Below are 56030 nucleotides of genomic sequence, written 5' to 3' on the forward strand. Positions count from 1 at the left end.
AGCTCGTGAGTTCGTCGCGGAGCAAGGCTTGGAAGGTACTGCGCTCGGCATGACAACTCAGGCGGCAAACCGTCTGCGGTACGAACAGGAACTGCTCAACCAGGCTAAGCAGGCAGGACTCGAGCTTTCCCCGGCGCAGATCGATAGCATCAAGCAGCTTGCTGGCGAGATGGCTATCGCCGAAGAGAAAACGCGTCTCCTCACACAGAGCCAAGACGACATGCGCCGAGCTGCTGAAGAGTGGGCATCGGTCGGCAAGGATGTCACGAAAGGCTTCATCACCGATTTGATGAACGGGGCCACTGCAGCGGACGCGCTCAAGAACGCACTCTCACGCGTTGCTGACGTGCTGCTCGACCAGGTGCTGGACGCCATTTTCCAAGTCAACGGGGCAGGCAGTGGTGGCGGCGGGCTTGGTGGCCTCGGCGGCATCATCTCGTCAATATTCGGTGGCGGGAAAAGCTCTTCGTTTCCGGCCGCTCCGGGCGGGTCGCTCTGGTCTGACGGTGGCTATACTGGTCCAGGCGGCAAGTATCAGCCTGCAGGTGTCGTCCATAAAGGCGAAGTCGTTTGGAGCAAGCGTGACGTGAGCAAGGCCGGAGGTGTGGCGGCGGTTGAAGCAATGCGCCTCGGTCAGAGAGGATATGACGGTGGCGGGCCTGTTGCGCTGCGCGCGCCGACGATGCCCGTGATCCGCAACGGTGGACGGGGCGGAAACTTCAACGTTCGCAGTCAGGTCGATGTCAGTGTTAGCGACCAGGGCGAGCTTCGCGCCTTCGTGAAGAAGACGTCAGTCGAAACTGTTGATGCCCGAACACCGCGTCATGTCGACGCCTTCAGCCGAAACGCGTTGCCGCAGCGGATGGCCGAGATCAATTCCAATCCCAGGAAGCGCGGATGACACAGTCTCTCGACTACCTGTCGTTCTACCGCTGGGCGCCGTTCAAATGGGAGATCAAGCGGAACGATCAGTTGAGCGGTTTGGGCTCAGGAAGAACGATCGGCGCCGAACTGGCGCCACCGCTCTGGATGGCACAGGTCAGCGCATTGCAGATGCGAAACACGATCGCGGAGGAGATCGACGCAAAGATCAGAGCGTTACGCGGCCCGCAGGATCTGTTCATGATGACCAGCTCCCTGTTTCGCGGACCGCGTCTTGATCCTGCCGGCGCTCTTCTCGGCAATGCTGCCGTGTCGGTCGCCAGCATCGTCGAGGGTGGGACTGCCCTCGCACTAAAGAGACTGCCGGCAGGCTACGTTCTGTCGATCGGTGACAAGGTGCAGATCCAATACGGTGGCGAGCCGGAGCGATACGCGTTCTTCGAGTTCTCGCAGGCGGGTGTGGCGAGCGGCGCGGGTGTGACGCCGCAGATCCCCATATTCCCAGCGTTGCCGGCGGGCGTAGCCGTCGACATGGCCGTCACCCTCATCAAGCCCGCTTGCCGCGTCTTCGTCGTCCCTGAGAGCTACAAGGTCGGGCAGGTGACAGGCGGCATCACATACGGCTGCAGCTTCCAGATCATGCAGAAGAAATAACGATAGCAACAGAGGCTCCCTAACGGGGCTCTCTTTCTTTGCGGACATGAAGATGAACCAACAGCTTCGGAGCCTCTTCCAGCGAGGTCGGCAAATCGTTGCCAATCGGATCATTGATCTCGCGCAACAGGAAGCGGACAAAGGTGGCAATGATGTTACCATTGAGTTCGATGACAGGCGTCCACAGATCGTAGTCAATCCACAATCGGCGCATGCCCTCGCACTATGTAGTGCTTTAGTTAACCACATCAGCAATCATGATGCGGCGTTTACCGGCGCGGTTGGTGACACTACGGTCAGTGATGTAAGTCCACCATCCCGCCAAACAAATTCAAAATTCTGAAGCAAAATCCGGCCGAGGAGAAGGTCGTACGGATTACCGTCTGCGCGAAGCGAAGAGCTGAATACCTCCTGCCTGTCAGTCCAACGATGTTCAGGAAAGTGTAACTGACATACGTGACCTCGTGTCGAAGAAACGCCGCTGGCCGTCCGGTTTTGCATTTCGCGGGTCCAGGGCATCTTCAGTCTTTTGATTAATTGGTCATCGGCAAGGATACCCTGCGCTCCGGTGTCAATCAGTCCGACAACAGTTTCCCATCTACGTGGGTGAGCAATACTAGCGTTTCCGGCTTCGGCATCCCACGCAATGCAGATCTCTATGCACGGGTGCCCATTGATCATGTCGCGCGTCCTCCGCCCCATCTCGTCAAGGTAAAAAACGGGCAACCTAAAAGCCATCTGGCCCTCCTAAGCTTGGCGCTCAGAATGAAGCACGGCGGCAACCGAGGAGTCGAGTCCATTCAAATCCAAGGAATAGTATCATGAACCGTAGGTCATTCCTGGCGGCCCTCGGCCTTGCGCCTGTGGCGGCCGTCGCATCTCTAAATATGGCAGCATCTGCCGAACGGTATCGCAAAACCTTAGGCGAGATCCGAGAGGTTCAAAATATTTCGGTGTCATTCGATGAAGGTGGGAGCCCCTTCGTCCGGTCAGCAAGTGGAGGCGTGGACGCACATTCCCCCGAATGCGACCTTCATCGCCAGGCTGACGATCTTTGGGACTGGCTGCACGGTAATAATCAAATCTCTCGATCGCCGCGACGGATTTCCGAATGCGCAATGTAGATCCTGATTTCATGGCCGCGTTAGCCGACGCGCCAGAGCGAGGCATCGTGCCGCGCAAACTGGTGAGCGTCACTGCCCGCGAATTCGGCCACCCGACCGTCTCGGAGACAGTCTCGTTTTGGACTGGTGATGAGAACGTCGACATCACAGTCACGTCCGGCGTCGACAGCCAGTCATCGACGCGGCTGTTCTACGGCGGCGTCAACCTAGAAGTGGGCTCAATCCCGCGCGTGTCTGACCTGACCATCCAGACAGTCCCTGTCAGCATCAGCCAGCTTGCTGAGCCCGTTCAGCAACTGGTCCGCGGCTATGATGTTCGGCTGGGCAAGGTCGAGATCTGGGACATGCTGCTCGATCCCGCAACGCGCTTGGCGGTTGGAACGCCGCAGCTCGTCTTCCTCGGTGAAGTCGATGGCTCGCCGATCGACACGCCTTCGGTTGGTGGGGAAGGCTTGGTGACCATCCGCTGCGTCTCGGATGCGATCTCAATGCTGACCCGCAAGAACTACACGAAGTCGTCCTACGAGGCGCAGAAGCTGCGCGACGGCGACGAGTGGGGCAAGTATGCGAACACCGTAAAGACCTGGCGCATTCCATGGGGGCAGGCGGTATGATCGAGCTGCACCGCAAACCAATGTGGATCTCCGAGTTCCACGCGCTCATTGATGAAATCCGGCGCCAGCCATTTGACTGGCAAGGTCATGACTGCGTGCTGGGCCTCGGCGCCCGCACTGTGCATGCACTCACCGGCGTGCGCCTCGGCGAAGAATACGCTGAGCAGTTCAGCGACGCCGCATCTGCATATCGGCTCATCCGAAAACTCGGCTTTGATGACGTCGCTGATCTCTTGGCGGACTATCTTCCAGAATACGCTCATCCATCTGAAGCGCAGATGGGCGATATCGTCACAGTCCCTGTCGACACCCAGTTCAAGCACAGCCTCGGCGTCGTCAACGGCGAGCGCGTCATCACCATGACAGAGACCGGGATCGGAACTGTCGATCGCCTTTCTGCAGACCGGGCGTTCCGGGTCGGGTAATCCATGAAAATCTTCGTCCTTCTTCTGAACGTCATAGGCTTCTGGCTTCTGGCGGACCCGGCGCATGCCGGCCCGGTGTTTCTCGCGATCCCGGCGCTGCTGTCGTCGCTCGGCGCGGTCGGGTCGCTGATCGCCAAGGTTCTGTTGACGGTAGCGCTTAATCTTGCGTCGACTCTTCTCCAGAGAATGACGGCGAAAAAGCAAAAACAGCAGGCCGTCGGCGTCAAGCTGGAAATCCAGATGGGCGACGACCTGCCTGTCTCGACGACGATCGGGAGATACGCGACGGCGGGCAAGCGCAAGTATGCCGGCACCTATGGCGATATCGGCGGAACGCCTAATGCAATGTTCGTCGACGTCATCGAGCTTGGCAATATGCCCGTGTCAGGTCTCGACGGCCTGTGGATCGACGACGAGAAGTGCACGATCATGTGGGACGAAGAAACGTCCCGCGGCTTCCCGATCTATCAGTTCCAGGGTGCTCTTAGCAAAGATCACCACGCATGGATCAAGTTCTATGACGGCACGCAGACGCAGCCGAACGCCTATCTGCGCGCGCGTTTCGGCAACCATCCAAACCGGCCGTTCCTCGATACGATGATTGGCCGTGGCTGCCCGTATGCAGTCATGACATTCCGCTTCAACCGCGACATGTTCGGCGGTGCGCCGACCTGCGTGTTCGAGCTGGGTCCGCTCAAGCTCTATGACCTCAGGAAGGATTCGAGCGCAGGCGGCAATGGCTCGCACAGGTGGGGCGTTCCGGCGACCTATGAACCATCCACCAACCTGCCGGTCTTGATCTACAACATCATCCGTGGCCTGAAGTACAACGACCAGTGGATGTTTGGCGGTCAGGATCTCGCTGCCTCCAGGCTCCCTGCGTCCAACTGGATCGCGGCGGCTCAAGAGGCGTCGCGTCTTATCCGCATCACGGGACAGCCAAGCGAACCGCAGTTTCGTGGCGGATACGAGATCACCGGCGACATGGAACCGCTCGATGTGATCGACGACCTGCGCGCCGGCTGCGCTGCGCGCCTGGCTGAAAACGGTGGCTCGTTCAAGATCCACGTCGGCGCATTCGCGGCGGCCGTCTTTGCGATCTCCGACGACGATATCATTGTGACGGAAGATCAGAGCTTCGAGCCGTTCCCCGGTCTCGATGCTACAGTCAATGCGATCAAGGCCAGCTATCCGGAACCCGACGAAAAGTGGGCATCGAAGGATGCGCCGACGCTTTACCGTCCGTCGCTGGAAATCGAAGACGGCAACCGCGTCCTGCCGGCCGACGTCCAGTTCCCGGCCGTCCCCTACAAGCGCCAGGTCCAGCGCTTGATGCGCATGATGATCGAGGAAGAACGTCGCTTCCGGACGCATCAGTTCTATCTGCCTCCGCAGGCGTGGGTGTTGGAACCGAACGACGTCATATCTTGGACGTCGGCACGCAACGGCTACGAGAACAAGAAGTTCGTCATCCTCGCGATTGAAGGCGAGATGACGCTCAATCAGCTCGTGACGATCAAGGAAATCGATCCGGCCGACTATGACTGGTCGCCTGAATTCGAGCTGCCGACCTCCGAAGGCTGGATGGGCCGTATCGAGGCGCCCGTTCAAGAAATGGACGGTTGGTCAGTTGAGCCCGCATCGATCGACGACAACGACGGCAACCCGCGCCGTGTCGCCATCAAGGTCGAATGCGCAGATGGTCTCGACGACGTCATGAAGGTGTGGGTTCAGGTCCGTAACAGCGTGACCGGGAACGTCGTCTTCGACAGCGACCAGACTCCGTATGCCGATCCGTACGAGTGGTTGCTCTCGGGCGGGTGGTGTCTGCCGAGCACCGACTATGAGGCTCGGGGTAAATACGTTCCGTTCACGGCACGCAAGACGAACTGGTCCGATTGGCTTCCAGTCACCACGTTCGATACTCGCCTAACACTGGAGGACCTTGAAGCCGATATCGTCGCATCGCTTGAGCAGCTGAACAGCTGGATGGATGAAGGTCTCGGCGTTCAGGTCGATACCAACGCAGCAGCGATTGTTGCGGAGGTACAAGCTCGTGTTGCTGCCCTTTCTGCTGAAGAGGCAGCGCGGGTCGAAGGCGCGATCGAGGCGTCTCTGCGCTACCGAGCCGTCTTGGAGGAATTAGCCAGCATTCGAGACTACGCGGCCAATGCCGACTACGCCCAGTACACGCAACGCGAAGAACTCCGTCGCTCGATTACGCAGCGCCTGAACGACGTCTATGCAGAGTTCGATGAGCGGATCAATGTTGCAACCGGCCAGGACGGCGGGATAGTCGAACGCATCACCTCGCTTGAGGTTAAGTCTAGCACGACAAGTGCGGCCCTAACTGTGATCGAAACAGCCAGCGTCGGTCGCGACAATGCGCTGGCTGCACAAATCGGGTTGCTGTCGGTCGCAACGGCAAGTCAGTTCGATCCCGTTAAACTTTGGCTCTTCGATACCAATAGCGAGGGTTGGATCGGAAACGGTGCGCCTGCGGTTTCGAATGGCTATCTTCGTCCAGCCGATCACGCGAGCGATCCTTATGTCGTATCGGCAACTGGTCTTGGCGTCGATGCCAGCAAGTATCGGCAGGTGCGCGCCCGTGTCCGGAGAACCGGAGGCCCGACATGGGAAGGCCTATGCTGGTGGAAGGGGTTGTCCGACACGACCTGGGACGCAGCGCGTCGCGTCGCGGTCGCTGCGCCAACCTTTGATGCAAACGGTTTTGGTGTCATCACCTTCGACCTTCCGTGGACCGGGACGGTCGATCAGATCCGGCTCGATCTCTCGACGGCGCAAACGAGCACGGCGTATTTCGAGATCGACTTCATCTCGATTGGAGCGCCATCGCCAGGCGCCTCGCGTGCCGAGTTGCTCGCAGAGCAGCAAGCTCGCGCTACAGGCGACGCTGCTTCTGTAGAGAGCATCAGCGCCTTGCAGGCGCTCCTCTCGGACGTCGACGGCAACGTGACGGCGCTCTCGCAGAGCGTCTCGACGCTGTCGTCTTCCGTCCAAAACCTCGAAGACGGTGTGCTCGCACAGGGCCAGGCATTGTTGTCTCTAACGACTGAGGTCGCGGGGAAAGCATCCGTCACGGCTCTTCAGCAGCTCACAGCTGAGGTTCAGGCTCTCGGGGGCGGCGGCGTTGTCAGCCAAGGCGCAATTGTTTCGGCGCTGCGTAACGAGCTGATGAACCTGTCGGCCGAGGTTCTAGATCAGGACTTCGCAAACTTTCTCGATCGGCAGGCTATTCGAGGATCTCTGGCGGAGGCTTCCCAGTCCTTATCGACCAAGATCGAAGCGACCGATGCCTCGCTGTCAATCGTAGCCAGCGCGGTTACCAAGGTGCAAGCTGCATTGCCAGGGCTTGCGTCCGGCGAGGTGCTGTCTGCTTTGACCACACGGGTTGTGGCCACTGAAGGTGCTATCGCGTCGAGTTCGCAAGCTATCACCTCCCTCCAAAACGACCTGGACGATAAGGCCGACGCTGACGCCTTTCAGTCGCTGTCGCAGACGGTGAGCCAGCAGGGTCAATCTTTGACTTCGCAGGGTCAGGCCGTCAGCTCGCTTCAGAATGCCGTCGGCGGAAAAGCGAACGCCTCCGCCCTGAATTCCCTGGCAAATACCGTCAACCAGCAGGGAGATGCGATCACATCACAGAGTCAGGCCCTCGCCTCTCTCCAGAACACGGTCGGCGGGAAGGCAAACGCCTCTGCTCTCAACGCTTTGTCGAATACGGTCAGCCAACAGGGAGACGCGATCACTGCGCAGGGCCAAGCTATCTCCAGCCTGCAAACCAGCGTGGCGGGCAAGGCGAATAGCTCGGCGCTGAACGCTTTATCGAGCAGTGTCTCGGATCAGGGCGGTCAGATCTCGGCACAGGCGTCAGCACTCACAGCATTGTCGGCCACAGTCGCGGACGTCACGGCCGACGCTAAGTTCAAAATGGAAGTCCAGCCCGGGCCGAACGGTTTTGCAAGAATTGGCGCTCGCGCTCGCTATGGTAATACCGGCAGCTATCGCGAAGCTGCATGGTACATAGACGTTCCATCAGATCCCGCAAACCCAACCCAGTTTCTCGTAGAGGCCCAGCGGTTTGCTCTGATTGCCAACAGCGGCAAGACGGTGCCATTCGCTGTCGACGCCAACGGCGCATACCTGCAGTCGGCCTACATCCGCAACATCACAACAGACCAGATCACGTTCAAGGACAACTCTGTCCTCACGAGTGCGATCGCGCAAAACGCCGTTGGAGAAAGGCGATTTTTTGCGTCGGTTGAGAGTGTCTCGTTGGCGTCAACACTCACCTCACTAGGTGGGGTAACCATCGATAAGGACTCGGTGGACTGGCACGAAGTAGACGCCGTCGTTCGCTGCCAAGGTCAGGCAGCGGGGACAGTTGTTGAGGTGCGATTGAGGCACGGTGTGGACGAGGTCGATACGCAGATCCTTTCCCCTTCACTCGGAGAACTTCAAGTCGCTCACCTCAAATACATGGTCGATACCGGTAGCGGTGTCCGCACTTACTCCATCGCCGCGCGCCTTCTATCGGGCTCGGCCCTCATCGGCCGGCGCTCGATCGCAGCCAAACGGGACAAAAAATCCAATGCTTAACGGAGATCCGCAAATGAGCACCGTCAGGATCAGTCCTGAAGTCGAACTTCAAGAACTGCGGGCGATGAACGCCCATCTGCAGAACCGTAACCTGGTCCTTGCGCAGGGGGTTGCTGAGGCGAGAGAGATCATCGCCGAACAGCAAGCCCGTATCGCCGAGATGGAAAGCTCGGCGGCGACTGTCGACGAGCCGGAGGCAAACTGATGGCCACACCTCCGTCAACTTACTCCACCGGCACTGCGACCGTTAACACGAATGAAACCGCAGTTTCCGGCCAGGGCACGACGTGGCTTACATCGGGTCTGCAAGCGGGAGACCTGTTCTGGGCTGCCGGTCAAGACGTCCGGATTGCGGCCGTGCTCAGTAACACCTCAATGACGCTTGCATACCCTTGGGCCGGCGCTTCCCGAAACGCCTCGTCCTACGAGGTGCGGTTCACGCTCGACGCAACGCGAGCGTTGGGGGCCGCTCGGGCAGTCCTCGATACGCTTGGGAACGGTGTTCTCTACGCGCTCGGTGGGCTAGCGACCGCGGCAAACAAGCTGGCGTACTTTACTGGAGCGGGTGTCGCAGCCCTGACTGATATAACCGCCCATGCCCGAGCCATTCTGGCTTTGTCCGGAGGGGCGGGAAAATTCCTCGCTTCTTCCGGCGCAAACGTGGCTGCCCTTCGCGACATCGTCGGGACCGTTGCACAATCGGGAGGCGTGCCGACAGGGTCCATCGTCGAGCGTGGCAGTAACGCGAACGGTGAGTATGTCAGGTACGCAGATGGGACGCAGATTTGCTGGCGCAATAAGGTCGGCGGTCTGTCCCTGAGCAGGATCGAGGGCAACACGAGTTTCGCAGAAACGACGTGGACTTTTCCCGCGGCATTCCTGAGCGGCGCTTCCTATAGCCTGTTCGTCACGCTGCCATCGGAGTCCGCTTACTGGACAACGCCCGCAGATCGCACATCGGTTTCCTTGGTCTACAGCTCAACTCAAGCTGCCTCCAATGGGAATGTCGGAGCGACGAAGAATAGCGCTTGGGGGTCTTCAGGTGTGGTCGTGACGGGCGTCAGTGTCGTAGCCATCGGTCGTTGGTTCTAAGAGGGGAAATCATCATGCGAGTTAGTTTCTCACCGCAGCGCAGAGATGGCACAATTGAGGTTATCAAGAACGGGGACAAGCTTCGGATCAACGGCAAGCTGTTCAGCTTTGTTTCGCTTCCCGATGGCGCAACCATTCCGGCTGGCAACGTGCCGTGCGAATGGATCACCGGCCCTGTCGAGCGCATCAATGGCGAAATCCATCTGACGCTTGTCTTGCCGCATGGCCCACGGCCTTCCCAGAGAGTGGCCTTCCCGACACCTCTTGAGAACCCGCCAGACGGCCAACTCGACATCCCTGCTGATCCAACTTTGGAGGTTCCCAATGTGGACGCCTGATCCGAATACCTTTGTCACCATTGAAAAGAAGGCCGCCGATGCTAGTGCCGCGTTGGGGGCATCCGTCAACGCTGAACGCCAGCGTCGTATTGAGGCCGGTAAGATCATTGATGGCGTGCATGTGACTGGACGAGGCGAGGATGCCCGTAACCTGATGAGCCTGGCGCTTGCCGCACAGCTGCGGCTGGCCTCCGGCGATACGGAGACAACAACAACGTTTCGCGATGGCGGCAACGTTGACCATGAGCTGACGCCGGCTCAGGTCCTGTCCCTATGGCAGCAGTCGGCGGAATACGTCTCCGCGCTTTATGCTGCCAGCTGGGCGCTGAAGGCGATGGAGCCGATCCCGGTTGATTTTACGAGCAATGACCATTGGCCGAGCTAGAAATCACCGGGTCAGACCGGGCGATCGAGGCAACTTGTCTACTCGCATCCAGTCCGGCCAGTAGCCGAGCCACTCGATACCAACAACGATCGCGGCCAAAACAACCACGATCGCCATGATGTAGATCTGCTGCCGGGACGGCGGATGCCTTATCCACAGCGACATACGAATTAGAAGTCGGGCGAAAACATCCATCATGCGGATGTAGGCGCATTTCCCAAACCTTCAACGAAGCATCAGGCACTCGCGCTAGCGATCGAGGAAGGTGAGGCTCGGCGCTAACTGTAGGGAATTGGAGACCCAGCGCCGAGCCTCTGCCGCAGCAACTGTCGAACCTGCCGCGGCACGGAAAATGTAACGAGCGGTATACTGATTCGCTAGCTGTGATGATTTGAAGGAGAGCCGACGTTGCGGCGGCGCGGTCGGCTCTCCAGAACTACCCCCGTCCCTCGGAAGGCAGTTGATGCTTAGTAAGCAGCCAAGTGGCACCTAGACAACTGCTGGATATCACTGACGGAAAGTGAGGCCCGGAGCCTGTGGAAGGGAAGGGACTACCGACGCCGAGCCTCTACCGTGCATGCATTGAGGGGAACGCCACGGTGACAGAACCGTACCGATCGTCCGCTTGGCTTGCTATGGCTAGATCTAGCCCTAGCGCAGAGGTCTAGCGCACACCCGAGAGTGCAGTCCGCAACGCTAGACCTCCGGCTACCAGCCCGAATGAAATTCGATGGCAAGCGTAGATTAGCCGAAGTGCTGGCAAAGCCAACCGGCTTCTTCGCTCACCAGTAACTCATGAGAACTGCAGCGACGTAAAGCACTGCAGCGATGGCTGCGACGATCGCAAGTAGCGTGGACAGGTTGCGCATCTGATTCTCCTGTTCGGCGATCAAAGCACTGCTGCGCCCCCCGTACCAAGAACGAGCGCCGCTATCCTTAACGCTTCTTAAACATCCACAGCCGCTGTCTCGAAACGCGGCATCTCCAAGGAAAACCGACATGAACCCGACTCTGCAGAAGACGCAGAAGCGCATGCTGCTGCTTGGCTTCTCGCTACCGAAATATGGCGCCGATGGCGATTACGGCAAAGAGGCTGACGACGCCTTCAACTCCGCACTCGACGAGTTGGAGAAGCTACGCGGCCTGGTGGCGTCGCATCCAACCTCTCTGCCTCCAGCCGTCCCGACAACCTCAATCGACACGAGGGAGAAGGTGATCCCTTCAGCATGGATGCCGGACGCAACGATCACTGGCATCGTTTTCCACTGGACGGCCGGCCAGAACAAGGCCAGCGACCTCGATCGCTCCCACTACCACCTCCTGATCGAGGGCGACGGCAAACACGTCCGCGGCGTGCCGTCGATCGATCTAAATAGCCTTCCGAAAGCCAAGTCCGGATATGCAGCTCACACGCTGAACTGCAACACCGGTTTTATAGGGGTGTCGCTTTGCGGCATGGCTGGCGCCATCGAAATCCCGTTCAGTGCCGGCAAGCAGCCGATCACGCGCGTCCAATGGGATGAACTGTCAAACGTCCTGGCGCAGCTCTGTAAACGCTATGGCATCAAGGTCAGCCGCGAGACAGTCCTCAGCCATGCCGAGGTGCAAACGAACCTTGGCATCAAGCAGAAAGGCAAGTGGGATATCGCACGCCTGCCTTTCGATGGCTCGATCCAAGGCGCGATCGCGATCGGCGACCACATGCGCGCCATGGTGCAGTCCAAGCTTTAAAATCAGCCCCTCAGAACAAGGAACTCTTCCAATGACTCGCATCGATATGATTGCGGCGCGTCTCTTTGCGCTGCTCGCTGTCCTCTTCGTCCTAGCACTCACGCTCCACCCGGCGTATGCGCAGGAGGCGACGCCCGTCATCGCCCGCTCGTCCATCTGGTTCGACCTGTGGGCTATCGTCCAGCCTCTCGTCGTTCTTCTCGGTTCCATCGTAGGTCCCGTGCTGATCACCTGGATCTCGGCGCGTCTGATCTCGCTGCTGAGGGTGGCTGACGAAAAGCAGCAGCTCGATATCCAAGCTAAGCTGCGTCAGGCTCTCCACGACTCAGCGGCCAACGCTCTGAAGTTCGCGATCGCAAGATCCGGGATCACCGGCGGTGCGATCGCCAGCGTGACCGCCTCGGCCGTCACTAGTGCCATGCTTCGAGACGCGACAAAGTATGTCGAGGAAAAGAACCCCGAAGCGCTTCAGAGGCTCGGCGTCACGCCTGACGCTCTGCAGGATATCATCATGTCGAAGGTCGCAGATCTGCTGCCAAAGCAGCCGTCCTGATAACGTCGGCTGTTTATGCCGAGCCTGCAATTTTCGTTAGGGGCCACCCGCTCGGCGGAGGCGTGGCCCCTAACTTTTCCGCCCGTTGGTCCAGCTTCTCAACAGCCTTCATACGGGCATCTTCGACGGTGTCGGCGGTGACAGTGACGATCCAACGGCCGGCGCGAAAACGATAGGTGTTCTTTGGGGGGTACATCCGGTGTCTGCTGCCTGCCACGAATGCCATCCACGCTACGCGGCGATCAATCCCCGCCTTTGTTTCGTCTGAGAGCAAGTCCCACCAGGCTTTGAAGCCCGCATTCGTGTCTGATTTCGTCATGACAATCTCACGCTTTTACACTGTTCGTTTCTGCTGAGACGCTCATCGTAGCATCTCGGCGATCTCGGCCGCTTCGCTGCGCGCCTGGTTCGGTTTGTGGGGGTAGTGCTCCCAGCACCACCATTGCGGCTCACCGCGATTGCTCGAAAAACCGAAGCCGCCCCACTGCTTGCATGACGGTATGCAGCACCAATGGACGTAGAGCGTTGTTGGTCCGCTTAGGACTGCCCTGGTCTCGTCACTCATCGGCGTGGCTCCCAGAGGATTTTCGCTTTGAGAAGGCAGGGAAACCTTGCTCGACATTTCTCGGTCCCGGCGTGCTCGCATCCCATCGCCAGAGCCCGCCGGATCTGGACGAACTCGGCGTCCGCCCCGAACTTCTTGACCAGGCTCTTATGGCTGAACACGCCCTGTCGTGCGCACGGAGTGCAGACCATCTCGACTGTCTCTGCGCGGTAGTCTCGGAGAGTTGGAAGCGGCATGGCAGGTTTCGTCTGGCTATCGGACACGGGTTCCCGCTCGCGCACGGGGCACGTGTTCGCTTTCGAATAGGATGTTGATTGCCGGCCTCATGCGGCAGTTCGTTCTTACTATGTTCTAATTCTTTGACATGAGTCAACACCTGCCGACTTCGCTTTTTCTGCCATTCTTAGCTGTGGGGTTTCCGACGACATGACTAGCTCCGACAGCACCGAAATGCTGCGCAAGGATCACACGCAGCTCGCATCCAGCCTTACCGCTCTGACGAATGAGGTCGCCCTGTTGAAGACGCAGAGCGCTGTTCGCGATGAACGCGACAAGCGTTTCGAGGAAAACCAGGACCGTATCGAAGAGTCGGTTAAAGGCCTTTGGAGCATCGGCAAATGGCTGTTGATCGCCTTCTTCGGCCCTCTCATCGCAACCATACTAACCTTCATCGTGAAAGGAGGGTTCAATGTCCCGCCATCTCCTTGAGGCAGCCGTGCCGCTGCCAAGCGGCCTTGCCCTGATCAAAGCATTCTGTGGCACGATCGGGATCATGTGCGCCATCTACTGCTTCTTTGTCCTCGGGCCTGCGCTTGAGACACGATACAGGCCAGTGCTGAGCAAGCTGACAATCCTGAGCGTCGACGAGGTCACGTCAGAGACAAGTATGGTTCGCGCTGAGTTCACAAAGCTCCGAAACTGCGAGTACATGGGGATCGCCTGGTATCGCGGAAGCGAGGCAAATGACTTCGAGCGGATCTCAATGATCCCGGTCAAGGATCCGGATGATACGTCAAGCCCGAACAGGGCTGTGGGGACGCAGCGGGTCGGACCCTGGCGGTTGACGATGCCGGCCGGCGAGGTCCGGCAGAACAGTTTCGTGCAGGTGTTCCATCGGTGCCACCCACTTTGGACAACGATGACGAAGTTCTATCCCTGACGCCGTGGCAAAAGCCCCGCCGGCTGGAACCTGACGGGGCTTTCTCCTGGTGTAACGTTAGCTTGATTTTCCTGCTTGTTCTCGAAGCTTCCCAAGCTGAGTACCGATTGAGAGAACAGTCTCGTCGAACAGAGTTGCGACGCACTCCAGCTTCTCGATTGAATAGACAGCCGCACTGCCAATTCAGGGCATCATTTACACGTCGGCCAAGTTGCCGACTGAACTTGGCAACCAGAAGAGCAAAAGCGCGATCACTGAAACGCTATAGGGGCGGTCTGGGAAGTGACGGTACCGGCCCCCTGGCGATATTCATCGTTCTCAAAAGCTCCCATTCGCCGCCATCGAACTTTACTTCAATAGCCACCTTACCAGGTTGCCCGATTAGCACAGGAGCACCGAACGCCATTGGGGTCCATTGGTTTAGGTCTACTGCGTTTATCTCACCGGTGATCTCAAACAAATCAACATCAAAGTCTGGCATACGGCCCCGGAACGCAAAGTTCGATTTCCCTAATTGTTCAGCCTCAAGTAGAACCCAAATATTGAAGTTAAATTGAGCAGGCAACTGCGGAAACAGGATCGCGTTTGTGTAAACACCGATTAGAATAAATTTCCCGTTGTCCTCAACCCGTATATTGTCGCAAACGGTAAGGTTATGAATTCGCACGGTGGACCTCTAAAAGTGCCGGAGCTTCAGAACTAACGTGTGGAGCAGTCGGTAAAGGGTTAGGATATACAACAACGCGAGTAACTGGCGGTGCGGTTATTGTAAAGTTGTTGACCGGCATAGCTTCCCCGGTAATTGTACTGCCGGTGAAAAGCGTAAAATAATTCGATCGTTCTACGCCATCGATATCGTCCAGAAGCAACGTAAATTTAGGTGTTGCCCGTAACGCAAGGGCAAACGCTGCCATTGTCTCCGCAGTCATATTATTGTGGCCTGAAAGGAGACGGTGAACGTGTGACCTCCCCACACCCATCAAGTTTGCAACCCCCTGCTGTGTCAGTTTGCAATCAAACTTGCGTTGTAAGAAAGCCGACTGAAACTCGCGACCGATAGCGGCAACGAACTCAGCCGCCGCGATTTCGTTATCAGGTAGGGAAAACATATCGTCGTCAAAATCAACAGGAAACAACGTTGTGTTCTCCTGCTCCAGCGTTGTACTTTGGGTCGTTGAGATCGAGGTCATTTCTAAATGCTCTAGTTTCTAGCCTATGTTTTTCGTAGAGGCTCGCATCGAGCTTGAGGGTCTCAAAGTCGTCGCCTTTAACGGCGAGAAATACGTCCACCGCAGGAAACCAGCCAAAAAAACGCAAATCAGGTGTTCTCAGTTCGTATATGTCGTCGCTGCGAGGGCTCATACGTTTGAACAGCCGACTTCCTCGAAACGGGCGACCTATGATGAAAGACTTGATAAGTTCGTAGGCCTGCATACGCGGTTTGATGTTGGTCTCATAGAATGGCTCCAAATGCGGGACGGTTCCGCGGAGCCAAAGCCGGAATTCAGGCGACACGTAGAGTTTTCTGTCATCAAACTCCTTCCGACCAAGCTTTATCCTCTCCCGCAAGAGTACTCTGTTCGCGACCAGTTCATCAAGCGTTGCCATATAAGTCAACAAAATTTGGTTAACAATAAGTTTCCCCGAAAGATTTATCGAAAATTTCTCGTCTGTCGACTTTAATATGGTTACGAGCGCAGTGCCTTCACTCGGCGGTGACTCAACCAGAGACCTTTGAAGGATGCCCCCCGATGAATTCGATTGCTCTCAATTTGAGTTCTAGGTTCTCACAAAGTTTCGTTTAGGAGCCCATGACCATCATCGCATATAGGTTGGCGGTGCGGGGAGCGTCTAAAAATTCGAAGCAATAACAAAGAGGCTTTGCAACCCCTCACCTATGCAAAATTGCATTGTTTTTGTTATTGAATTTACGACATTTCGCCGTCCAATTGGGACTCGAACAGACGATTCGAACTCAGCCGAAAAAGCCTGAGATACCGTTCAGGAGTGTACCAACAATCGTCAGTGCCGGACCAATAATCTGCACCGCAACGGCGTCCAGACGGCTTTGCTCCTCTTCTTCTATTTCCTCAGGGGATGGAGGAAAGCTCCCTCCGTCGATGACCCCTTCTTTCCGCGCCCACGCCTCATATCCACCAGCGCGGATCATCGGTCTGCCAAGAGTAACGACGCCGCAACAAGCGGCAGAAGCGCCGATGAACGCAGCAGTCTTATCCATCGGAAGATTGGCGAAGATTATAAGTGAGCACCCTGCGATAGTTGTCAGTGCGGCCACTCCCGCGAAGAACAAAGGATGGAAGGCCCAAGCCCACCGAAGGTCCATTCTTGTCATGCAATTGGAAATTCGCCGCAACATGCCTCACCTCATCTAACTGCGACCATTTAGCTATGTTGCTATGAAAGCGGCGTTAAAACAGGGGAACGTTCCATCTGCCAGTGGGGCAACGTGAGGATAGTCGGGCACCGCCGCCCTGGCTAATCCTCTTTAGTAGATTGCCATATCGTCTTGATTTTATCCGGGATCGTTTCCTGACCTAATACGGCAGTCGAGACCACGAGTGAAAGGTCTGGAGACGCACCGATCATCGCGAAGAATGCTGTTCCCAGTCCGATCAGACCTATCTCCCGAGAGCCTTCCACAATTCGAGGATTCACGCGCATCCAATCGGAGATGCCCCTCTGAACTTGAAGGGCAAATTCAGAAACGCGCCTGAACCCTGCAGGCTTTTCGCTTTGACTGGCTTCGGCCTCCTCAATCAGACCAGCTAGTTGAACCAGTTGAGAACTCAATCGCGCGAGGAAATCGCAGTAGCTTTCCCAACGAGCCAGGTCTACCTGCTCGTTTGGCTTAACCGTTTGTAGGCGCTGCAGCTCTGCATCAAGAGACAGTACTATGGCTGCAGCCATTGCCACGGTTGGTTTAGGCCTAGCGCTGACGATCGATGTGATTTCGTCAATCTGCTCGCCCGTCTGGATCGGCCCGCCTGTCCGTCCTGTTATGTAATGCCTCTCAGCCTCCGGTATCGGGACAATCGACACGGTGAGAGGTGCACCAGTCATCTTCACTACCGCTGTCGGGATCTCTATGTGCCGGACATTTAGAACCGCTTGTTCCGCTCCTGTCATAGGAGTGCGGGTAGGGTCGTCGAGGTTACTGGGTGGTTCATCGGCCATGGCCATAACTAACACATGTTATGGCTGCTTGCCCAGCCACGCACCGTTTGCGGACCGTTTGGCTTGTTAGGACAAGAACAAACCTAGATCATCTGCCTCTGGCTTCACCGGAGAGGATGGGTTTTCACGAAGCCATCTCCGTTCGGGACGTGGGCTTCGCAGTGGTGAGATGACCTAATTACTGGTAGTCGGGTGATCCATGACCCCTCCCCTTCCCTGGCTAGTAGAGAGCGCTAAAAGTGCGGTCGGTTGTGCGAAAACGATAGCGATATCAATGGGCGCTGAAACATAGGTGCGGGGAGGTTAACCCGTTGAAAACGGCGCGATATGCCACGCCGGCATGAAGTCCCACCGGCTACACCAAGGACATCCAAGCCCTCACAACTCTAACGGATTTCGAAGGCCAGGGGCAAATGGCGTTGAGAGCAAAAAACCGAACAATGGAGGTCCCATTGTTCGGTGAGTTGAGTGCTGGACGCTGGAAAGGGTGTCCACTTCCCGAGGTATAATCTGGATGTTAAGTAGAGGTGAAAGGCTGACCCGAATACTTGAGTTCTCTCGCCATCTTTAGTCAGATTACGTCGCAGACGACCATCGATTAGCAAGTGGTGGCAGCGGATCCACAGCTGAGCTTCTTCGAAAGGTTTGTGAACTGGTTATTCAGTGCGCCACCGAGCGTGGTCGCTCCAGCGATCAGCGCAACTGAGATAAGAGCCGCGATGAGTCCGTATTCGATCGCGGTAGCGCCCGATTCATCCTTCATAAACCGTGCAAAAACAGACATGCCATTCCCCGTTATTTGTGCCGTGGAACGGGTTGTCCCTACGTGGCATGTTTCTACCTCAAGAACACATCCGTTCCGTTAATATGATTGGTTAAATTGTAGTCGTGTCACGGTTTGAGATGCTTGTGCTCGATCTACAACGTTCCGTAATTCTTAGTGCATCTCCGGCGGCGGATAGCTTCGACCGATCGATACGAGATACTCAGTGATTTCCGTGAGGAGATGGTCGCGCCTGCCGTAGGCATCCGTGATTTTGGATAGCTTCGGCATCACCTCCTCAAACTGGTCATCAGGAAGGTCCGCATCGCCGATCAGGTATCCCACGCCTGCGATCCCTGTGATGTTGCAGCCGGTTGCGGCCACCTCCGCTACGAACGCGGGAATGTCTTCGGACTTCATTCTGTGCATCATCTTCTCCTTCGGCTTGTTACCGTAGCAGTCGACGCCAGGATGATCGACTAGCAGTTCTGGCAGTGAGAGTTCGGCTGTATCCGCATGGAGCGCTGCCATCGTTGGATGGTTGATTCTCGTTGCTCCGAGATTTACTCTTTCCCTGAAGGCATTCCGGCCTTCCCCAAACTAGCCCGCTGCCCCTTAGGGTTTGCGGGCTCTTTTTCGATCGCGTCGAGCTGCGACAGCTACGGGTCTGACGGTAGCCGTGCCTTCCCTGCTGCGGTGAGTGTGTACACGATGACCCCGTTTCGTCCCCGGCCGACTGTTGCAAGGCCGGTTGCCACAAGCGAAGCGATCGCCGTCGCGCCGACCCGTCGCAGAATAAAGTCTCCCTTACTGACATGCTCGTAGCGGGCAAGGATTTTGAGAGCTTCTTGAACCTGGTAATCCAGTGGCATTGGTTTCAAGGATGCGGGCACCTGATACTGTTGGTTCTCAACTGCCAGCCGTCCTTCTAGTCGGCATCGATGGCGTCACGAAAAACACTGAGATCTTGCGGCTTCCGCATCGGGGACAACGCAAGCGCTCAGAGACCCTATCGATCGGAAAGTCGCGGCCGCGAGTTGCGACTAAGGTCGTCATGTCCAAGTTGTACTTCCAGTCGCATTTCCGGCTGCTGCTGCCAGTATCGACAAGGCCATGACGGCAGGCGGCAGAGAGCTGCCAACCCTGATTGAATGCGTCGCCTATGGTTCCGATCTCGCTCATGACGGCGAACCTAAATCGGTCGCGTAAAAAGAACAAGGCAGGAACAAACTTAATATGAAGCTATTGGCGGCTGTCTCAGGAGAGCGTGTGCCGGGGGCGCTCCCATGAGGACGGTGCAGCGCGCCGACCCCTGTAGGTGCGAGGAGGTGGTAAGGCCTCGTGGGATTGCGCCAGCACTTCCAGCCAAGCAGCAAGCCCAACGGGAACCTCTTCAGTGCCCGCTTCGAGCGCCTCTATCCAAGACAGATCACATTCCAGCAGAGAGGCAATGTTGATCGGGGTCCAACGTATAACGCGTAGGCATTCCCTGAAACGGTCAGGCGACATTACCCAAACCTCGCAAGTGGTGGTTACGCATTGTCCTAAGGAAGAAAAGCCTGACACGATTTCGGCGCACGTCAAGTATGCACCTGACTACTGCCCGCTGAGAGCGGTCGAGTGTGAGGGCGCGCTGGAGAGAGGGTGTCGGCCCGCTCGCTCGACGGCCCTCCTGGGTGCGCCCCGAGTTCAGCGATCACTCGCTTGAATTCATGTCCTGAAGGTCTGGACACTTTTCTAAAAACCATAACGATCGCGTGGCGTCACCGAGTGTCCAGACGTTCACTAACCACATTGTTTTCATTGATTTTAGGTGCGCCGGCATGGGGCACCACTCGCTCTAGAGAGCGTTGATTTTGCATCCCTTCTGGAAATATCCCCCACCTGCATTCAGGCGCGAAAAGTACTGTCTCGATTGACGTCAAGCTGTCTCGAACGTGAACGAACGCGCTGTTTCACTCGTCAAATCGAGCTAGCCTGAGCTTGCCCTTGCCAGCGTCCAGTCGGCATCTCTGCCTGTTTCCACTGCGTCGATACCGATCCCGGACCTTCATTCCGCTCTGGGTCGCCTATCCCGCCGCTTCTCAGGCAGCAGCAGCAAGCATCGCCTTCGCGGAAGCCGGGATGGCGAGGTGTTCGAAGCTTGGCTTGGCGAGCAGGTAGCCCTGGATGAGGGACACGCCCAGGTCCCGCAGGGCCGACATTTCGCCGACGGTTTCGACGCCTTCGCAGAGCGGCACGATGTTGAGTTCTTCGAGCATCCGCAACGTGTGCTTGACGATGGTGCGCCGGACCGGATCGGTGTCGATCCCTCTGATCATGTCCATATCCAGCTTGACGATATCGGGCTGGAAATGACTGAGGAGGCCGAGGCCGGAGTGGCCTGAACCGAAGTCGTCGATCGCAGTTTTGAAGCCCATATCCCGGTATGTCCGCAGGATGTGAAGGACGTGCTTGGTATCCAACTCCTCGTTCTCGGTGAACTCGAAGATGATGCGATCAAGCGGAAAACCCGTCTTCATGGCCGTGGCAAGCGTCAGGCGGATACACGCCCGCGGTTCGTAGACGGCGTTCGGCATGAAGTTGATCGACAGTTTCACGTCGTCAGCGGGGTCGTAGAGCCGCGCGGCAAGTTCGATCGCCTTGACCCGGCACTGCTGATCGAACGCATAGCGGTTGTCGGCCTGCACCTGCGATAGAACTGACCCGGCACCTTCTCCGTTTAGACCGCGAACAAGCGCTTCGTGGGCGAAAATCTTGCCTGTTGCGATGTCGACGATCGGCTGGAATGCCATCGAGAACGGTAGTTCGAATGCTGCGCCGTCGCGGCAGCCTTGGCAACTCGTCGTCATTATGGAAAAATCTCCGTTTGCATCAGACTTAAGGCTCATCGATTAAACTTCCGTTTCCCGCATGCGTCGAAACCAAAGCGCTTTTCTTGCGTCACACACCCCTGCGGTGATATCCGGGCGGTGCCGTTTTGCGGCCTCCCGCACCCAACTCTGGATCCGGCAGCCTCTTCAATCGCGTGCGGCTCTTGAACGAAACTGTTTGAAGGTCGCAGACCGGGGGTATCCCCAAGACGCAGGAAGCGTATCGCAAGAATGACACCAGCCATTGTCGAGGGCCGCGCGTGCGGAACCTGCACCCTTTGCTGCCGGTTGCCGGACATTGATGATCTCAACAAGCCTGCGGACGAGTGGTGCAGGCACTGCGTTGCCGGACAAGGCTGTTCCATCTACCAGGATCGACCGATGCTTTGCCGCGACTTCGTGTGCCACTGGCTAACGCGCGAAGGACTGGGCGACGAGTGGGCTCCTCAAAGATCCCACCTGATGGTCTATGGGGAAGGACAGCAGATTACGGTCCTTGCCGATCCCGACTATCCCGATCTGTGGCGTCATCCGCCCTATATGCCGCAGTTCAAGGCATGGGCATCCAACGCTGAAGCACGCGGCGGCTATGTTATCGTCTTCTGGCGCGACGAGGTTCTAAAAATATAAGGCCGGAGCATCTGTGGATGCTCCGGCCAGAGTTTTGCATAACGATGCCGAGCGGATCAGCCGACCTGCGGCATGTCCCGCAGCAGCTTGTCGAGCGTGACAGGGTAATCACGGATACGCACGCCGGTTGCGTTGTGCACGGCGTTCGAAAGCGCTGCCGCCACACCGCAAAGGCCGAGTTCGCCAACACCCTTTGCCTTCATCGGCGAAGTGGTCGGATCCGTCTCATCGAGGAAGATGACATCCTGATGCGGAATATCGGCATGGACAGGGACTTCGTAGCCGGCGAGATCATGGTTGACGAAGAAGCCGCGACGCTTGTCGACGGCCAGTTCTTCCATGAAGGCGCCGCCGACGCCCATCGTCATCGCACCGATGACCTGGCTGCGGGCCGTGATCGGGTTGAGAATGCGCCCTGCTGCACAGACGCTCAGCATGCGCCGAACGCGGATTTCAGCCGTGTACATGTCGACGCCGACCTCGACGAAATGGGCACCGAATGTTGACTGCTGCATCTCTTCTGCAAGATCGCCATACTCGATCGTATCTTCCGCAACGACACCGTCCTTGCCAGCTGCCTCTGCGAGAGCAATGCTGCGGTTGCCGGAACGGATCTGGCCGTCCGCAAAAGTGACATCTGCGGAGTTGAAGCCGACCTTTTGCGAGATCGCATCCCGCAGCGCCACGCATGCGGCATAGACGCCTGCGGTGGAGCTGTTTCCGCCCCACTGTCCGCCCGATCCCGACGACGCCGGGAAGCGGGAATCGCCGAGCTCTACGGCAACCTTATCGATCGTTACGCCCATCATTTCGGCCGCGGTCTGGGCGATGATCGTGTAGCTGCCCGTACCGATATCCGTCATGTCGGTTTCGACAGTCACGACGCCTTCCGAATCGAGCCGCACGCGGGCACCAGACTTCATGTTCATGTTGTTGCGGAACGCTGCCGCAACGCCCATGCCGACCATCCAGCGTCCATCCTTGACGCGACCCGTCTCGGCGTTGCGCTTGTCCCAGCCGAAGGTTTCAGCACCCCGGCGAAGACATTCGACCAGCTGACGGTGCGAGAACTTCCGTTCAGGCTTTTCCGGATCAACCTGCGTGTCGTTGATGATCCGCAATTCGACGGGGTCAAGGTTGAGCTGCTCGGCCAGTTCGTCCATGGCGATTTCAAGCGCCATGAGACCAGGCGCTTCGCCCGGTGCGCGCATCGCATTGCCCTCTGGCAGATCAAGCGCCGCAAGCCGCATCGACGTCATCCGGTTTTCGCCGGCGTAGAGAAGACGAGTCTGCGCCACGGCTGTCTCCAGGCTGCCGCCCGGCAGATTGCCGTTCCAGCTTTCGTGAGCAATCGCGGTTATCTTGCCTTCCTGCGTGGTGCCGATGCGGATACGCTGGATCGTTGCCGGGCGGTGCGTCGTGTTGTTCATCACGAAGGGACGCGGAAGCGCAAGCTTGACGGGGCGTCCCGCCGCTTTCGCACCAAGCGCTGCAAGCACCGCATCCGACCGGAGGAAAAGCTTTGAGCCGAAACCACCGCCGACAAACGGCGACATGATATGGACTTTCTCCGGATCGATGCCGAGCGTGATCGCCATTTCTGACTTGTTCCAGGCAATCATCTGGTTCGAGGTCCAGACCGTAACTTCGTCGCCGTCCCACATGGCAAGAGACGAATGCGGCTCCATCATCGCATGTGACTGGTCGGGTGTCGTGTAGGTCTGGTCGAACTTGACCGCTGCCTCGGCGAAAGCCTTGTCGAAGTTGCCGGCAGAGGTGTCTGCGTCTTCGCCTTCGGAGCCCTCCGGCTTCTTGGCCGTGTCCTTCGCTGCTTCCAGATCGTAGGAGCCGGGAGCGCGAACGTAATCCACCTTGATGAGGCTCGCTGCGGCGCGAGCCTGCTCAAAGGTTTCAGCGACGACGACGGCGATGGCCTGGTGATAATGCGAGATCTCGGGGCCACCGAGAAGCTTGGCCGCATTCATTTTGCCCTTGGAGAGCTTGCCAGCCGTTTCCGCCGTGACGACAGCCAGAACGCCCGGAGCGTTGCGGGCCGCCTGGATATCCATCGAGCTGATCCGACCCTTTGCGATGCCGGCGCCTACGGGATAGCCGTAGGCAACATTGAGGTTGGCGTGGTTCCATTCATAGGCATAGGTCGCCGTGCCGGTGACCTTCTTAGGGCCGTCGATACGCGTGATGTGCTGGCCGACCACCTTCATCTGGTCGATGGGATTGGTCGTGGCGGGACGATCGAATAGCATGGCTTACCCCTTTGTTTCTTCAAGGATGCCGGCGAGCGTGCGCTCCGCCAGTGTCACCTTGAACGAATTTTCTTCTGTTGGCTTTGCGCCTGCAAAGACCTTGGCCATCACGGCCTTGGACCCCTGCGGCAAGTCGGCTTCCGCCTCTTCGACGCGCCATGGTTTGGGAGCCACACCGCCGACCGCAACGCGACCGGTGCCATCCGGCTGGATGATCGCGGCAACCGACACAAGAGCGAACGCATAGGACGCACGGTCTCTCACCTTGCGATACACGTGCTTGCCACCCACAGGTGCCGGCAGCGTAACGGCCGTGATGATCTCGCCGCGCTCAAGCGTGGTTTCGATCTCGGGCGTATCGCCGGGCAGTTTATGGAAGTCGGCAATCGGGATCGCGCGTGTTGCGCCATCGGGCTTGACCGTCTCAACGGTTGCATCGAGGGCACGCATGGCGATTGCCATGTCGCCGGGGTGGGTGGCGATACAGGCATCGCTGACGCCGATCACGCCCAGCTGGCGGGTCACGCCGCCGATGGCGGAACAACCGCTTCCGGGCTTGCGCTTGTTGCATGGCTGGGCGGTGTCGTAAAAGTAAGGACAGCGCGTCCGCTGCAACAGGTTGCCGGCCGTCGTTGCCTTGTTACGAAGCTGACCCGATGCGCCTGCGAGAAGTGCGCGCGAAAGCACGCCGTAGTCGCGGCGGATGCGCTCGTCCGAGGCGAGATCCGTATTGCGCACGAGCGCTCCGATCCGGACGCCGCCATCTTCGCTCTGTTCGATCTTGTCGAGGTCGAGACCGTTGACGTCGATGAGATGGGTCGGTGATTCGATCTCTAGCTTCATCAGGTCAAGGAGGTTGGTGCCTCCCGCGATGAACTTGGCGTTCTGGTTGTTGGCGGCCTTGGACGCAGCTTCAGCCGGTGATGCGGCGCGTTCATAAGTAAACTGTTTCATGCCTGCCTCCCCGAAACTTCCGTGATAGCCGCAACAATGTTCGGGTAGGCCCCGCATCGACAGATATTGCCGCTCATACGTTCGCGGATTTCCATCTCGGAAACCTGCGTGGGGGCGGTCAGGTCTTCCGTTACATGGCTCGGAATGCCGGCCTTGATTTCTTCAAGAACGGCGACGGAGGAACAGATTTGCCCAGGGGTGCAATAGCCGCACTGGAAGCCATCGTGCTTGACGAATGCCGTCTGCATCGGATGCATCTCGTCCGGTGTGCCAAGGCCTTCGATCGTGGTGATCTCGGAGCCTTCGTGCATGATGGCAAGCGACAGGCACGAATTGATGCGGCGACCATCGACCATGACAGTACAGGCGCCGCACTGGCCGTGATCGCAACCCTTCTTGGTGCCGGTCAGGTGCAGGTTCTCACGCAACGCGTCGAGCAGGGTCGTACGGTTGTCGAGATCGAGATCCTGGCGTGTGCCGTTGACGACAAAACCCACCCGCGACGTCGCTGTCCCCGGCCGGGGAGGCGGTGTTGCGGCCTGTGCATTTGCAGCTCTGTTGCTATTTGCCACGGCCACAGAGCCGGCAGCGGTTGCGACGAGAAGATCCCGTCGTGACATTTCAAACGAATTCGGACTCGACATGGGGGCTCCATCTTGACGACTACAGTTGACCCAATAACCACCAACTGCCCGAGTCTGTTCCGTCCCAAAGACCATTTCACCGGCGCCTTTTGTCACAGGCCATCACCGCGCTCGACGATTTATCGGCGCCGGCAACGCATGGTTAATGTTTGTTTTATATCCAAGGACGTTCGTGTCCCAGATTTGTTCATATGGTTTCATTGGTGGCAATGCGTCTCACAGGCCCGCAATTTCGCGAAACTGACAAGCTGGAAGCCCAGGCTTCCGAACTGCCGGATACCGGCCACTCTCACCCCATAAATCCGCCTGAGCCCCCGAATGCGGGGCAACAGGTGGCTTGCGACATCGTGTCGACAGTCCAGATGCAGGCCCACGAGATCGAGGCGCTGCCGGACTGGCAGAAGGCCTTCATGTTGGGCCCGACCGTTCGTTTCACCCGCACGCCGGAGAAGACCATCTCCAGGCGTGGGGCACCCTCCGGCCCGGAAGCGGAGGGCGAAGCCGTCGCTTCCCACGCCGTCCCCGAGGCTGTCATTCCCTCTATGGCGGCGCCAGCCGTTCAGGAGATTTCCGAGATTACTTTCACCCAAAGACATGACGGCGACGCGCTGTCGACCTCTATCGCCAGCTTCCTGTCGCCTGAACCCGGCGCCCGCAATCTCGTCGGCACTCTCGATCAGGCGCTGAGGGAACGCCGGGCCACGTTTGCCAGGGAAACCGTTGAACCGGTGCTGGTCGCAGTTGCGCCGCCGCAGCCTGAAGCAGTGATTGATGCTCCCGTGATTAGCACTGAAAGACAGTCTCCGATCGCCAACCTGCCGGATCATCTGTTCTTCGAGGTGATGAGCCTTGGAGAGGCCACCGGCGAAGAGTTCGCGCTGACCCCGCCTCCCCCGCCAAAGGTCGAGCAGAGACCTGTGTTCGTTGCTCAGCGTCCGCTCCCGACCTATCCGAAACAGCCGGTCCGGCCCGAACCTGTGCGGGTTGCCCTGAGGGCGCCGGTCATTCGCCAGCCGATCGAGACCCTGACCAAACGTCTGGTTGAAGAAATTCCGGTGGGGCCGTCGCCGCTTGATCTCTATCGTTCGATCACGTTGCGCCAGGCCGGCCACGATGCTGCGCCAAATCCGGTGGTGCCTCCAGTGCAGGATGCGCCCGTCATCGCTGCTCCGGTCATTCCTGAGCCTGTCATTCCTGAGCCTGTTCTCGTTGCGCCCGTCATCGCTGAGACCGTCATCGAGGCCCCGGCGCCTGCGGTCGCTCCCGTCGTGCCAGTAAAGTCGACGCGGCAGGTTGTCATGGCGACCCGCGCGATCTCTCCGATCCGGCCGTTCAACACCGAACCGCTGCATGCGTCCGACGACTACGAGTTCCCGTCGATCGAATTGCTGCAGGCACCGGTGGACGACCAGATCAGCCCCGTCAGCCAGGAAAGCCTGGAACAGAGCGCGGGGCTTCTGGAAAGCGTGCTCGAAGATTTCGGCATCCGCGGCGAGATCATCGACGTTCGTCCCGGCCCTGTCGTGACGCTCTACGAATTCGCCCCGGCACCCGGCGTCAAATCCTCCCGCGTGATCGGCCTTTCGGACGATATCGCCCGCTCGATGTCGGCGCTTTCGGCGCGTGTTGCTGTCGTTCCCGGTCGCAACGTGATCGGTATCGAACTGCCAAACCCTGTGCGCGAAACAGTCTACCTGCGTGAGCTGATCGAAAGCGGCACCTATGCGGGTACCGGCTTCAGGCTTCCGCTTTGCCTTGGCAAGACGATCGGCGGAGAACCCGTCGTCGCCGAGCTTGCAAAGATGCCGCATCTGCTCGTCGCCGGCACAACCGGTTCGGGCAAGTCGGTCGCGGTCAACACGATGATCCTCTCGCTGATCTACCGTCTGCGGCCGGATCAATGCAGGCTGATCATGGTCGATCCGAAGATGCTCGAACTGTCGGCCTATGACGGTATCCCGCATCTGCTCACCCCTGTCGTGACCGACCCCAAGAAAGCGGTTCTAGCGCTGAAATGGGCGGTGCGCGAAATGGAAGACCGCTATCGCAAGATGTCGCGTCTCGGCGTTCGCAATATCGACGGCTTCAACGCTCGTGTGGCGGCCGCGTCCGCATCCGGCGAGGTCATCTCGATCAGCGTCCAGGTCGGTTTCGACCGTCAGACCGGCGAGCCGATCAACGAGCAGCAGGACATGGACCTGACGCCGTTGCCGTATATCGTCGTCATCGTCGACGAGATGGCCGACCTGATGATGGTGGCCGGCAAGGAGATCGAAGGTGCGATCCAGCGGCTTGCGCAGATGGCGCGTGCTGCCGGTATCCACCTGATCATGGCGACGCAACGGCCTTCGGTCGACGTCATCACCGGTACGATCAAGGCGAACTTCCCGACCCGTATCTCCTTCCAGGTGACGTCCAAGATCGACAGCCGTACGATCCTTGGCGAACAGGGCGCGGAAAACCTGCTCGGTCAGGGCGACATGCTGCATATGGTGGGCGGAGGACGCATTGCCCGCGTTCACGGTCCCTTCGTGTCGGACCAGGAAGTAGAGCGCATCGTTGCGCATCTGAAGACACAAGGTCAGCCGCTCTATCTCGGCAGCGTCACGGAAGACGAAGAGGGCGAAGAGGTCGAGGAGGAAGACCAGGCGGTCTTCGACAGGTCCGCGATCAGCGAGGAAGACCGGGACGAGATGTACGAGCAGGCGATCAAGGTCGTCATGCGCGACAAGAAGTGCTCGACCTCCTACATCCAGCGCCGCCTGTCGATCGGCTACAACAGGGCCGCATCGCTTGTGGAACGCATGGAGAAGGATGGGCTGGTCGGACCGGCCAACCATGTGGGCAAGCGCGAAATTCTCGATCAGCGCGGTCAGCCGACCGCGGTCGAAGAGCCTGAACAGTAATAGCTCAAAGATATGGCCGGGATTTCCCGGCCATATTGTTTTCGAACGCTAGTGGTGTTTTGTTCTGAAGAACCGCAGAACGATCCAGGTGGCAAGACCGCTGGCGAGACCCGAAAGCAAGGTACCCCAAATGATGTCGGCCACGGAAAGCAGCGTCGACCAGTTCTTCATGACCGCATGGTTGGTGAGATCGTAGGTCATGTAGGACATGAACCCGATCGCCGCTCCCTGCCGCACCGCTGCTCCGACACCGCCTGCAATCAGGGCCGGACGCACTGCCATCAGCGTCAGTCCGCCGATGTAGAGAAGGTAGAAGATCACGGCAGGCGCGAGACGGAAACTCGGCAGAAGCATATCGCCCATGACCGGCCGGTAAAGCAGGCTTGTCATCGTGCTGAGCCAGACGGAGTCTATCGCGCCGAACACGATGAACGTGGTGATGTAGGCAAGAGCCAGCGTCTTCAGCGAGATCTTCGCCATGGGTTCGTTCCCTCTTTTCGTGTCAGTCGATGCGGGACCAGTTGACGGCACGGCAAAGAATACCGCCAGCAACGCAGCCTTTCGTCGTCATCTTCTTTTCCGCGACAACGACCGTGATCTTGAACGTCATGTTGCGTTGCGGATCAAAGGCGGTACCGGAATAGGATCCGTCCGCTGTTCGGTCGATCGTCATGACCAGCTTGTCGCCGGCCTTCTCGCTTCCCGATCCGGGCTTGATCCATGTGTTGGTGGCGCAGATCTGGGCGCCGCAAGGCGCGATCTCGACCTTGGCATTGCCGTCGCCACGAGCCCAGTTGCCGTCCAGATCAGCGGCAAGAAGCGGCCCTGCCGACAGTGACAAGAGTGCTGCGACAGCACCGCCTCGCAAACCCAGATTACGCATGTTCAATCGTATAGAAGCCAACATTGATCGCTTCCTCCTCGAAGCCAGCCTCGCAATAGCAAAGGTAGTAGTCCCACAACCTACGGAAACGGCCGTCGAAACCGAGTTCCGCAATCTTCGGCCAAGCGGCGTGAAACCGCGTCCGCCACTCGGCCAGCGTCCGCGCATAGGACGCGCCAAAATGTTCGATGTCGCTGACGACAAGCCCGGATTTCTCAACGGCTGCCGTGAACGCGCTGTCCGAGGGAAGAAATCCTCCCGGAAACACGTATTTCTGGATGAAATCCGGATTGCGCCTGTAGGAATCGAAGCGGTCCTCGTTGATCGAGATCACCTGCAAAACCGCACGGCCACCGGGCTTCAAACAGCGACGGATGGTGTCGAAATAAGCTGGCCAATAGGCCTCTCCGACCGCTTCGAACATCTCGATCGAGACGATCCGGTCGAATTGCCCTGATGTATCGCGGTAGTCCTGCAGTCGGAGATCGATCTGCCCTTCCACGCCGGCCTGCCGAATGCGCTCGTTTGCAAAGGCCAGCTGCGAAGGAGAAAGAGTAAGGCCGGTGACCCGGGCATTGACGTTTTGTGCGAGGTCCAAGGCAAGAGCGCCCCAGCCGCAGCCGATCTCAAGCACGCTGTCGCCGTGGCTCATGGCGAGCTTTTCGCGGATACGCTCGAGTTTTTGACGCTGGGCATCTTCGAGAGACTGTCCCTGATGCTCGTAGAGCGCCGAGGAATAGAACATCGAAGGGTCTAGCCACTCAGCGTAGAACTCGTTGCCGAGATCGTAATGGGCCTCGATATTGCGTTTGCTGCCGCGCTTGGTATTGGCGTTGAGAAGATGCGACAGGCGAACCGCGATCCGGCCGAGATAGCCCCCATGGGTCGCAAGCGTCAGCCCATGCCGGTTGCGTGCCGCAAACCGGATCACATTGGTAAGATCAGGTGTCGTCCATTCCTGCTTGAGATATCCTTCTGCAAAGCCGATGTCGCCCGCATGCAGAACGCGGCTCAGCATCCGCCAGCGCTTGATGACGATAACGGCGTCCGGCCCTTTTTCCGGCCCGGCCATCTCTATGGTGCGACCGGAAGGCAGCACAACGCGAATGGAACCGTAGCGGATACCGCTCAGCAGCCGGTTCACGACGCGCGCGCCGAAGCCGGCAACGCCAGCTCCGGGTGTGCGATCGGTCGTTACGGAGGTGAATTCGTCAGATTGGCTCATGGATTTCCACTTTGCGTAGGGGAGCAGCAGGAGTGACGGAGACAGGGTTTTCCGGTGGCTTTGGACGCTTGCGCAAACGCACGCCCTTGAGCCAGATTTTCAGTGCCTCCCAATGGATGCCGCCGATGACACGGAGCGTCAGGAAGGGAATGGCGAAGAAGGCCTTCAGAAGCGCCCGGTCTGTCAGATCACGGCGGTGCGCGAGATGACGGGCAGTCAGCATCGGCCCCTCGGCATCGAATGTATCGATCTTGATCGACAGCCGTTCGGACGGCGGCGTCACGCGAAAGGTATAGCGCTGGTCCATGTCCATGAACGGCGAGACATAAAATGCCTTGTCGCAGTGCTGGACGATCTCGCCGCCGACACGATTATCGGCCGGGATGAGGTAGCCATGGCGTTCGCCGAACGTGTTGTCCACTTCCCACAGGATCGCCTTCACCTCGCCGTCGCGCCCGTAGCAGAAGAAGATGCTGAGCGGATTGAAGGCCCAGCCGAGTATCCTCGGCATGGTGAGAAGCTTGATCGACCCGCCATCAGGCTCGAGCCCTGCGGCGCGCATCCATTGCTCTATCTGGCCCCGAAGATCGGATCCCGAGCGGTCGCCGCGATCTCTTTGCCGAAACGAGAATAGATTGAACCGGTCGACGGAAAACAGTTTCAGGCCGCGATCAAGCGCGTCGAGCTCATCGAGATCGATCAGCAGCGAATAGATCCTGTAGGCCAGCCGATGCTCTTTCGGCCGCATGCGTGCATGCGTGACATGACCGGGATAAAGCGCCGACCGAAACGAAGCCGTCATGCCGTGACCTCGATCGGAACGGTAGCGCCGAGCGGCCGGCGCACGATCCGGGCGCTTTCCTCGGCGACCTTCCAGGGGCGCCGAACGCCGCCAAGATCTTCCGCGACCGCCAGGCCTGCCTGGAGGCCGTCTTCATGAAAGCCCGAGCCGAAGTGGGCGCCGCAGAACCATGTGTTGCGCACACCCTGAAGCGACCAGATTTCCCGTTGTGCCCGTTCGGTTGCCATGTCGAAGATCGGATGCTCGTAGATCTCGCGCCGAATGACGGCGTCCTCGCGGGGCTGACGTGGGGGATTGAGTGTCACAAAGGTCGGCGGCGCATCGCCAAGCGGCTGCAGCTTGTTCATCCAGTAGGTGATGGCAGGCTGGACCTGCGCCTCGCCGGTCTTTGCCGAATAATTCCAGCTGGACCATGCGCCCTTGCGCTTCGGCATGAAGCTCTGGTCGCTGTGCAGAATCGCCTCGTTGCGGGAATAGCGGAAGGCACCCAGAATGCGTGTCTCGTGGTCATCAGCGTCCGACAGAAGACGACGTGCCTGATCTGCGTGGGTGGCGATCACCACCTCGTCGAATGCCTGCCATCCGTCCGGTCCGGTAGAAATTTCAACACCGCCACCGGTTCTCCTGATCGCTTGGACGGGTGTCGACAGGCGAATGCGATCGCGAAAGTCAGCTGTCAGGCGATCCACATATTCCCGGCTTCCGCCCGTCACCGTGCGCCAGATCGGACGGTTCCAGAGTTCGAGCAACCCGTGATTGCCACAGAAACGGACGAAGTTGACCGCGGGATACTCACCCACCTTACCCGCGGGCATCGACCAGATCGCAGCCGCCATCGGGTAGAGATGGTCGTCGCGGAACGCCCGTCCGTAGTGATGTCGGTCGAGGTAGTCATCGAGTGACAAACCGCCCATCGTCGACAGATCACGGGGAGCATTGCGGTAGAAGCGGACGAGATCGCGCATCATCGACCAGAAGCGTGGGCTGACGATGTTGGACTTCTGGGCGAACAGTCCGAACCCTGTGCCACCAGAATATTCGAAACCGCCATCGTCGAGAGAGACGGCGAAGGACATGCTGGAGGCCGTGGTTGGAACATCCAGATGACGGAACAACGCCGTCAGATTAGGATAGGTCACCTCGTTATAGACGATGAAGCCGGTGTCGACGGAAACGGTTCTTCCCGATGCGTCGAAATCCACGGTATGGCTGTGGCCACCGATACGATCGGCTGCCTCGAACATGGTAACATCGTGGGCCTTGGCCAGAAGCCATGCAGCGGACATGCCGGATATTCCACTGCCGACAACTGCGATGCGTCGACGTCCCGAGGTCCTATGCGTCTCACGAAATGCCATACAATTCCCCCAGCTCCCAAAGCAATCGATCACCTGCCCTGTGGGCTCTGTAATCATTACGAGAGATTGAGATAGAGAGTTTCACGCAATATCACTTCTTTTTGCGACATTTTTTCCAAGCCCATGAAACTGATTGGCTATGTCAGCCGTAGAGGGACACAAAGAACGTGTCTGGCTTTCTACGTTCGAGGAGACCAATGGATTACATTCACCTCATTTTTCTGGCGATAGGCCTGTCGCTGGCCATGGCAATCTCCTGGGCCGTACAGCGCGCGACGGGTGCGAGCGGCTGGATAGACACGATCTGGTCGCTGGCGGTCGGCGTCGGCGGCGTGGCTGCAGCCTATCTGGCGGCCGGTCCCGTCGAGCGCCGCGTGACGGCAATCGTCATCGTTGCGGCCTGGTCGCTGAGGCTTGCCTTCCATATTGGCGCCCGCACGCGGCTCGGTGGCGAGGATCCCCGCTACGAAAAGCTTATCAAGGAATGGGGCGATCGCGCTTCCTTCCGCCTGTTCTATTTTCTCCAGATCCAGGCGTTCGCTGCCTTCATTCTTGTGCTTGCAGTCTACTGCGCCGCTTCGAACCCGGCAGAATACCCGCAGGTGGGCGATCTTCTCGCGCTTGCCGTGGCAGCGATTGCCGTTATCGGCGAGATGGTAGCCGACGTTCAGCTCTCGAGATTCCGCAAGACGCCGGAAGCCAAGCGGGAAATCTGCCAGAAGGGGCTGTGGGCCTATTCCCGCCACCCTAACTATTTCTTCGAATGGCTGTTCTGGTGCAGCTGGCCGCTGATGGCGCTTCCGGCGCTGGGCTTTGCCGCGATCGCGCTTCTCGCACCTGTGATGATGTACTGGCTGCTGGTGCACGTCTCCGGCATTCCGCCGCTTGAGGAACACATGCTGAAATCCCGGGGTGACCAGTTCCGTGCTGTCCAGGCACGCGTCAACGCATTTTTCCCCGGTCCGCGTCGATCCAAACTCTCAACACAATAAGGGAACGCCACGATGAACATGCTGGCCTTTGCCATCAATACGGCTGAACGAGCACCCTTAAGCGATGGCGTGACGCTTGCCGGGATCGACTTTCTATGCGGTCGCACCAAGCGGAAGCTGGCCTCCACGCCGGCAACCGCCGAGGACGCGTTCGCAAGGTCGATGGCCGACTTTCCGATCGCCACCCATACGGATGATGCCAACCGCCAGCATTACGAACTGCCGCCAGAGTTCTTCAGCCTCGCTCTCGGTCCACAGCGAAAATACTCCTGCGCATTGTATCTGGCCGACGATACAACGCTTGCGGAAGCGGAATCCTACGCGCTGGCCGAGACCGTGCGTCACGCGGAACTGAGTGATGGAATGGACATTCTCGAGCTCGGCTGCGGCTGGGGTTCGCTGTCGCTCTACATGGCCCAGCATTTTCCCAATGCCCGGATCACCTCCGTCTCCAACTCGGCCCCGCAGCGTGAGCACATCCTCAGCGAAATCGAGCGGCTGAAGCTCGACAACCTCACCGTCATCACCGCCGACATGAACGACTTTTCGACGGACGAGACCTACGACCGGGTCGTCTCGGTGGAAATGTTCGAACACATGTCGAACTGGCGAGGCCTTATGGAGCGCACAAGAGGCTGGCTGAAGCCCGACGGAAAGCTGTTCCTGCACGTGTTCACCCACAAGGATCGGTCCTACCGGTTCGAGCACGACAACCCAGCGGACTGGATTGCCCACCATTTCTTCACCGGCGGCATTATGCCCGCGCACGACCTGCCGCGGCGTTTCGATGATATTTTCACTGTCGAACAAGACTGGCGCTGGTCGGGTCTCAACTATCGCCGCACCGCGATGCACTGGCTTGAAAATTTCGATCGCGAGATCGGGCAGATCCAACCAATTTTGAAGGACGTCTATGGGAAGGACGCCTGCCTCTGGCAGCGTCGCTGGCGTCTGTTCTTCCTTGCCACTGCCGGATTGTTCGGCCATGACAAGGGAGAGGTCTGGGGCGTCGGGCATTACCTGATGACACCCAAGCGGTAACATCTGCCGGGGGGTCGCGTTGCGCACATCAAAAGTCATCCACATCGTCAGCTGCCATGCGGAGGGCGAAGTCGGGGATGTCATCGTCGGCGGTGTACTGCCGCCGCCTGGCGATACACTCTGGGACCAGTCACGCTTCATCGCCCGTGACGAGACGCTGCGCAACTTCGTGCTGAACGAGCCCCGTGGCGGCGTCTTCCGGCATGTGAACCTGCTGGTGCCGCCGAAGGATCCGCGCGCCCAGTTGGGCTGGATCATCATGGAGCCCGCCGACACGCCACCGATGTCCGGCTCCAACTCCATCTGTGTTGCGACCGTACTGCTCGACACCGGCATCATTCCCATGACCGAGCCGGTGACACGCATGACGCTCGAAGCGCCAGGCGGCCTGGTCGAGGTCACAGCGGAATGCCGCGACGGCAAGGCCGATCGGATCACGGTGCGCAACGTGCCATCCTTTACAGACAAGCTCGCAGTGTCGCTGGAAGTGGCCGGCTTCGGAACACTCACGGTCGACACAGCCTATGGCGGCGACAGTTTCGTCATCGTCGATGCGGCTTCACTGGGGTTCGAGGTGAAACCCGACGAGGCACGCGAGATTGCAGAAGCGGGCGTGAAGATTACCGCGGCCGCCAACGAGCAGATCGGCTTTACCCATCCGGACAATACCGGCTGGGACCACATTTCCTTCTGCCAGATTGTAACTCCCCTCACCCGGGAAAACGGCGTGCTGAGCGGTGCAAACGCCGTCGTCATCCAGCCGGGCAAGATCGACAGGTCTCCCACCGGTACGGGCTGCTCGGCGCGCATGGCGGTTCTCCATGCGCGTGGCGAGATGGCAATCGGCGAGACCTATATCGGCCGCTCGATCATCGGTTCGGAATTCCACTGCCGTATCGAGTCGACGACGCGTGTCGGTGATCGCGAGGCAATCTATCCGCTGATCTCCGGCCGCGCCTGGATTATCGGAACGCATCAATTGATGCTGGATCCGTCGGACCCATGGCCGGGCGGTTACCGTCTTTCGGATACCTGGCCGAAGCTCGGAGCGTGAAGCGGCGTCAAAAAACGACCGGATGGGTTTTGCCTGTCTGGACGTTGACGAGCCCCTCCGGCGCGTAATCGCTCGGGGCGACCAGAACCCAGCGCCAGGGTGCGCAGGTGAGCGTCGCAAAGGCGAGACGCTCCGGGAAGCCTGCAGACCAGCGCGGATGGAAGCTCGGCTCGAACATCCACTCGACCTTTTCGCCCTCTGCATAGAGCACCTGCATCTCCTCATGCAGAGCGTCCGCCGACCGGCAGCTCATCAGCCCCGCCACCTCGTAGCGAACCCGCGCGACGACCTTTCCATCGCGAACCAATGCCCAGCCACCATCATTGGCAGCGACGGCGTTGACAGCTGCGGCCATCGCTTCGTCCGATGAGCCGACGCACCAGATATTGTGCTTGTCATGTGCCATGGAGCAGGCAAGCGCCGTATCCGGGGTCCGCGGCCCGCAGCCGAGCCAGAACATTTTCGACACCGCTCCCTTGCCCGAAAACCGGTCGATGATCGAGAACTTGGTTATGTTGCGATCGGCATCCCGCTGAACGAGACCATCTTGGACAGGAAGGTCGATGGTCAGGAAATCATCGGTCCAGTGGAACGGCCGCAACACGGCAGCCGTCATCGTCTCGCGTCCGGGGTGAGCGGCGATTGCGAAATCCTCAGCTGTCAGCTCGCGGCCGATATTGATGGTCTTCGTTGCCCAGTCTGGCCAGTCGATTTTGGGCACCTCGGGCAGATAGCGCTTGTCGTCAGAGACCTGGATGCCATCGGCCCAGACCTTGGCTATCTCGAATTTATCGACGTCGGAGAGAAGCACGATATCGGCATAACGTCCGGGCGCGATCGTGCCCACCCACGGCGTAAGGCGCATGTGACGGGCCGGATTGATGGTCACGCACTGGATGGCTATCTCGGGCGCAAGGCCTGCCTCGATGGCGAGGCGAACGTTGTAATCAGTGGCGCCGAGTTTCAGAGTATCGGAGGCGCTGCGATCGTCGGTCGTCAGCGCGATCTGCGACCAGTCGGCGAGGCCCTTCTCGAGGAGACCTGCGATGACCTCCGGCAAACTGTGCGGGCGCAGTTCCATGAACAGGCCGCGGGTCAGCTTGTCCCAGAACTCCTCGACCGTCCAGGCTTCGTGATCCGATGCCAGACCGGCCGCGGCGAAAGCGTTGATCGTTGGGATGTCGCGAATGCCCGCCGCGTGACCTTCAACGACTCCGCGCTTCTCGAACGTTGCTCGGATCATGCCCCAGAGGCGGTCGTAGGAAGGGCTGGTTCTGTCCCACACGCCCGGCCAGTCCATCACCTCGTCGAGGCCCGCAACCATCAGGCTTTCGGACATGAACTGCTTTTGCTCGTCATAACCGAGATACCCGCCGCCATGCTCATAACCGGTGGGCGGCACGGCCGATCCGGGCAGCGGGAAGATCTTGAGCGGCGAGCCGGCGGCGCGGGCCTTCAGCCAGAATTCAAGCGTCTTTGCGCCGTTGACGTTCGAAAACTCATGGCTTGCCTCACAGGTCCAGGTATTGCCGCGGGGAAGAACGAGTGCTGCTTCCCATTCCGGTGTCAAATGCGAGCTTTCGATATGCTTGTGCACCTCTCCAAGCCCTGGAATGGCAGCCAGATCGGGTTCATGCACCCGGTGAGCGACGGTGCCCGGATAGAATCCCGCATCGCCGACATAGGCAATGCGGCGGCCCTTGATGATGATTTCCTGATTCGTGCGCCATGTCCGCGTGCTGACATCGAGCAGCCGGCCTACCCGGAGCGCCGTATCGGCTGGCAACTTGCCAAGTGCGACGAGCGTCAATTCCTGGCGAACCGCGATCTCGACATCAGAATCGAGGCCAATATCGTTGATGGCGGGAGTATCCAAGGCGCGTTCTCCTCAAGATGAAATCGTTGCGGATCAACCGGCCGCGCGCTGCAAGCGTCCGAAGAAGATCGCAGCACCGAGAGACATGATTGCGAGCGCAAACCAGGTCAGTGCGTAACTCAGATGACTGTTGGGAAATTGGATGACGGTCAGGCCGCCAACCGGATAGCCACCCGGGTTCGACGTTGCGTCCGCATCGATGAAATAGGGCATGACGCCCTGAAGACCGCGCGACGCGCTGATCGCTGCGACATCGCGCGAATACCAACGCTCGTTGCCCGGATCGTTCTCCCGCAGGAAGCCGCCGCCGGGTTCGGAGAGGCGGACAAGACCTGTGACGGCGGCTTCGCCGACGGTCTGGCTTTCAACCCGGGTTGAGGGATCCCTGCGGTCAGGGGGCACGAAGCCGCGATTGATCAGGATCGTCCTGCCGTCTTCAAGCTTCAGCGGCGTCACGACCCAGTATCCGGGCCCGAGCTTCGTCACGGCCTGAACCAGCGCTTCCTTCGTGTGATCGAAGGACCCGGAGATGGCGACGTGGAGATATTCGATATCGTCAGGTGACTGGCCGGCTGCCGGAGGTGCCACCGGCGTTGCATGCACACGGGCGTCGACCCTTGCGATAAGATCGAGCTTCCATAACAGGCGTTGCACCTGCCAGGATCCGAGCGCCACGAAAATCAGCGTCGCGAAGACCAGAAACGCCCGCATGATATGGGAGCGAGAACGGGAAAGTGGCGCGGAATGACCCGCGCCACTTTGATTGGTGTCTGTCTCAACCGGTCTCATGACCGCCTCAAGGCATGTTCTTCATCATCTCCGGCGACATGACCATCATGTTTGCATTGAGATGGTGCATGACCCAGAGCGAGCCGGAGAGAGCGATGACCACGATGACGATCGTGAAGATCAGTGCCATCGCCGTCCAGCCGCCTTCGGACTTGGTGTTCATGTGCAGGAAGTAGATCATGTGCACAACGATCTGGATGACGCCGAAGATCATAACCAGAGCGCCGGTGACAGCCTTGTTGTCGAAGACGTCGCCCATCACAAGCCAGAACGGTATCGCCGTCAGGATCACCGACAGGATGAAGCCGGTCGTATAGCTTTTCAGCGAACCGTGGCTCGCCTCGTGCCCGTGGCTATGGGCGTGATGCGCGGCGTGCGCATCTTCGTGCGCGGGTGCTTTGTCGGTCATCCGAGGACTCCCATGAGGTAAACGACGGAGAAGACGCCGATCCAGATGACGTCGAGGAAGTGCCAGAACATCGACAGGCACATCAGGCGACGGCGGTTTTCCGGGATCAGGCCATGCTTGGAAACCTGCACCATCAGCGTGACCAACCAGATGATACCGAAGGTAACGTGCAGACCGTGGGTTCCGACCAGCGTGAAGAACGCCGACAGGAACGCAGAGCGCTGCGGGCCGGCACCTTCGTGCAGGAGATGGCTGAATTCGTAGAGCTCGATGCCCAGGAAGGCGAGACCGAACACGCCGGTCACGCCCAGCCAGAACAGCGTCTCCGCCTTGGCGCCACGCTCCATCTGAAGCATCGCGAACCCGTAGGTGATCGACGAGAACAGCAGCATCGCGGTGTTGAGCGCGACGAGCGGCAGGTCGAACAGATCCGCCGGCGATGGGCCGGCCGCATAATTGCGGCCGACGACAGCGTAGGTGGCGAACAGGATCGCGAAGATCAGGCAGTCGCTCATCAGGTAGAGCCAGAACCCAAGATTGGTGCTGTTCTCCGGATGATGATCTTCTTCCAGGTAGAATTGCGGGTTTTCCGCCGTCTCTGTTTTAGAAGCACTCATGGTTATCATACCTGCCTAGCGAGCAGTTCGGTCCGCTTGTTCTCTTCCGCGACAACGTCGTCCGCCGGAATGTAGTAGTCGCGGTTGTAGTTGAACGTATGGACGATCGACACAACGATGATGGCGATGAAGGACAGGGCAGCAAGCCACCACATGTACCAGATCAGGCCGAAGGCGAGTGCCACGCTGATGCCGGAGAGGATCGCGCCGGTGCCGGTGTTCTTCGGCATGTGGATCGGCTTGAAACCCTGAAGAGGACGCGCATAACCGCGGTTCTTCATGTCGTACCAGCTGTCGTGATCGTGGACCACCGGAGTGAAGGCGAAGTTGTAGTCCGGTGGCGGCGACGACGTCGACCATTCCAGAGTACGGCCGTGCCATGGGTCGCCCGTTTCGTCCCTCAGTTCATCACGCTTCCAGACGCTGACGCCGATCTGGATGATGAATGAGGCGATACCGATGGCAATCATACCTGCACCGCATGCTGCGATGATGAACCAGATCTGCAGCGACGGATCTTCGAACTGCGATACGCGGCGGGTGACGCCCATCAGGCCAAGAACGTAGAGCGGCATGAAGGCGAAGTAGAAGCCGACGAACCAGAACCAGAACGATACCTTGCCCCAGAATTGGTTCAGCTTGAAGCCGAACGCCTTCGGGAACCAGTAGTTGACGCCTGCGAGAAGGCCGAACAGCACGCCGCCGATGATGACGTTGTGGAAGTGGGCGATCAGGAACAGGGAGTTGTGGAGCACGAAGTCGGCAGGCGGAACAGCCAGCATGACGCCGGTCATACCACCGATGGCGAAGGTCACCATGAAGCCGACCGTCCAGAGCATCGGAACGTCGTAGCGAATACGACCGCGATACATCGTGAACAGCCAGTTGAACATCTTCGCGCCCGTCGGGATCGAGATGATCATCGTGGTGATGCCGAAGAAGGCGTTGACCGAAGCACCCGAACCCATCGTGAAGAAGTGGTGCAGCCACACGAGGTAGGACAGGATCATGATCACGCAAGTCGCGTAGACCATCGAGGCATAGCCGAACAGGCGCTTGCCGGAGAAGGTCGCAACGATTTCCGAGAAGATCCCGAAGACCGGAAGGATCAGGATGTAGACTTCCGGGTGACCCCAGATCCAGATCAGGTTCACGTACATCATCGGATTACCGCCGAGGTCGTTCGTGAAGAAGTTGGTGCCGACGTAACGGTCAAGCGACAGCAGCACGAGGGTTGCGGTCAGGATCGGGAACGAGGCAACGATCAGGATGTTGGTGCAGAGTGCCGTCCAGGTGAAGATCGGCATCTTCATGAAGGACATGCCGGGAGCACGCATCTTCACGATCGTCGCGATCAGGTTGATACCTGACAACGTTGTGCCGACACCCGCCACCTGCAGACCCCAGATGTAATAATCGACCCCGACGCCCGGGCTGTAGTCAGCGCCCGACAGTGGCGGATAGGCCAGCCAGCCGGTACGTGCGAACTCGCCGATGAACAGCGAGATCATGATGATGATCGCACCGGCCGTCGTCATCCAGAACGAGAAGTTGTTCAGGAACGGGAACGAGACGTCACGCGCGCCGATCTGCAGCGGCACGATATAGTTCATGAAACCGGTAACGAAGGGCATCGCCACGAAGAAGATCATGATCACGCCATGGGCGGTGAAGATCTGGTCGTAGTGGTGAGAGTTGAGGTAGCCCTCGTTGCCGTTGAAGGCGATGGCCTGCTGTACGCGCATCATGATTGCGTCGGCAAAGCCGCGAAACAGCATGATGATGGCCAGCACGATGTACATGATGCCGATTTTCTTGTGATCGACACTGCAAACCCAGTCGCGCCAGAATGGCCCCCAGAGCTTGAAGTAGGTCATGAGACCCACCACGCCGATGCCGCCCAGACACACGGCCGCAAACGTCACGATCAGGATCGGTTCGTGAAACGGCAGTGATTCGAAGGACAACCTTCCGAAGATAAACTTCAGGATGTCAGGATTGGAAAACATGGGACAACCCGTTAATTGTTGATCTGCGCAGGCGCCGGATCGGCGTCGCCATTGTTCGTGTCCGGCATCGAGTGGTTGCCGTGACCTTGCTCATTGTGCGGCTGTTCATCGCTCTTGGCAGGGGTGCCAGTCGCGGGGAAAGTCGCGGCGTTTGTACCTTCCGCATCTCCGATACGACGATTGTCATACTGAAGTTTCGCGCGGTTCTCGTGGCTCTCGGTGCCGGCACCACCCATCATGTCGATATGCATCATTTCGTTCATGCACATCTTGCCCGGTTCGGCACACATGTTGAGGATCGCGCTGTAGAGATCCTTGTCGGCCGCCGCGAAGTAGCGGATCGGCTCGCGCTCGGACGGCTTCTCAAGCTTCAGATAGGCATCGCGGTTGAGTGCGGTACCCTGCTGCTTGACCTTTGCGATCCAGCCGTCGAAGCCTTCGGCCGTGTAGCCGTGGAACTTGAAGCGCATGTGCGAGAACCCGGCACCGCTGTAGTTTGCCGAAAGTCCCTCGAACTCGCCTTCCTTGTTGATGACGGCGTGCAGTTTGGTCTGCATCCCCGGCATCGCGTAGATCTGGCCGGCGAGCGCCGGAATGTAGAACGAGTTCATCACCGAGCTCGAGGTGATCTCGAACGTGATCGGGCGATCGACCGGTGCGGCCATTTCGTTGACCGTGGCGATGCCGTATTCCGGATAGAAGAACAGCCACTTCCAGTCGAGCGCCACGACTTGAACCGTCAGAGGCCGCGTTTCGGCGGGAACCGGACGTTCCGCATCAAGGCGGTCGAGAGGACGATACGGGTCGAGACGGTGGGTGCTGATCCAGGTGATCGCACCGAGCGCGACAATGATCGCCAGCGGCGCGGCCCAGATAACCACTTCGAGCCGTGTCGAGTGATGCCATTCCGGATCGTATTTTGCTGTGGTGTTCGCATGACGATAGTGCCAGGCGAAGTAGAGCGTGAGAAACACGACCGGCACGATGATCAGCAGCATCAGAACGGTCGAGACGATAATCAGATCTGCCTGCTGCCTGGCGATATCGCCTGATGGCGACATCACGACGAGATTGCAGCCCGAAAGGGTGGCCAAAAGCGGCAGCAAAGCGATTTGGATGAGACGTTTCAACATTGGGAACATTGGTCTGCTCGAAACTTTCGATGTGTCCAGTCGGCCTAACGGAGCAAGCAACTGATCTCCATGAGGTGTTTCGTCGCAGTGCAATAACTTTTTCGCGCTGCAATGCAAGCGGGGTGTGTGGATTGATGATGGTCGTTGCAAAAACATCAACTCCGCCTCAATGTCCATCTGTTGCCATGGGCGCCTCAGAAAACACCAAAATCCGCCCAAAATATGCTTTTTGCGCGACGTCTTGATTGACAGCTGGTACGCCCGACATTCTCATGTGGAAACAGACGTGCAGGAGAACACATTCATGAGCCAACTTGCCAATCCTACATCCACAGAGATGGAACGGGATGCCCGGCAGATCCACGACGACAAGCCGGTCGAACCGAGCAATATTGCTATCGGGGTCGTCATCGGCAGAATGTCGGAATTTTTCGACTTCTTCGTGTACGGCCTCGCCTCGGTCCTGGTTTTCCCTCGCGTGGTCTTTCCGTTTGCCGGAGACCCGGTCACCGCCACGCTTTACTCGTTTGCGATCTTCTCGCTCGCGTTCATCGCGCGTCCTGTTGGCTCGGTGGTCTTCATGTGGGTCGACCGTACCTATGGACGCGGCACGAAGCTGACGATTGCCCTTCTCGTGCTCGGTGGCTCGACGGCCTCGATCGCCTTCCTGCCCGGCTATGAGACGATCGGATACTGGTCGCCGGCTCTGCTGGCGCTGTTCCGTCTCGGCCAGGGTTTTGCGCTGGGTGGAGCCTGGGACGGTCTTGCATCGCTGCTGGCACTGAATGCACCGCCGAACCGCCGCGGCCTTTACGCGATGATCCCGCAGCTCGGCGCGCCATTCGGGTTTGCGCTCGCGAGCGTCCTGTTCGGCTATTTCGTCTTCAATCTCTCCGACGCCGACTTCCTGAGCTGGGGCTGGCGCTATCCGTTCTTCGTCGCGTTTGCCATCAACGTTGTGGCCCTGTTTGCTCGTCTGCGTATTGTTGCATCGAAAGAGTTCGGCGATGCGCTCGAAGCGCACGAATTGCAGGCAAAGCCGGTTCTGGAAGTGCTGCGCGTTCACGGGGGCGACGTCGTTCTCGGCGCCTTTGCCCCGCTTGCAAGCTTCGCGATGTTCCACCTTGTGACGATCTTCCCGCTGAGCTGGGTGACACTTTTCGGTGGCCAGAGCGCCGGGAAATTCCTGTTCGTCCAGGTCATCGGTGCTTTGCTAGGTCTCGTGACGGTCGTGATCTCCGGTCTTCTTGCAGACAGGATCGGTCGTCGCCGCCAGTTGATCATTGGTGCGGTGATCATCGCCATCTTCAGCTTTACGGCCCCGTTCCTGCTGAATGCGGGCGGTACCGGCCAGGATGCATTCATCATCATCGGCTTTGCCATCCTCGGCCTTTCCTTTGGTCAGGCCTCCGGTTCGGTTTCGTCGCGCTTCAGCCAGCCTTACCGTTACACCGGTTCGGCCCTGACGTCCGACCTCGCATGGTTGGTCGGCGCAGGTTTTGCGCCACTGACCGCGCTCGGTCTCGCGAGCCAGTTCGGCATCATCTTCATCGGCGGATACCTGATTTCGGGTGCCATCTGCACGATCGTCGCCCTGATGCTCAGCCGTGCACCCGACAGGTCGGCCGACAGCCCGCAGGGCGTCACGACCTGATCGAACGGGTTTAAGCCTATAGACAGACGAAAAGGGTCAGCCAGCGCTGGCCCTTTTTATTTCGGGCACGGCGTACACGGCCAATTACCGTGCCAAGGCGACGGTCTTGATCACCGCATAGACGGGCAGTCCGGTTTGAAGTGCAAGACGCTCAACCGACAGGCCGGTGATCCGGGCAAGCACCACGTCTTCGCCACACCGGATCTTGACGCGCACCATGCCCTCCCCTTCGGCATCCATCTGGGCGATCTGCCCTTCCAGAATGTTGAGGGCGCTCAGCCCTTCGGGCTTCCTGGTGGCGAGCATCACATCTCGCTCCGGCACATGGAGCCTGACGCTCTGTCCAACCTGCGCCCGCGCGTTCGAAACGACGAGAACTTCGGACGAAAGCCGCACAGTCGCCAAGCCATGCGCCGAATCGATCGCTTCGACGGTTCCGGAAAGCACCACGCCGGCTTCGCGGCGCTCGGTGGCCAGCACTTGGCTGCCGGACAGCACATCCGACGGTGTGCCTGATATCTCCACCCGACCGTCGCTCATCATCACGACGCAGTCCGAGAGCCTCGCCACCTCCGCTACCGAATGGCTGACATAGACGATGGGCATCGCGGTCTCATCGCGCATCCGCTCCAGATAGGGCAGGATTTCGGCCTTTCGCTCGTCGTCGAGCGCTGCGAGTGGTTCGTCCATCAGGAGCAGTCTGGGTGACGACAAAAGCGCTCGGCCGATTGCCACACGCTGCTTTTCGCCACCGGAAAGGTTGCCCGGCCGGCGGTCGAGGAGCGGACCGATGCCGAGCAGTTCGACGACATGCGAGATATTCTCGACCTGCCCTGACTTGGGCGCGAACCATTTTCCGTAAAGAAGGTTCTGACGGACGCTTAGATGCGGGAAGAGCCGTGCTTCCTGGAAGACATATCCGAAGCGACGCCTGTGCATTGGCACGAAGATGCCACGTTCGGTATCCAGCAAGACATCGCCGTCGATCTCGATCCGTCCGCGCTGCGGTTTGGAGAGGCCGGCAATGGCGCGCACCAGCGATGTCTTACCGGATCCCGAGCGGCCGAACAGCGCCGTCACGCCGCCTGTCGAGGTGAAGGATGCGTCGAGCACGAAGCTCTTAAACGACTGCCGCACGTCCACGATCATCGTCATTCGACCGCCACCTTGCGTCCGACCAGATAGGCCATGAATTCGGACGCGAGCAGCGCCGCAAACGAGATCGCGATCGCCACGATGGTAAGACGCATGGCGCCGACATCACCGCCGGGAACCTGCGTGAACGTGTAGATCGCCGCCGACAGCGTCTGCGTTTCGCCGGGGATATTGGACACGAATGTGATCGTCGCACCGAATTCACCCATGGCCTTTGCGAAGGCGAGAATCATGCCGGCGATAATGCCGGGAAGAATGAGCGGCAGGGTAATGGTGAGGAAGACCCAGAGGGGACTGGCGCCAAGCGTGCCGGCCGCCTCCTCCAGCTTCCGATCCACAGTTTCGATCGACAATCGGATCGAGCGGACCATCAGGGGAAATCCCATCACCCCGCAGGCAAGGGCGGCACCCGTCCAGCGAAAGGAGAGGACGATGCCGAGATAATCCGCGAGGAACGAGCCCACCACGCCACGTCTGCCGAAGACGATGAGCAACAGGAATCCGGTCACAACAGGCGGCAGGATCAGCGGCAAAAGCACGATGCCGTTGAGGATCGATTTGCCCCAGAATTTTCCGCGCGCCAAGACATAGGCGACGAGAATGCCGAGCGGAAGGCTGACAAGGACGGCCACGCTCGAGACCCGAAGGCTCAGGCGCACCGCCGTCCATTCCTCCTCGCTGAGTACCAACCAGTCCAACGCTGCTTCCCTTCAGACATCAGCCCAAGGGGCCCAAGTCAAACTGGCTTACTTCAGAACCGTAAAGCCTTCCTTTTCGAAGAAAGGCGCGGCTTTGGCGGACTTCAGGTAATCGAGATAACCCGCGGCATCCGGCGATTTTGAATCCGAGAGAATCGCAATCGGGTAGATAATCGGCGCGTGGCTGTCCGCAGGGAAGGTTCCAACCACCGCGACACCCGGATCGGCAGCGGCATCGGTTGCATAGACGATGCCGTAAGGCGCTTCGCCGCGCGACACCAGCGCGAGCGCTGCCCTCACACTTTCGGCACCGGCGACGCTTTTTTCGACTGACGACCAGATGCCGAGCTTTTCCAGCGCCGACTTTGCGTATTTGCCCGCAGGAACCGAATTCGGCTCACCCATGGCAAGCTTGCCGCCGTTCAGAAGCCGGGCAAGGTCGAGACCCCTGATGATATCGACCGGTGCGGCATTCTCTTTGGGCGCGACCAGCACGATTTGATTTCCGAGCCAGTTGGACTTTGTGTCTTCCTTCACCAGAGCCTTGCCGGACAGATAGTTCATCCAGTCGAGATCCGCGGAGATGAACACGTCTGCCGGCGCACCGCTTTCGATCTGCTTGGCGAGCGCCGAGCTTGCCGCATAGGAGGCGGTCACCGGCTTGCCATAGGCCTTGTTGGCAGCGTCGAGCGCATTCTTCATGCTGGCTGCAGCAAACACCGTCACCTTCTCATCCGCCGCGGCCGGAGCAGCCAGCAAGGCGAGAGACAAGGAGGCTGCGAGGACGGTCATCAACCCTTGAAAAACATAGGAACGTCGAGTCTTACCATTCATCCAATCGCGCTCCCAGGCATAAGCAAGATATCCATCTCGATATATCGCACGCGGAATTTTTGCCAAGGGATATATTCCGCGAAATATCTCGCTGGGTAAGCCAATCCAGAACGCTCCACAGCAATCGGCCCCAAGCACCAGCATCGAGTGCCGCACCGATGGTCTTAATCACCGGTGCTGCTTTGCGGGTTCAAACAACGCGACCGAGCCGGTGGTACAGGTTCGAGTATTTTACCGCCTCCGGCTGCTCCTTGATTTCCTGCAAATAGTGACTGATCGCGACCCGGATGAGTTCGAAGTCCTGGTTTGAGAAGACGGCTCTCGATCGTTCGGGTTGTGACGTCTTGGTCTCAGTATTTGTCGACATTTCAGCTCCTCCGTTGAAAGTGTACCTCGAAGGAGCATCGCTCCTTCGAGGCGTATGATCCTGCAGCTCAAGCTGCAAACTGGTTCATCGTATTGTGCTCTCCAGCCGCCTTCAGCGCCGCATCGCCACCAAAATATTCCTTGTGATCGTCGCCCAGATCCGAACCGGCCATATTCTGGTGCTTCACCGCTGCGATCCCCTGGCGAATTTCCTGCCGCTGAACGCCGGCGACGTAGCCAAGCATTCCCTGATCGCCGAAGTACTCCTTCGCAAGATTGTCGGTCGAAAGAGCGGCCGTGTGGTAGGTCGGCAGGGTGATCAGATGATGGAAGATGCCTGCTCGCTTTGCTGCGTCACGCTGAAATGTCCGGATGCGCTCATCAGCTTCTTTGCCGAGTTCCGTACCGTCGTAGTCGACGCTCATGAGCTTCGCACGGTCATACGCCGAAACGTCCCTGCCCTGCTCGACCCACACGTCAAAGACCTGTTGCCGGAAGTTCAGCGTCCAGTTGAAGGAAGGCGAGTTGTTATAGACGAGCTTCGCGTTCGGAACGACATCGCGAATGCGGTCGACCATCCCGGCGATCTGCTCGATGTGCGGTTTCTCGGTCTCGATCCAGAGAAGGTCCGCGCCGTTCTGAAGCGCATTGATGCAATCGAGCACGCAACGATCGGCACCCGTGCCGGGTCGGAACTGGTAGAGGTTCGAGCGGAGGCGCTTCGGACGCAGAACCTTGTCGCCACGGGTCAGCAGGACGTCACCGTTCAATCGCTGGCCCGCGCCGACCTCCTCGCAATCCAGAAACGAATTGTACTGGTCGCCGATATCGCCTTCGGAGACCGAAAAGGCGATCTGTTTGGTCAGCCCGGCGCCCAAAGAATCCGTGCGAGCCACGATGACGCCGTCGTCCACTCCCATCTCGAGAAAGGCGTAGCGCAACGCACGGATCTTCGCGACAAAGTCTTCATGAGGGACGGTAACTTTACCATCCTGATGGCCACACTGCTTCTCGTCGGAGACCTGGTTTTCGATCTGAAGAGCGCAGGCCCCTGCCTCGATCATTTTCTTGGCGAGCAGGTAGGTCGCTTCGGCATTGCCGAACCCGGCGTCAATATCGGCTATGACCGGGACGACGTGCGTTTGGAAATCATCGATCGCGGAGGTGAGCTGCCGTTCCTTGACAGCATCGCCTGCCTCCCGGGCTTTGTCGATTTGCCGGAATATGTCGCCCAGTTCACGAGCATCGGCTTGCCGCAGGAACGTGTAAAGCTCGTTGATCAATGCCGGTACGGTCGTCTTCTCGTGCATCGACTGGTCTGGCAGCGGCCCGAACTCCGAGCGTAACGCGGCGACCATCCAGCCGGAGAGGTAAAGGTAGCGCCGCTCCGTGCTTTTAAAATGCTTTTTGATCGATATGATCTTCTGCTGACCGATGAACCCATGCCAGCACCCGAGCGACTGCGTGTACTTGGACGGGTCGTTATCATACGCGTCCATGTCTCGCCGCATGACCTTGGCGGTGTATTTGGCGATGTCGAGGCCGGTCTTGAACCGGTTCTGAAGCCTCATCCTCGCAACGGCCTCGGGTGTCATTCCAGTCCAGCATTCATTCCCACCTATCAGGTGCTCGGCTTCTTCGAGTAGTTTTTGATACGACATGAGACCCTCCAATGTTTCTGTCCATGGGACGATAACAGCCGGTAAGGCCATGGCGAGCCACACTGAAGTCAAGCTGTCAAACTTTACAGAAGTTCTTCGTAATGCTGTAATGCTTGTATGGATAATCGTGTTTACCTTGGGCCGCGCTTGCGAAGACTTCGCCGGGACTTGGGCCTGAAGCAGGTAGAGATGGCGAGCGACCTCGACATCTCGCCATCCTATGTCGCGCTGATGGAACGCAATCAGCGCCCGGTGACAGCTGAAATACTGCTGCGCCTCGCCAAGGCATATAAGATCGATTTTAGCGAATTTACCGCTGACTCAGGCCAGGATCTTGTCGCGCAGTTACGGCTTGCAGCACGAGACGCGATCTTCACTGACATCGATTTGAATGCGGTCGATATCGCGGATATCGCACACAGCTTTCCCGGGTTTGCTGAAGCGCTGCTGCGACTTTACACGGCATACAAAGAGGAGCAGTTCGCTTTAGCCGACCGGCGCCAACACACGACAAACGATGGACGCCCGTTTGAAGGGGATTCCATCGCCGCCGTCAGAAGCTTTCTAGCCGCCCGAAAGAACTACTTCCCGGTTTTGGACACGCTGTCGGAAAAGCTGGCGGGCCGGGTAAGCCAGGGCGGCGGTTTGCCAGCCTTCCTCCAGAACGAGCACGGGTTTAAAGTCCGAAGGCTTCCCGCAGAGGTGATGTCAGGATCCCTCCGGCGACTTGACTGGCATCGCAAGGAACTGCTGCTCAACGAAGCTCTGGATCATTCAAGCCAGAATTTCCAGATGGCGCAGCAGCTCGCCTACCTCGAGTTTGAGAACGAGATTGCAAGCACCGTTGCCGAAGGGAATTTCGAATCGCAGAATTCGGAGCGGCTTGCTCATCGAGCTATCGCTGCCTATTGCGCGGGGGCAATCCTGATGCCGTATGCTGCCTTTGCCAAAGCTGTGGAGGCTCGCCGATACGATCTAGACTCATTAGCTCGTTTCTTCGGGACGAGCTTCGAGCAGACTGCGCACCGGCTCACGACGCTCCAGAAGCCCGGACACGAGAGAGTTCCCTTCTTCTTCATAAAGGTCGACGTTGCCGGAAACGTCTCCAAGAGACTGAACAGCGGCGCCTTTCCCTTTGCACGACACGGCGGCGGCTGTCCGTTGTGGACGGTCCATCAGGTGTTTACCTCTCCAAGGCGGGTCGTGACACAATGGATGGAGCTGCCTGATGGCCAAAGGTTCTTCTCGATAGCTCGAACCGTGCACTCGGGCGGTGGCAGCCACGGCCTTCCGAGCGTCGACCGCGCGATCGCGATCGTCTGTGAGGCTCGATATGCAGACCGGCTTGTCTACGCCTCAGAGCACGCTCAGACACATAAGCCGACGCCTATCGGCATTGCGTGCCAGCTCTGTCAGCGCACAGAATGCACTTCTCGTGCCGAACCGCCGATTGGACGGCAGGTACTTCCGGACAACTATCGGAGGACGGAGGCTCCGTTTGGGTTCTCCGACGCGTAGCCCGACTGAGGACGCCTACGATCCGCTCGACATGAGTAAGAAGGGTAATGGCGCTTTGCAAACTAACGGATGCTGCGAACCTGTCGGCGAGCCGGGAATCCTAACTCGAAGGCTTTCCAACCCTGCTGAACACGGGCTCAGCAGGGCCGTTTTGACAATTGGGTTGGTCCTACAAACCAATTGACAGGCCGGAGCAGCTCTCAGCAGGAACGCCTATTTCTTGGCGAAGGCCAGACCCGGATCGCCCTGCTTCTCGAAGGTCTGGATTTCCTTGTTGAAGTATTTGCCGTCTGCGCCTTTCTCGACGCTGCGCAGATAGATGTTCTGGGTGATGTGCCGGCTGGCCGGATCGATCGTGACGGGTCCACGCGGACTGGTCCATGACAGGCCTTTGACGGCCTCGACGGCCTTGGCCGCATCCTGCTTGCCGCCGGTTGCCTCGATCATTTTTGCGATGACATGCATGCCATCGAATGCGCCGACGGCCGGGAAGGAAAGTTCGGCAGGGTTGCCGATCGCCTTTTGCGCTGCTTCGACGAAAGCCTTGTTTTCGGCCGAGTCATGCGAGACCGCGTAGTGGAAACTGGTGGTGAGGCCAAGGCCGGCTTCGCCCAGAGCCGGCAGATCGGATTCCTGCGTCAGATCGCCCGTTGCGAAGAACTTGATGCCTGCTGCCTTGAGGCCGGTGTCGTTATAGGCCTTCACGAAGGCAAGCGTCGGCGGGCCGGATGGCAGGAAGGTGAACAGCGCCTGCGCGCCGGAATCCTTGATCCGCTGCATCAGGGGTGCGAAATCCGTTGTCGAAAGCGGCATCCGGATGGATTCGACAACCTGCCCGCCCTCTTTCTCGAACGCTGTTTTGAAAGCCGTCTCGGCATCGGCGCCTGGGCCGTAATCGCTGACCAGCGTGATCGTCTTGGTGACGCCGCCATCCTTGGCGACCTTGGCGAGCGGCGTGGCCGTCTGCCAGGTGGTAAACGAGGTGCGGACCACATAAGGGCTCGCGTTCACGATTGCGGACGTGGCGGCGTTCATGACAACCATCGGCACATTCCCTTGCTGCAGCATGGGGGCCGCCGCCATCGCGTCTGGCGTGAAATAATATCCGGCGAGATACTGGACCTTCTCGCGAACGATCAGCTCCTGCGACATCGCTTTGGACTTGGCGGGATCGGCGGTCGGCACGTCGCGATAGACCACCTCGATCTCGTTATCGCCAACCTTCTTGCCGTTCAGGGCAAAGAAGGCATCGATACCGGCTTTGAAGTTCTTTCCCTGCAGCGCGAAAGGGCCCGAGAAGGGACCGACGACGCCGACCTTGATGGTCTCGGCATAGCTGGCTCCCGACATCAAGGTCAGTGCGAAAACAGTTGAAATCAGCGTCTTCATTAGGCTCTCCCGTGCCATGTGTCGCATCGCCTCCCGATGTAACGTTGCGAGAAGATTGCATGCGGTGCTGCAATGTAAAACCGAAATCGGCGTGTCAGCCGATTGCCATCCGTCAAATATCGCGCGGGGCATCGCGGCCGAGCGCGGTGATGTTGAAAGCGAGCTCGCCGGCCAGCCGCAGGCCCGCACCCGCCGCCATCACGATATGCGGCAGGACCAGCCATTCCAGCGTCCAGGCAGCGCCCGAGCGCTCCTGCTCGTGGACCATGGCCAGTTGCATGCCGGAAAGCTGGACCGCGGTGTAACGCGAAAGAGCGACAAGCGCTTCGGCCGCCACCGGGTTCTGCTTGTGCGCCATGGCCGATGAGGCACCACCGCCCGACAAGGTTATCTCGCCACCCATTTGCGCGAGAAGAGCGATATCCTGTCCAAATTTGCCGAGGCTTCCGGAGATCGTGGCAAGGATGCCGGCGAACTCGGCAAGCCTGCTCCGCTGGCTCTGCCATTGCGGAGCATCGGCAAGACCAAGCTCGGCGGCCATCATGGCGCGCACTTGAGCCGCGTGATCACCCAGTTTTTCCAGCGTGCCGACGGCACCGCCAAACTGCAGCGCAAAGCCATCTTCGGCAAAGGCGGCAAGCAGATGTTTCTGCCGGATAAGCGGATGGCGCCAGGCATCCACGCGGTCCGATACCTTGATCGGCAAAGCCGCCTGCATGCGCGTATGCCCCATCATCGCGCGGGAACCGTTCGCCCGGTCCAGTTCACTGAACCGCTCGGCCAGATCCTGCAGTCGCCCTAACAGAAGTGTGGCGACCGATTTCAGGCGCAGCATCAGTGCGGTGTCGATCACATCCTGGCTCGTCGCGCCGAAATGGACATGCGGGGCCGCCTCATCCCCGATCACACTGCGCAGCTGTCGGACCAACTCCGGCACGACGACACCGTCGCGGCCGGTCGCCTGCTTCAACTTGGACATATCAGGCGAAAACGACGCGCATGCCGCAGCGATCGCCTGCGCGGATGCATGCGGTATCAGACCGCTTTTTGCCTGCGCGGTGGCGAGAGATGCTTCGAACGCCAGCATCGCCGTGATCTCGGCCTCCGGAGACAGATGCCGAGGCACTTCTTCATCGCCGAGCAGACCAGACAGGAAGGGATGTTCGAATGCGGAAACGGTCATGCCAGAATTGTCACCTTGCTGGTCTTTCTCGAAAGTAGCCGTCAGATATCGAAGAATATCGTTTCCTTGTCACCCTGGAGATGGATGTCGAAGCGAACCGTATCACCGTCCCGCTGCCCGATCAGGGTCGGCACCCGCACGCGATGCTCGATGCGGGCGAGGACCGGATCTTCCGCATTGGCGGCTTCCTCGTCGGAGAAATACATCCGTGTCTGCAGGCCGAGGTTGATGCCGCGCGCCACGATCCAGAACGTGACATGCGGCGCCATCGGCCGGCCGTCCCGGAACGGCACCCGCCCGGGCTTGATCGTTTCGAAGGCGAACTCGCCAGTTGCCATATCGCCGGGACAGCGGCCCCAGCCAAGAAAACTGGGATCGGCCGTGCCGCGCGTTTCTGACGGGCTGTTGTAGATCCCGTCGGCATCGGCCTGCCAGATCTCGATCAGGGCGTCCTTCAGAGGCGCACCGGCACCGTCATAGACGAACCCCCTGATGGTGATTCGTTCGCCCTTGGTCTTGTCGCTGGCCATTGGCCCGGACCCGAGATCCTGGTCGTAGATGCCTTCAAGCCCTGCGAAATTCGGCGTGCAACCGATATGCACGTAGGGTCCGGCCGTCTGGGATGGCGTTTCCTTGAGGTAGTTCAGCGGCTGCGCCATGATCAATTGCCTTCCAGACGATTTTCGAAAAGGGTCGAGCGGCGCCCGCGCAGGATGATATCAAACTTGTAGGCCCGCAGATCGTGCGGGATCGAGGCATTCATGTCGAGCGGTGCGATCAGGCTTTCGATCGCGTGCCTGTCCGGGATCGTCTTGACGATCGGGCAGAGCCAGATCATCGGATCACCCTCGAAATACATCTGCGTGATCAGGCGCTGGGCAAAACCGTTCCCGAATACCGAGAAATGGATATGCGCCGGACGCCAGTCGTTGACGCCGTTCGGCCAGGGATAGGGACCGGGCTTTATCGTGCGGAAACAGTAATAGCCCTCTACATCCGCAATCGCCCGGCCGAAACCGCCGAAATTGGGATCGAGCGGTGCAAGATAGCTTTCCTTCTTGTGGCGATAGCGTCCACCGGCATTGGCCTGCCAGAATTCGACGAGAGCCCCCGCAACGCCCCTACCCCGTTCATCGAGCACACGGCCATAGACCATGATGCGCTCGCCGATCGCGGATTCACCGGGCTTGGCGTAGTTGACGATCAGGTCGTTATCGAATTCGCCGAGAATGTTGTGACCAAACACCGGCCCGGTGATTTCGCTGCGCGTGCCTTCGAGCGAGATCAGCGCCCGCTGCGGCGAGCGCAAGACCGAGGTCTTGTAGCCGGGCGTGTATGCCGGAGGGTGCCTCTCCCGGTCTCGGGCAAAGAAGGGTGTCGTTTCTGGTGGTGCGTTGCTCATTTCTGCTCCTCCGCAGCAGGCTTTGCCGCATCGATTTCGGCATAGGTGGCCTTGGCGATCTTGAAAGCGTGGTTGGCGGCGGGCACGCCGGCGTAGATCGCCACATGCATCAGCGCCTCGCAGATATCCTCGCGCGTCGCTCCCGTATTGGCCGTGGCGCGGATATGCATCGCCACCTCTTCATCATGGCCGAGTGCGGCCAGAAGCGCGATCGTCACCATCGACCGTTCCCGCTTCGACCATTGCTCCCGCGACCAGACCGAGCCCCAGGCGCCTTCGGTGATCAACTGCTGGAACGGCTGGTCAAACGGCGTCCCGTTGGCAAGGGCGCGGTCCACATGCGCGTCGCCGAGAACCGAGCGGCGCGTCGCCAGTCCCTGCTTGTAGCGTTCCGACGGGATTGAAGCTTCTGCCATATCGTTCAGGACTCCAGTTCTTCGAGAAAGCCGCGGATCAGGGCCGCGTAGGCGCCAGGCGCTTCGATACAGGGTATATGCGCCGTGCCTTCGATGACTTCATAGCGTGCACCGGGAATGAGATCCGCAAGCGACTGCACCAGTTCGGGCGGGGTCGATCCATCTTGATCGCCTGCGATGCAAAGCGTCGGCACCGCGATCCGGGCTGCCTGCTCCGTGTAATCCGCCTTGCTGATCGCAGCACATGTGCCGCTGTAGCCGAGGGCGGGTTGGCGCACCAGCATGTTGCAATAGGCCTTGTAGGCGGCATTTCCGGGCTCGCGGAATGCTGCGGTGAACCATCGCTGCATGACAGGTTCGAGAATGCTGCCGATCCCGTTTTGCTCGACGGCGCCGATACGGTCAGCCCACATCTGCGGTGTCCCGATCTTGTGCGCCGTGTTGGAAAGGATCAGCGCGCGAACGAGATCCGGCCGCGACACGTAGAGGCTCTGGGCAATCAATCCACCCACGGAAAGGCCGCAGACGATGACATCGGACAGGCCGAGATGATCGAGCAGCGCTGCAAGCTCTCCGGAGAGGTCCTCGATGGAATAGGGAGGGTTTCCAAGATCCGACAACCCGTGACCACGCTTGTCGTAGGTCAACACGGTGTAGTCGCCTGCCAGCTTGGGGACAACGTGATGCCAGATACGGCTATCCGTACCGAGCGAATTCACGAGCACCACGACCGGCCGGTTATCTCCCGCCCAGTCGATATCGTAGTGAACCGCGACGCCGTCGAGATCGACAAACTGCATGAACCAAATCCTCCTGGGCACAGTGTTCGCACTGGCATGCGGTTAAGTAAAATGATAATTTTTGGCCATTGCTTAACCCATGGGTTATGAATTTGGACAATCTCAAGATCAAGTTCCGCCACCTGCAGACCTTTGTCGAGGTCGCCCGGCAGAAGAGTGTCGTGCAGGCCTCCAAGGTGCTGAATGTCAGCCAGCCGGCGGTGACGAAGACCATTCGCGAGATGGAGGAGGCGCTTGGCGTGACGGTGTTCGAGCGCGAAGGCCGCGGTCTGCGCTTGACGCGATCAGGGGAAGTGTTTCTGCGCCACGCCGGAACCACGCTCGCCTCTTTGAAGAGGGGCATGGATGCCGTCTCCACCACCCGCTTTGGTGACACAATGCCGCTGCGGATCGGC

The 56030-nt window shown here is 59.0% G+C and carries 57 protein-coding genes (2 of these 57 cut by a window edge); 22 read left to right on the forward strand and 35 right to left on the reverse strand.

The window, feature by feature from the left end; genetic code table 11:
* The 12 genes from IFT59_RS18815 to IFT59_RS18875 form a co-directional block, all read left to right on the forward strand.
* A protein-coding gene (locus tag IFT59_RS18815; protein ID WP_192087813.1) for a tape measure protein crosses the window boundary here: on the forward strand, positions 1–901 show its end. It extends 2348 nt beyond the left edge of the window; the window shows 901 of its 3249 coding nt (coding positions 2349–3249); the start codon falls outside the window, past its left edge; it ends in the stop codon at positions 899–901.
* Positions 898–1536: a hypothetical protein gene (locus tag IFT59_RS18820; protein ID WP_192087814.1), complete on the forward strand. Its 639-nt coding sequence runs from the start codon at positions 898–900 to the stop codon at positions 1534–1536. The genes IFT59_RS18815 and IFT59_RS18820 overlap by 4 nt, the downstream gene beginning before the upstream one ends.
* A gap of 52 nt (positions 1537–1588) precedes the next feature.
* Positions 1589–1879, forward strand: a complete 291-nt coding sequence (locus tag IFT59_RS18825; RefSeq protein ID WP_192087815.1) for a hypothetical protein — start codon at positions 1589–1591, stop codon at positions 1877–1879.
* A 768-nt stretch (positions 1880–2647) separates the two neighbouring features.
* Positions 2648–3274, forward strand: a complete 627-nt coding sequence (locus IFT59_RS18830) for a hypothetical protein (RefSeq protein ID WP_192087816.1) — start codon at positions 2648–2650, stop codon at positions 3272–3274.
* Entirely contained in the window at positions 3271–3699 is a 429-nt protein-coding gene (locus tag IFT59_RS18835) for a DUF6950 family protein (RefSeq protein ID WP_192087817.1), read from the forward strand. Before IFT59_RS18830 ends, IFT59_RS18835 begins: the two co-directional genes overlap by 4 nt.
* 3 nt (positions 3700–3702) lie before the next feature.
* Positions 3703–8319, forward strand: coding sequence for a phage tail protein (locus IFT59_RS18840; protein WP_192087818.1), 4617 nt, complete (start codon positions 3703–3705; stop codon positions 8317–8319).
* Between the two features lie 13 nt (positions 8320–8332).
* The gene (locus IFT59_RS18845; protein WP_192087819.1) at positions 8333–8524 is read left to right on the forward strand and encodes a hypothetical protein; all 192 of its coding nucleotides are present in this window, start codon (positions 8333–8335) and stop codon (positions 8522–8524) included.
* Positions 8524–9411, forward strand: coding sequence for a hypothetical protein (locus tag IFT59_RS18850; protein WP_192087820.1), 888 nt, complete (start codon positions 8524–8526; stop codon positions 9409–9411). Before IFT59_RS18845 ends, IFT59_RS18850 begins: the two co-directional genes overlap by 1 nt.
* Before the next feature lie 14 nt (positions 9412–9425).
* On the forward strand, positions 9426–9749 hold the full coding sequence (locus IFT59_RS18855) for a hypothetical protein (RefSeq protein ID WP_192087821.1): 324 nt from the start codon (positions 9426–9428) through the stop codon (positions 9747–9749).
* Positions 9736–10134, forward strand: a complete 399-nt coding sequence (locus IFT59_RS18860; protein WP_192087822.1) for a DUF4376 domain-containing protein — start codon at positions 9736–9738, stop codon at positions 10132–10134. The genes IFT59_RS18855 and IFT59_RS18860 overlap by 14 nt, the downstream gene beginning before the upstream one ends.
* Before the next feature lie 999 nt (positions 10135–11133).
* Positions 11134–11865 (forward strand): peptidoglycan recognition protein family protein, encoded by a 732-nt coding sequence (locus IFT59_RS18870; protein WP_192087824.1) that lies wholly within the window; start codon positions 11134–11136, stop codon positions 11863–11865.
* Positions 11866–11896: 31 nt separating this feature from the next.
* A complete protein-coding gene (locus tag IFT59_RS18875) occupies positions 11897–12418 on the forward strand; it encodes a hypothetical protein (RefSeq protein WP_192087825.1) in 522 nt (173 codons plus the stop codon).
* A gap of 13 nt (positions 12419–12431) precedes the next feature.
* Here IFT59_RS18875 and IFT59_RS18880 read toward each other — a convergent pair whose 3' ends face one another.
* Positions 12432–12737, reverse strand: a complete 306-nt coding sequence (locus tag IFT59_RS18880; protein ID WP_192087826.1) for a hypothetical protein — start codon at positions 12735–12737, stop codon at positions 12432–12434.
* Positions 12738–13409: 672 nt separating this feature from the next.
* On the opposite strand from IFT59_RS18880, the gene IFT59_RS18885 reads away from it, so the two are divergent.
* Together IFT59_RS18885 and IFT59_RS18890 are read left to right on the forward strand one after the other, a co-directional pair.
* On the forward strand, positions 13410–13691 hold the full coding sequence (locus tag IFT59_RS18885) for a hypothetical protein (RefSeq protein WP_192087827.1): 282 nt from the start codon (positions 13410–13412) through the stop codon (positions 13689–13691).
* Positions 13672–14142, forward strand: coding sequence for a hypothetical protein (locus IFT59_RS18890; protein ID WP_192087828.1), 471 nt, complete (start codon positions 13672–13674; stop codon positions 14140–14142). Before IFT59_RS18885 ends, IFT59_RS18890 begins: the two co-directional genes overlap by 20 nt.
* Before the next feature lie 262 nt (positions 14143–14404).
* On the opposite strand, the gene IFT59_RS18895 is transcribed toward IFT59_RS18890, so the two are convergent.
* The 9 genes from IFT59_RS18895 to IFT59_RS18930 all read right to left on the reverse strand — a co-directional run bounded on the left by IFT59_RS18895 (position 14405) and on the right by IFT59_RS18930 (position 20952).
* On the reverse strand, positions 14405–14809 hold the full coding sequence (locus tag IFT59_RS18895) for a DUF6941 family protein (protein ID WP_192087829.1): 405 nt from the start codon (positions 14807–14809) through the stop codon (positions 14405–14407).
* Complete coding sequence (locus IFT59_RS18900) at positions 14796–15278, reverse strand: helix-turn-helix domain-containing protein (RefSeq protein ID WP_206758576.1); 483 nt, start codon at positions 15276–15278, stop codon at positions 14796–14798. The genes IFT59_RS18895 and IFT59_RS18900 overlap by 14 nt, the downstream gene beginning before the upstream one ends.
* The gene (locus tag IFT59_RS18905) at positions 15265–15750 is read right to left on the reverse strand and encodes a hypothetical protein (RefSeq protein ID WP_192087831.1); all 486 of its coding nucleotides are present in this window, start codon (positions 15748–15750) and stop codon (positions 15265–15267) included. Before IFT59_RS18905 ends, IFT59_RS18900 begins: the two co-directional genes overlap by 14 nt.
* Before the next feature lie 367 nt (positions 15751–16117).
* Positions 16118–16381, reverse strand: a complete 264-nt coding sequence (locus tag IFT59_RS18910) for a hypothetical protein (RefSeq protein WP_192087832.1) — start codon at positions 16379–16381, stop codon at positions 16118–16120.
* 257 nt (positions 16382–16638) lie between these two features.
* Positions 16639–17343: a hypothetical protein gene (locus IFT59_RS18915; protein WP_192087833.1), complete on the reverse strand. Its 705-nt coding sequence runs from the start codon at positions 17341–17343 to the stop codon at positions 16639–16641.
* A gap of 592 nt (positions 17344–17935) precedes the next feature.
* Positions 17936–18121 (reverse strand): Flp family type IVb pilin, encoded by a 186-nt coding sequence (locus tag IFT59_RS18920; protein ID WP_062581247.1) that lies wholly within the window; start codon positions 18119–18121, stop codon positions 17936–17938.
* Positions 18122–18274: 153 nt separating this feature from the next.
* Positions 18275–18529 (reverse strand): hypothetical protein, encoded by a 255-nt coding sequence (locus IFT59_RS18925; protein WP_342366119.1) that lies wholly within the window; start codon positions 18527–18529, stop codon positions 18275–18277.
* A gap of 828 nt (positions 18530–19357) precedes the next feature.
* Positions 19358–19609 carry a hypothetical protein gene (locus tag IFT59_RS23160; RefSeq protein ID WP_245341396.1) on the reverse strand — a complete coding sequence of 84 codons (252 nt, stop codon included), beginning with the start codon at positions 19607–19609 and terminating at the stop codon, positions 19358–19360.
* A 575-nt stretch (positions 19610–20184) separates the two neighbouring features.
* Entirely contained in the window at positions 20185–20952 is a 768-nt protein-coding gene (locus IFT59_RS18930) for an EAL domain-containing protein (protein ID WP_192087834.1), read from the reverse strand.
* A gap of 252 nt (positions 20953–21204) precedes the next feature.
* Here IFT59_RS18930 and IFT59_RS18935 point away from each other — a divergent pair, with 252 nt between their 5' ends.
* Positions 21205–21603, forward strand: coding sequence for a hypothetical protein (locus IFT59_RS18935; protein WP_062577462.1), 399 nt, complete (start codon positions 21205–21207; stop codon positions 21601–21603).
* Positions 21604–21659: 56 nt separating this feature from the next.
* Here the strand turns inward: IFT59_RS18935 and paoC are convergent, their stop codons facing one another.
* The 3 genes from paoC to paoA are packed head-to-tail and all read right to left on the reverse strand — an operon-like array spanning position 21660 to position 25465.
* Complete coding sequence (gene paoC / locus IFT59_RS18940) at positions 21660–23867, reverse strand: aldehyde oxidoreductase molybdenum-binding subunit PaoC (protein WP_062454371.1); 2208 nt, start codon at positions 23865–23867, stop codon at positions 21660–21662.
* 3 nt (positions 23868–23870) lie between these two features.
* Complete coding sequence (locus tag IFT59_RS18945; RefSeq protein ID WP_062577460.1) at positions 23871–24821, reverse strand: FAD binding domain-containing protein; 951 nt, start codon at positions 24819–24821, stop codon at positions 23871–23873.
* Positions 24818–25465 carry an aldehyde dehydrogenase iron-sulfur subunit PaoA gene (gene paoA / locus IFT59_RS18950; protein ID WP_062454375.1) on the reverse strand — a complete coding sequence of 216 codons (648 nt, stop codon included), beginning with the start codon at positions 25463–25465 and terminating at the stop codon, positions 24818–24820. The genes IFT59_RS18945 and paoA overlap by 4 nt, the downstream gene beginning before the upstream one ends.
* A gap of 362 nt (positions 25466–25827) precedes the next feature.
* Between paoA and IFT59_RS18955 the strand changes: the two genes are divergently transcribed.
* Positions 25828–28371, forward strand: a complete 2544-nt coding sequence (locus IFT59_RS18955; RefSeq protein ID WP_249407667.1) for a DNA translocase FtsK — start codon at positions 25828–25830, stop codon at positions 28369–28371.
* A gap of 48 nt (positions 28372–28419) precedes the next feature.
* Here IFT59_RS18955 and IFT59_RS18960 read toward each other — a convergent pair whose 3' ends face one another.
* From IFT59_RS18960 to IFT59_RS18980, 5 genes are read right to left on the reverse strand one after another with little or no spacing between them, the layout of a single operon-like run.
* Positions 28420–28836, reverse strand: a complete 417-nt coding sequence (locus IFT59_RS18960; RefSeq protein WP_062454982.1) for a DUF2177 family protein — start codon at positions 28834–28836, stop codon at positions 28420–28422.
* Between the two features lie 37 nt (positions 28837–28873).
* Positions 28874–29254: a DUF2147 domain-containing protein gene (locus IFT59_RS18965; RefSeq protein WP_092664549.1), complete on the reverse strand. Its 381-nt coding sequence runs from the start codon at positions 29252–29254 to the stop codon at positions 28874–28876.
* Positions 29247–30479 carry an SAM-dependent methyltransferase gene (locus tag IFT59_RS18970; protein WP_174197366.1) on the reverse strand — a complete coding sequence of 411 codons (1233 nt, stop codon included), beginning with the start codon at positions 30477–30479 and terminating at the stop codon, positions 29247–29249. Before IFT59_RS18970 ends, IFT59_RS18965 begins: the two co-directional genes overlap by 8 nt.
* Positions 30466–31281 (reverse strand): DUF1365 domain-containing protein, encoded by an 816-nt coding sequence (locus IFT59_RS18975; RefSeq protein WP_113110202.1) that lies wholly within the window; start codon positions 31279–31281, stop codon positions 30466–30468. Before IFT59_RS18975 ends, IFT59_RS18970 begins: the two co-directional genes overlap by 14 nt.
* Positions 31278–32639 carry an NAD(P)/FAD-dependent oxidoreductase gene (locus tag IFT59_RS18980; RefSeq protein WP_062577453.1) on the reverse strand — a complete coding sequence of 454 codons (1362 nt, stop codon included), beginning with the start codon at positions 32637–32639 and terminating at the stop codon, positions 31278–31280. Before IFT59_RS18980 ends, IFT59_RS18975 begins: the two co-directional genes overlap by 4 nt.
* A gap of 197 nt (positions 32640–32836) precedes the next feature.
* Here IFT59_RS18980 and IFT59_RS18985 point away from each other — a divergent pair, with 197 nt between their 5' ends.
* Genes IFT59_RS18985 through IFT59_RS18995 form a run of 3 tightly spaced genes read left to right on the forward strand, consistent with a single transcriptional unit; the run spans position 32837 to position 35726 of the window.
* Positions 32837–33631 carry a DUF1295 domain-containing protein gene (locus IFT59_RS18985; RefSeq protein ID WP_174197367.1) on the forward strand — a complete coding sequence of 265 codons (795 nt, stop codon included), beginning with the start codon at positions 32837–32839 and terminating at the stop codon, positions 33629–33631.
* Positions 33632–33643: 12 nt separating this feature from the next.
* Positions 33644–34672 carry an SAM-dependent methyltransferase gene (locus IFT59_RS18990; RefSeq protein WP_062454391.1) on the forward strand — a complete coding sequence of 343 codons (1029 nt, stop codon included), beginning with the start codon at positions 33644–33646 and terminating at the stop codon, positions 34670–34672.
* A 19-nt stretch (positions 34673–34691) separates the two neighbouring features.
* Positions 34692–35726, forward strand: a complete 1035-nt coding sequence (locus IFT59_RS18995; RefSeq protein ID WP_192087836.1) for a trans-3-hydroxy-L-proline dehydratase — start codon at positions 34692–34694, stop codon at positions 35724–35726.
* 7 nt (positions 35727–35733) lie between these two features.
* On the opposite strand, the gene IFT59_RS19000 is transcribed toward IFT59_RS18995, so the two are convergent.
* Genes IFT59_RS19000 through cyoA form a run of 6 tightly spaced genes read right to left on the reverse strand, consistent with a single transcriptional unit; the run spans position 35734 to position 42559 of the window.
* Positions 35734–37602, reverse strand: coding sequence for an adenine deaminase (locus IFT59_RS19000; protein WP_192087837.1), 1869 nt, complete (start codon positions 37600–37602; stop codon positions 35734–35736).
* 33 nt (positions 37603–37635) lie between these two features.
* Positions 37636–38391 (reverse strand): SURF1 family protein, encoded by a 756-nt coding sequence (locus IFT59_RS19005; RefSeq protein WP_174197371.1) that lies wholly within the window; start codon positions 38389–38391, stop codon positions 37636–37638.
* 7 nt (positions 38392–38398) lie between these two features.
* Entirely contained in the window at positions 38399–38800 is a 402-nt protein-coding gene (gene cyoD / locus IFT59_RS19010) for a cytochrome o ubiquinol oxidase subunit IV (protein WP_062454400.1), read from the reverse strand.
* Positions 38797–39417, reverse strand: a complete 621-nt coding sequence (gene cyoC / locus IFT59_RS19015; RefSeq protein ID WP_062454402.1) for a cytochrome o ubiquinol oxidase subunit III — start codon at positions 39415–39417, stop codon at positions 38797–38799. The genes cyoD and cyoC overlap by 4 nt, the downstream gene beginning before the upstream one ends.
* 5 nt (positions 39418–39422) lie before the next feature.
* A complete protein-coding gene (gene cyoB / locus IFT59_RS19020) occupies positions 39423–41426 on the reverse strand; it encodes a cytochrome o ubiquinol oxidase subunit I (RefSeq protein WP_062454404.1) in 2004 nt (667 codons plus the stop codon).
* Between the two features lie 11 nt (positions 41427–41437).
* Positions 41438–42559 (reverse strand): ubiquinol oxidase subunit II, encoded by a 1122-nt coding sequence (cyoA, locus tag IFT59_RS19025; RefSeq protein WP_244473942.1) that lies wholly within the window; start codon positions 42557–42559, stop codon positions 41438–41440.
* A gap of 304 nt (positions 42560–42863) precedes the next feature.
* Here cyoA and IFT59_RS19030 point away from each other — a divergent pair, with 304 nt between their 5' ends.
* Positions 42864–44213 carry an MFS transporter gene (locus tag IFT59_RS19030; RefSeq protein ID WP_184656015.1) on the forward strand — a complete coding sequence of 450 codons (1350 nt, stop codon included), beginning with the start codon at positions 42864–42866 and terminating at the stop codon, positions 44211–44213.
* Positions 44214–44297: 84 nt separating this feature from the next.
* Here the strand turns inward: IFT59_RS19030 and modC are convergent, their stop codons facing one another.
* The 5 genes from modC to IFT59_RS19055 form a co-directional block, all read right to left on the reverse strand.
* On the reverse strand, positions 44298–45368 hold the full coding sequence (gene modC, locus IFT59_RS19035; protein ID WP_192087839.1) for a molybdenum ABC transporter ATP-binding protein: 1071 nt from the start codon (positions 45366–45368) through the stop codon (positions 44298–44300).
* A complete protein-coding gene (modB, locus tag IFT59_RS19040) occupies positions 45365–46066 on the reverse strand; it encodes a molybdate ABC transporter permease subunit (RefSeq protein WP_174197373.1) in 702 nt (233 codons plus the stop codon). Before modB ends, modC begins: the two co-directional genes overlap by 4 nt.
* A gap of 48 nt (positions 46067–46114) precedes the next feature.
* Complete coding sequence (modA, locus tag IFT59_RS19045; RefSeq protein ID WP_249407668.1) at positions 46115–46858, reverse strand: molybdate ABC transporter substrate-binding protein; 744 nt, start codon at positions 46856–46858, stop codon at positions 46115–46117.
* A gap of 232 nt (positions 46859–47090) precedes the next feature.
* Positions 47091–47267, reverse strand: coding sequence for a hypothetical protein (locus tag IFT59_RS19050; RefSeq protein ID WP_174197375.1), 177 nt, complete (start codon positions 47265–47267; stop codon positions 47091–47093).
* A gap of 67 nt (positions 47268–47334) precedes the next feature.
* Complete coding sequence (locus tag IFT59_RS19055) at positions 47335–48927, reverse strand: isocitrate lyase (RefSeq protein ID WP_192087841.1); 1593 nt, start codon at positions 48925–48927, stop codon at positions 47335–47337.
* 117 nt (positions 48928–49044) lie between these two features.
* Here IFT59_RS19055 and IFT59_RS19060 point away from each other — a divergent pair, with 117 nt between their 5' ends.
* Complete coding sequence (locus IFT59_RS19060; RefSeq protein ID WP_192087842.1) at positions 49045–50445, forward strand: helix-turn-helix domain-containing protein; 1401 nt, start codon at positions 49045–49047, stop codon at positions 50443–50445.
* 213 nt (positions 50446–50658) lie between these two features.
* On the opposite strand, the gene IFT59_RS19065 is transcribed toward IFT59_RS19060, so the two are convergent.
* From IFT59_RS19065 to pcaD, 6 genes are all read right to left on the reverse strand, one after another.
* Positions 50659–51834: an ABC transporter substrate-binding protein gene (locus tag IFT59_RS19065; protein WP_113166552.1), complete on the reverse strand. Its 1176-nt coding sequence runs from the start codon at positions 51832–51834 to the stop codon at positions 50659–50661.
* A 112-nt stretch (positions 51835–51946) separates the two neighbouring features.
* Complete coding sequence (locus IFT59_RS19070) at positions 51947–53017, reverse strand: 3-carboxy-cis,cis-muconate cycloisomerase (RefSeq protein ID WP_192087843.1); 1071 nt, start codon at positions 53015–53017, stop codon at positions 51947–51949.
* A 41-nt stretch (positions 53018–53058) separates the two neighbouring features.
* Positions 53059–53676, reverse strand: a complete 618-nt coding sequence (gene pcaG / locus IFT59_RS19075) for a protocatechuate 3,4-dioxygenase subunit alpha (protein WP_192087844.1) — start codon at positions 53674–53676, stop codon at positions 53059–53061.
* A gap of 2 nt (positions 53677–53678) precedes the next feature.
* Entirely contained in the window at positions 53679–54419 is a 741-nt protein-coding gene (gene pcaH / locus IFT59_RS19080) for a protocatechuate 3,4-dioxygenase subunit beta (RefSeq protein ID WP_192087845.1), read from the reverse strand.
* The gene (gene pcaC, locus IFT59_RS19085; RefSeq protein WP_174197378.1) at positions 54416–54835 is read right to left on the reverse strand and encodes a 4-carboxymuconolactone decarboxylase; all 420 of its coding nucleotides are present in this window, start codon (positions 54833–54835) and stop codon (positions 54416–54418) included. Before pcaC ends, pcaH begins: the two co-directional genes overlap by 4 nt.
* A 5-nt stretch (positions 54836–54840) precedes the next feature.
* Positions 54841–55635 (reverse strand): 3-oxoadipate enol-lactonase, encoded by a 795-nt coding sequence (gene pcaD / locus IFT59_RS19090; protein ID WP_192087846.1) that lies wholly within the window; start codon positions 55633–55635, stop codon positions 54841–54843.
* Positions 55636–55721: 86 nt separating this feature from the next.
* Here pcaD and pcaQ point away from each other — a divergent pair, with 86 nt between their 5' ends.
* Positions 55722–56030, forward strand: partial view of a pca operon transcription factor PcaQ gene (gene pcaQ, locus IFT59_RS19095; protein ID WP_430249552.1) — the start only. Its footprint extends 636 nt past the window's final position; only the first 309 of its 945 coding nucleotides appear in the window; the start codon lies at positions 55722–55724; its stop codon lies off the right edge, out of view.

The organism is Rhizobium sp. CFBP 8752 (assembly GCF_014842035.1).
GTDB lineage: Bacteria > Pseudomonadota > Alphaproteobacteria > Rhizobiales > Rhizobiaceae > Neorhizobium > Neorhizobium soli.

What these genes read in the sequence shown, in the direction of transcription:
- IFT59_RS18915 (WP_192087833.1), bottom strand. Translation starts at nt 17,343, where the DNA reads ATGGCCATGGCCGATGAACCACCCAGTAACCTCGACGACCCTACCCGC.
- IFT59_RS18850 (WP_192087820.1), top strand. Translation starts at nt 8,524, where the DNA reads ATGGCCACACCTCCGTCAACTTACTCCACCGGCACTGCGACCGTTAAC.
- IFT59_RS18860 (WP_192087822.1), top strand. Translation starts at nt 9,736, where the DNA reads ATGTGGACGCCTGATCCGAATACCTTTGTCACCATTGAAAAGAAGGCC.
- modA (WP_249407668.1), bottom strand. Translation starts at nt 46,858, where the DNA reads ATGACCGTCCTCGCAGCCTCCTTGTCTCTCGCCTTGCTGGCTGCTCCG.
- IFT59_RS18925 (WP_342366119.1), bottom strand. Translation starts at nt 18,529, where the DNA reads ATGCACAGAATGAAGTCCGAAGACATTCCCGCGTTCGTAGCGGAGGTG.
- IFT59_RS19030 (WP_184656015.1), top strand. Translation starts at nt 42,864, where the DNA reads ATGAGCCAACTTGCCAATCCTACATCCACAGAGATGGAACGGGATGCC.
- IFT59_RS18845 (WP_192087819.1), top strand. Translation starts at nt 8,333, where the DNA reads ATGAGCACCGTCAGGATCAGTCCTGAAGTCGAACTTCAAGAACTGCGG.
- paoC (WP_062454371.1), bottom strand. Translation starts at nt 23,867, where the DNA reads ATGCTATTCGATCGTCCCGCCACGACCAATCCCATCGACCAGATGAAG.
- IFT59_RS18970 (WP_174197366.1), bottom strand. Translation starts at nt 30,479, where the DNA reads ATGAGCCAATCTGACGAATTCACCTCCGTAACGACCGATCGCACACCC.
- IFT59_RS18955 (WP_249407667.1), top strand. Translation starts at nt 25,828, where the DNA reads ATGCAGGCCCACGAGATCGAGGCGCTGCCGGACTGGCAGAAGGCCTTC.
- IFT59_RS18935 (WP_062577462.1), top strand. Translation starts at nt 21,205, where the DNA reads ATGACACCAGCCATTGTCGAGGGCCGCGCGTGCGGAACCTGCACCCTT.
- pcaC (WP_174197378.1), bottom strand. Translation starts at nt 54,835, where the DNA reads ATGGCAGAAGCTTCAATCCCGTCGGAACGCTACAAGCAGGGACTGGCG.
- IFT59_RS18880 (WP_192087826.1), bottom strand. Translation starts at nt 12,737, where the DNA reads ATGACGAAATCAGACACGAATGCGGGCTTCAAAGCCTGGTGGGACTTG.
- IFT59_RS18820 (WP_192087814.1), top strand. Translation starts at nt 898, where the DNA reads ATGACACAGTCTCTCGACTACCTGTCGTTCTACCGCTGGGCGCCGTTC.
- cyoB (WP_062454404.1), bottom strand. Translation starts at nt 41,426, where the DNA reads ATGTTTTCCAATCCTGACATCCTGAAGTTTATCTTCGGAAGGTTGTCC.
- IFT59_RS19055 (WP_192087841.1), bottom strand. Translation starts at nt 48,927, where the DNA reads ATGTCGTATCAAAAACTACTCGAAGAAGCCGAGCACCTGATAGGTGGG.
- IFT59_RS19070 (WP_192087843.1), bottom strand. Translation starts at nt 53,017, where the DNA reads ATGACCGTTTCCGCATTCGAACATCCCTTCCTGTCTGGTCTGCTCGGC.
- cyoA (WP_244473942.1), bottom strand. Translation starts at nt 42,559, where the DNA reads ATGTTGAAACGTCTCATCCAAATCGCTTTGCTGCCGCTTTTGGCCACC.
- pcaG (WP_192087844.1), bottom strand. Translation starts at nt 53,676, where the DNA reads ATGGCGCAGCCGCTGAACTACCTCAAGGAAACGCCATCCCAGACGGCC.
- cyoC (WP_062454402.1), bottom strand. Translation starts at nt 39,417, where the DNA reads ATGAGTGCTTCTAAAACAGAGACGGCGGAAAACCCGCAATTCTACCTG.
- IFT59_RS18990 (WP_062454391.1), top strand. Translation starts at nt 33,644, where the DNA reads ATGAACATGCTGGCCTTTGCCATCAATACGGCTGAACGAGCACCCTTA.
- IFT59_RS18835 (WP_192087817.1), top strand. Translation starts at nt 3,271, where the DNA reads ATGATCGAGCTGCACCGCAAACCAATGTGGATCTCCGAGTTCCACGCG.
- IFT59_RS18920 (WP_062581247.1), bottom strand. Translation starts at nt 18,121, where the DNA reads ATGTCTGTTTTTGCACGGTTTATGAAGGATGAATCGGGCGCTACCGCG.
- IFT59_RS18905 (WP_192087831.1), bottom strand. Translation starts at nt 15,750, where the DNA reads ATGGCAACGCTTGATGAACTGGTCGCGAACAGAGTACTCTTGCGGGAG.
- IFT59_RS19060 (WP_192087842.1), top strand. Translation starts at nt 49,045, where the DNA reads ATGGATAATCGTGTTTACCTTGGGCCGCGCTTGCGAAGACTTCGCCGG.
- paoA (WP_062454375.1), bottom strand. Translation starts at nt 25,465, where the DNA reads ATGTCGAGTCCGAATTCGTTTGAAATGTCACGACGGGATCTTCTCGTC.
- IFT59_RS18840 (WP_192087818.1), top strand. Translation starts at nt 3,703, where the DNA reads ATGAAAATCTTCGTCCTTCTTCTGAACGTCATAGGCTTCTGGCTTCTG.
- cyoD (WP_062454400.1), bottom strand. Translation starts at nt 38,800, where the DNA reads ATGACCGACAAAGCACCCGCGCACGAAGATGCGCACGCCGCGCATCAC.
- IFT59_RS18885 (WP_192087827.1), top strand. Translation starts at nt 13,410, where the DNA reads ATGACTAGCTCCGACAGCACCGAAATGCTGCGCAAGGATCACACGCAG.
- IFT59_RS18855 (WP_192087821.1), top strand. Translation starts at nt 9,426, where the DNA reads ATGCGAGTTAGTTTCTCACCGCAGCGCAGAGATGGCACAATTGAGGTT.
- IFT59_RS18985 (WP_174197367.1), top strand. Translation starts at nt 32,837, where the DNA reads ATGGATTACATTCACCTCATTTTTCTGGCGATAGGCCTGTCGCTGGCC.
- IFT59_RS23160 (WP_245341396.1), bottom strand. Translation starts at nt 19,609, where the DNA reads ATGTCGCCTGACCGTTTCAGGGAATGCCTACGCGTTATACGTTGGACC.
- IFT59_RS18975 (WP_113110202.1), bottom strand. Translation starts at nt 31,281, where the DNA reads ATGACGGCTTCGTTTCGGTCGGCGCTTTATCCCGGTCATGTCACGCAT.
- pcaH (WP_192087845.1), bottom strand. Translation starts at nt 54,419, where the DNA reads ATGAGCAACGCACCACCAGAAACGACACCCTTCTTTGCCCGAGACCGG.
- IFT59_RS18830 (WP_192087816.1), top strand. Translation starts at nt 2,648, where the DNA reads ATGCGCAATGTAGATCCTGATTTCATGGCCGCGTTAGCCGACGCGCCA.
- pcaD (WP_192087846.1), bottom strand. Translation starts at nt 55,635, where the DNA reads ATGCAGTTTGTCGATCTCGACGGCGTCGCGGTTCACTACGATATCGAC.
- IFT59_RS18910 (WP_192087832.1), bottom strand. Translation starts at nt 16,381, where the DNA reads ATGGATAAGACTGCTGCGTTCATCGGCGCTTCTGCCGCTTGTTGCGGC.
- IFT59_RS18965 (WP_092664549.1), bottom strand. Translation starts at nt 29,254, where the DNA reads ATGCGTAATCTGGGTTTGCGAGGCGGTGCTGTCGCAGCACTCTTGTCA.
- IFT59_RS19005 (WP_174197371.1), bottom strand. Translation starts at nt 38,391, where the DNA reads ATGAGACCGGTTGAGACAGACACCAATCAAAGTGGCGCGGGTCATTCC.
- IFT59_RS18870 (WP_192087824.1), top strand. Translation starts at nt 11,134, where the DNA reads ATGAACCCGACTCTGCAGAAGACGCAGAAGCGCATGCTGCTGCTTGGC.
- IFT59_RS18825 (WP_192087815.1), top strand. Translation starts at nt 1,589, where the DNA reads ATGAACCAACAGCTTCGGAGCCTCTTCCAGCGAGGTCGGCAAATCGTT.
- IFT59_RS18875 (WP_192087825.1), top strand. Translation starts at nt 11,897, where the DNA reads ATGACTCGCATCGATATGATTGCGGCGCGTCTCTTTGCGCTGCTCGCT.
- IFT59_RS18945 (WP_062577460.1), bottom strand. Translation starts at nt 24,821, where the DNA reads ATGAAACAGTTTACTTATGAACGCGCCGCATCACCGGCTGAAGCTGCG.
- IFT59_RS19050 (WP_174197375.1), bottom strand. Translation starts at nt 47,267, where the DNA reads ATGTCGACAAATACTGAGACCAAGACGTCACAACCCGAACGATCGAGA.
- IFT59_RS18980 (WP_062577453.1), bottom strand. Translation starts at nt 32,639, where the DNA reads ATGGCATTTCGTGAGACGCATAGGACCTCGGGACGTCGACGCATCGCA.
- IFT59_RS19065 (WP_113166552.1), bottom strand. Translation starts at nt 51,834, where the DNA reads ATGAAGACGCTGATTTCAACTGTTTTCGCACTGACCTTGATGTCGGGA.
- modC (WP_192087839.1), bottom strand. Translation starts at nt 45,368, where the DNA reads ATGACGATGATCGTGGACGTGCGGCAGTCGTTTAAGAGCTTCGTGCTC.
- IFT59_RS18930 (WP_192087834.1), bottom strand. Translation starts at nt 20,952, where the DNA reads ATGACGACGAGTTGCCAAGGCTGCCGCGACGGCGCAGCATTCGAACTA.
- IFT59_RS18890 (WP_192087828.1), top strand. Translation starts at nt 13,672, where the DNA reads ATGTCCCGCCATCTCCTTGAGGCAGCCGTGCCGCTGCCAAGCGGCCTT.